This window comes from Mycobacterium alsense (assembly GCF_002086635.1).
Lineage (GTDB): Bacteria > Actinomycetota > Actinomycetes > Mycobacteriales > Mycobacteriaceae > Mycobacterium > Mycobacterium alsense.
On the sequence record NZ_MVHD01000051.1, the window covers coordinates 1 to 42,081 of the forward strand.

Annotated in this window: 37 protein-coding genes and 1 riboswitch; of the genes, 20 read left to right on the top strand and 17 right to left on the bottom strand. The window is 69.3% G+C overall.

All coding sequences use genetic code 11. The features are described from left to right. Positions 1 to 300: 300 nt before the first annotated feature. Positions 301 to 432 carry a hypothetical protein gene (locus BST11_RS29005; RefSeq protein ID WP_120313685.1) on the top strand — a complete coding sequence of 44 codons (132 nt, stop codon included), beginning with the start codon at positions 301 to 303 and terminating at the stop codon, positions 430 to 432. 122 nt (positions 433 to 554) lie between these two features. Here the strand turns inward: BST11_RS29005 and BST11_RS21795 are convergent, their stop codons facing one another. After that, positions 555 to 1,316: a 3-hydroxyacyl-CoA dehydrogenase gene (locus BST11_RS21795; protein ID WP_067325240.1), complete on the bottom strand. Its 762-nt coding sequence runs from the start codon at positions 1,314 to 1,316 to the stop codon at positions 555 to 557. Between the two features lie 42 nt (positions 1,317 to 1,358). Beyond that, positions 1,359 to 2,441, bottom strand: a complete 1,083-nt coding sequence (locus tag BST11_RS21800) for a CaiB/BaiF CoA transferase family protein (RefSeq protein WP_083140084.1) — start codon at positions 2,439 to 2,441, stop codon at positions 1,359 to 1,361. Positions 2,442 to 2,535: 94 nt separating this feature from the next. Here BST11_RS21800 and BST11_RS21805 point away from each other — a divergent pair, with 94 nt between their 5' ends. Next, positions 2,536 to 3,348, top strand: a complete 813-nt coding sequence (locus tag BST11_RS21805) for an enoyl-CoA hydratase (protein WP_083140085.1) — start codon at positions 2,536 to 2,538, stop codon at positions 3,346 to 3,348. An 85-nt stretch (positions 3,349 to 3,433) separates the two neighbouring features. Continuing rightward, on the top strand, positions 3,434 to 4,819 hold the full coding sequence (locus BST11_RS21810) for a DUF2867 domain-containing protein (protein ID WP_083140086.1): 1,386 nt from the start codon (positions 3,434 to 3,436) through the stop codon (positions 4,817 to 4,819). On the opposite strand, the gene BST11_RS21815 is transcribed toward BST11_RS21810, so the two are convergent. Beyond that, positions 4,782 to 5,504: a CPBP family intramembrane glutamic endopeptidase gene (locus BST11_RS21815; protein ID WP_083140087.1), complete on the bottom strand. Its 723-nt coding sequence runs from the start codon at positions 5,502 to 5,504 to the stop codon at positions 4,782 to 4,784. The two genes, BST11_RS21810 and BST11_RS21815, sit on opposite strands and share 38 nt — an antisense overlap. After that, positions 5,501 to 6,646 carry an NAD(P)H-binding protein gene (locus BST11_RS21820; protein ID WP_083140088.1) on the bottom strand — a complete coding sequence of 382 codons (1,146 nt, stop codon included), beginning with the start codon at positions 6,644 to 6,646 and terminating at the stop codon, positions 5,501 to 5,503. The genes BST11_RS21815 and BST11_RS21820 overlap by 4 nt, the downstream gene beginning before the upstream one ends. A 57-nt stretch (positions 6,647 to 6,703) precedes the next feature. Here BST11_RS21820 and BST11_RS21825 point away from each other — a divergent pair, with 57 nt between their 5' ends. From BST11_RS21825 to BST11_RS21835, 3 genes are read left to right on the top strand one after another with little or no spacing between them, the layout of a single operon-like run. Further along, positions 6,704 to 7,855, top strand: coding sequence for a type III polyketide synthase (locus BST11_RS21825; RefSeq protein WP_083140089.1), 1,152 nt, complete (start codon positions 6,704 to 6,706; stop codon positions 7,853 to 7,855). Positions 7,856 to 7,875: 20 nt separating this feature from the next. Then, the gene (locus BST11_RS21830; protein ID WP_083140090.1) at positions 7,876 to 8,394 is read left to right on the top strand and encodes an isoprenylcysteine carboxyl methyltransferase family protein; all 519 of its coding nucleotides are present in this window, start codon (positions 7,876 to 7,878) and stop codon (positions 8,392 to 8,394) included. Beyond that, the gene (locus BST11_RS21835) at positions 8,391 to 9,419 is read left to right on the top strand and encodes an NAD(P)/FAD-dependent oxidoreductase (protein ID WP_083140091.1); all 1,029 of its coding nucleotides are present in this window, start codon (positions 8,391 to 8,393) and stop codon (positions 9,417 to 9,419) included. The genes BST11_RS21830 and BST11_RS21835 overlap by 4 nt, the downstream gene beginning before the upstream one ends. Positions 9,420 to 9,443: 24 nt before the next feature. Here BST11_RS21835 and BST11_RS21840 read toward each other — a convergent pair whose 3' ends face one another. The 9 genes from BST11_RS21840 to BST11_RS21880 form a co-directional block, all read right to left on the bottom strand. After that, positions 9,444 to 10,190: an enoyl-CoA hydratase-related protein gene (locus BST11_RS21840; RefSeq protein ID WP_244897744.1), complete on the bottom strand. Its 747-nt coding sequence runs from the start codon at positions 10,188 to 10,190 to the stop codon at positions 9,444 to 9,446. 62 nt (positions 10,191 to 10,252) lie between these two features. Next, positions 10,253 to 11,398, bottom strand: coding sequence for a thiolase family protein (locus BST11_RS21845; protein WP_067325272.1), 1,146 nt, complete (start codon positions 11,396 to 11,398; stop codon positions 10,253 to 10,255). 192 nt (positions 11,399 to 11,590) lie between these two features. Next, positions 11,591 to 13,075, bottom strand: coding sequence for an aldehyde dehydrogenase family protein (locus tag BST11_RS21850; RefSeq protein ID WP_083140093.1), 1,485 nt, complete (start codon positions 13,073 to 13,075; stop codon positions 11,591 to 11,593). 102 nt (positions 13,076 to 13,177) lie between these two features. Beyond that, complete coding sequence (locus tag BST11_RS21855) at positions 13,178 to 14,395, bottom strand: cytochrome P450 (RefSeq protein WP_083140094.1); 1,218 nt, start codon at positions 14,393 to 14,395, stop codon at positions 13,178 to 13,180. Then, positions 14,395 to 15,387 carry an SDR family oxidoreductase gene (locus tag BST11_RS21860; protein ID WP_083140095.1) on the bottom strand — a complete coding sequence of 331 codons (993 nt, stop codon included), beginning with the start codon at positions 15,385 to 15,387 and terminating at the stop codon, positions 14,395 to 14,397. Before BST11_RS21860 ends, BST11_RS21855 begins: the two co-directional genes overlap by 1 nt. Then, a complete protein-coding gene (locus BST11_RS21865) occupies positions 15,380 to 16,534 on the bottom strand; it encodes a spirocyclase AveC family protein (protein ID WP_083140096.1) in 1,155 nt (384 codons plus the stop codon). Before BST11_RS21865 ends, BST11_RS21860 begins: the two co-directional genes overlap by 8 nt. A gap of 7 nt (positions 16,535 to 16,541) precedes the next feature. After that, positions 16,542 to 17,654 carry an ABC transporter substrate-binding protein gene (locus BST11_RS21870; protein WP_083140097.1) on the bottom strand — a complete coding sequence of 371 codons (1,113 nt, stop codon included), beginning with the start codon at positions 17,652 to 17,654 and terminating at the stop codon, positions 16,542 to 16,544. Between the two features lie 91 nt (positions 17,655 to 17,745). Further along, positions 17,746 to 18,585 carry a CbbQ/NirQ/NorQ/GpvN family protein gene (locus BST11_RS21875; RefSeq protein WP_083140098.1) on the bottom strand — a complete coding sequence of 280 codons (840 nt, stop codon included), beginning with the start codon at positions 18,583 to 18,585 and terminating at the stop codon, positions 17,746 to 17,748. A gap of 123 nt (positions 18,586 to 18,708) precedes the next feature. Then, positions 18,709 to 20,397, bottom strand: coding sequence for a nitric oxide reductase activation protein NorD (locus BST11_RS21880; protein WP_083140099.1), 1,689 nt, complete (start codon positions 20,395 to 20,397; stop codon positions 18,709 to 18,711). A gap of 104 nt (positions 20,398 to 20,501) precedes the next feature. Here BST11_RS21880 and BST11_RS21885 point away from each other — a divergent pair, with 104 nt between their 5' ends. From BST11_RS21885 to metE, 8 genes are all read left to right on the top strand, one after another. Continuing rightward, the gene (locus BST11_RS21885) at positions 20,502 to 21,491 is read left to right on the top strand and encodes an SDR family NAD(P)-dependent oxidoreductase (protein WP_083140100.1); all 990 of its coding nucleotides are present in this window, start codon (positions 20,502 to 20,504) and stop codon (positions 21,489 to 21,491) included. Between the two features lie 12 nt (positions 21,492 to 21,503). Next, complete coding sequence (locus tag BST11_RS21890; protein ID WP_083140101.1) at positions 21,504 to 22,661, top strand: acyl-CoA dehydrogenase family protein; 1,158 nt, start codon at positions 21,504 to 21,506, stop codon at positions 22,659 to 22,661. Further along, positions 22,658 to 23,749 carry an acyl-CoA dehydrogenase family protein gene (locus BST11_RS21895; RefSeq protein WP_083140102.1) on the top strand — a complete coding sequence of 364 codons (1,092 nt, stop codon included), beginning with the start codon at positions 22,658 to 22,660 and terminating at the stop codon, positions 23,747 to 23,749. Before BST11_RS21890 ends, BST11_RS21895 begins: the two co-directional genes overlap by 4 nt. Before the next feature lie 2 nt (positions 23,750 to 23,751). Continuing rightward, positions 23,752 to 24,399, top strand: a complete 648-nt coding sequence (locus tag BST11_RS21900) for a nitroreductase family protein (protein ID WP_083140103.1) — start codon at positions 23,752 to 23,754, stop codon at positions 24,397 to 24,399. Between the two features lie 189 nt (positions 24,400 to 24,588). Continuing rightward, positions 24,589 to 25,842 carry a TetR/AcrR family transcriptional regulator gene (locus BST11_RS21905; RefSeq protein WP_142276490.1) on the top strand — a complete coding sequence of 418 codons (1,254 nt, stop codon included), beginning with the start codon at positions 24,589 to 24,591 and terminating at the stop codon, positions 25,840 to 25,842. 91 nt (positions 25,843 to 25,933) lie between these two features. Further along, positions 25,934 to 26,776: an SDR family oxidoreductase gene (locus tag BST11_RS21910; RefSeq protein ID WP_083140105.1), complete on the top strand. Its 843-nt coding sequence runs from the start codon at positions 25,934 to 25,936 to the stop codon at positions 26,774 to 26,776. 93 nt (positions 26,777 to 26,869) lie between these two features. Beyond that, on the top strand, positions 26,870 to 27,523 hold the full coding sequence (locus BST11_RS21915) for an SDR family oxidoreductase (RefSeq protein WP_083140106.1): 654 nt from the start codon (positions 26,870 to 26,872) through the stop codon (positions 27,521 to 27,523). Between the two features lie 47 nt (positions 27,524 to 27,570). Continuing rightward, positions 27,571 to 27,780: riboswitch (cobalamin riboswitch) on the top strand. 112 nt (positions 27,781 to 27,892) lie between these two features. After that, positions 27,893 to 30,187 (top strand): 5-methyltetrahydropteroyltriglutamate--homocysteine S-methyltransferase, encoded by a 2,295-nt coding sequence (metE, locus tag BST11_RS21920; protein ID WP_142276489.1) that lies wholly within the window; start codon positions 27,893 to 27,895, stop codon positions 30,185 to 30,187. Here the strand turns inward: metE and BST11_RS21925 are convergent. Beyond that, positions 30,184 to 31,923, bottom strand: coding sequence for a DUF3556 domain-containing protein (locus tag BST11_RS21925; RefSeq protein ID WP_083140107.1), 1,740 nt, complete (start codon positions 31,921 to 31,923; stop codon positions 30,184 to 30,186). The two genes, metE and BST11_RS21925, sit on opposite strands and share 4 nt — an antisense overlap. A 92-nt stretch (positions 31,924 to 32,015) precedes the next feature. Between BST11_RS21925 and BST11_RS21930 the strand changes: the two genes are divergently transcribed. After that, positions 32,016 to 32,237 carry a hypothetical protein gene (locus BST11_RS21930; protein ID WP_083140108.1) on the top strand — a complete coding sequence of 74 codons (222 nt, stop codon included), beginning with the start codon at positions 32,016 to 32,018 and terminating at the stop codon, positions 32,235 to 32,237. 54 nt (positions 32,238 to 32,291) lie between these two features. Here BST11_RS21930 and BST11_RS21935 read toward each other — a convergent pair whose 3' ends face one another. After that, positions 32,292 to 32,975 carry a potassium channel family protein gene (locus tag BST11_RS21935; RefSeq protein WP_083140116.1) on the bottom strand — a complete coding sequence of 228 codons (684 nt, stop codon included), beginning with the start codon at positions 32,973 to 32,975 and terminating at the stop codon, positions 32,292 to 32,294. 117 nt (positions 32,976 to 33,092) lie between these two features. Between BST11_RS21935 and BST11_RS21940 the strand changes: the two genes are divergently transcribed. Beyond that, positions 33,093 to 34,589, top strand: a complete 1,497-nt coding sequence (locus tag BST11_RS21940) for a potassium/proton antiporter (protein ID WP_083140109.1) — start codon at positions 33,093 to 33,095, stop codon at positions 34,587 to 34,589. A 1-nt stretch (position 34,590) separates the two neighbouring features. On the opposite strand, the gene BST11_RS21945 is transcribed toward BST11_RS21940, so the two are convergent. Continuing rightward, entirely contained in the window at positions 34,591 to 35,265 is a 675-nt protein-coding gene (locus BST11_RS21945) for a GntR family transcriptional regulator (protein ID WP_083140110.1), read from the bottom strand. 84 nt (positions 35,266 to 35,349) lie between these two features. Here BST11_RS21945 and BST11_RS21950 point away from each other — a divergent pair, with 84 nt between their 5' ends. Genes BST11_RS21950 through BST11_RS21960 form a run of 3 tightly spaced genes read left to right on the top strand, consistent with a single transcriptional unit; the run spans position 35,350 to position 38,823 of the window. Next, a complete protein-coding gene (locus tag BST11_RS21950; protein WP_083140117.1) occupies positions 35,350 to 36,705 on the top strand; it encodes an LLM class flavin-dependent oxidoreductase in 1,356 nt (451 codons plus the stop codon). Then, positions 36,698 to 37,882, top strand: coding sequence for a CaiB/BaiF CoA transferase family protein (locus tag BST11_RS21955; RefSeq protein ID WP_083140111.1), 1,185 nt, complete (start codon positions 36,698 to 36,700; stop codon positions 37,880 to 37,882). The genes BST11_RS21950 and BST11_RS21955 overlap by 8 nt, the downstream gene beginning before the upstream one ends. A gap of 17 nt (positions 37,883 to 37,899) precedes the next feature. Further along, positions 37,900 to 38,823 (top strand): HpcH/HpaI aldolase/citrate lyase family protein, encoded by a 924-nt coding sequence (locus BST11_RS21960; RefSeq protein ID WP_083140112.1) that lies wholly within the window; start codon positions 37,900 to 37,902, stop codon positions 38,821 to 38,823. Here BST11_RS21960 and BST11_RS21965 read toward each other — a convergent pair. Continuing rightward, a complete protein-coding gene (locus tag BST11_RS21965) occupies positions 38,820 to 40,337 on the bottom strand; it encodes an MmgE/PrpD family protein (protein WP_083140113.1) in 1,518 nt (505 codons plus the stop codon). The two genes, BST11_RS21960 and BST11_RS21965, sit on opposite strands and share 4 nt — an antisense overlap. A 214-nt stretch (positions 40,338 to 40,551) precedes the next feature. Here BST11_RS21965 and BST11_RS21970 point away from each other — a divergent pair, with 214 nt between their 5' ends. After that, on the top strand, positions 40,552 to 41,940 hold the full coding sequence (locus BST11_RS21970; protein WP_083140114.1) for a flavin monoamine oxidase family protein: 1,389 nt from the start codon (positions 40,552 to 40,554) through the stop codon (positions 41,938 to 41,940). Positions 41,941 to 42,081 lie beyond the last annotated feature (141 nt).

Below are 42,081 nucleotides of genomic sequence, written 5' to 3' on the forward strand. Positions count from 1 at the left end.
CCATCCCCCTAATCCGCCCCGACCCCCTGACTCGCGGTAACTTATCAGTGGTAACTGACAGGTGTCAAACAACATTACCCTCAAGTAACGTCTGCGGTGGGCCGTTGGTTCAACGAGCTCCCCAAGCGCTTGAGCCTTCCGGCCCGAGCGCGCGGCGCCCTCGCCGTCCCGACGGCATCTGAGCCGTTCAGCGGCCAAATCCGGTCCCCGGGCCCGACAAACCTACCGGCGAGTAAATTGCCACGATTTTCCGAATCGTGACTCAATGATTCCTTAGAGGAAACCCATACGCTCAGTGTCATGTGGATCGACGACTCGAGTGCCGACGTCATCAAGGCTGACTTCGAGGCCCTCTACCACGGCGACGTGCTGGTGGAAGGTGAGACCTCCGAGCAGTTCGAAGACCCGCACCCGCTGCCCACGGCCAGCTGACCGCCATGAGCGTGCTAGCACGGCTGCTGATGGCCGAACCCGCGATCACCCGATGGTTTCGTCGGTAAATACTTCTCAATCCGAAAGCCCCCCGCGACGCGGGGGGCTTTCGTTTGGTCGGGTCAGCGCGGGGCCATGCGGATCGCGCCGTCGAGCCGGATGACCTCGCCGTTGAGCATCGGGTTTTCGACGATGTGCACGGCCAGCGCCCCGTACTCGTCGGGGTCGCCCAGCCGGGCCGGGTGCGGCACCTGCTTGCCCAGCGAGACCTGGGCCTCCTCGGGGAGCGAACCCAGCAGCGGCGTCTTGAACAGCCCGGGCGCGATCGTCACCACGCGGATGAGCTCGCGCGACAGGTCGCGCGCGATCGGCAGCGTCATGCCCACCACGCCGCCCTTGGACGCGGAGTAGGCGGCCTGACCGATCTGGCCCTCGAACGCCGCGACCGAGGCGGTGTTGATGATGACGCCGCGCTCCTCGCCGTTGGCGCCGACCGGTTCGGTCTTGGCGATGCGCTCGGCGGCCAGCCGCAGCACGTTGAACGTGCCGATCAGGTTCACCCCGACCACCTTCTTGAACGCGTCCAGGGGGAACGGGCCGTCCTTGGACAGGGTCTTGATGGCGTTGCCGATGCCGGCGCAGTTGACGTTGATGCGCAGCGTGCCCATCGCCTCCGCGGCGTCCAGCGCCTTGCCGACGGCGGTCTCGTCGGTGACGTCGGCCTCGACGAAGCGCGCGCGGTCGCCCAGCTCGCGGACCGCTTCCTCGCCGCGCAGGTCCAGCACGACCACCTGCGCACCCCGGTCGAGTAGCCGCTTGGTGGTGGCCAGGCCCAGCCCCGAGGCGCCCCCGGTGACGACGGCCACGGCGTCCTTGATCTCCATGCGAGTCCTTCCCTCTTGTCCAGCCAACCAGTTGGTTGGGGACTATACCCAGTCCTTGAGTACCGCCTCGACGTCGGTCGCCGGCGCCGCCGGGTGGGGCGTGCCCGGCGCGGAGCGCGAGAACCGCGGCGCCGGCAGCGGCTGCAGGCCGCCGTCGACTTCGTAGAACGTGCTGCGCTCGGTGATGTGCGGCTCGGTCTGCACCTCGCCGAAGGCCAGCACCGGGGTCACGCACGCGTCGGAGTCGGCGAACACCTTGGCCCAGTGGTCGCGGTCGTGGCCGGCGAACTTCTCGGTCAGCACGGCCCGCAGCTCGGGCCACCGGGTGACGTCGTTCTGCGGGGGCAGGTCGGCGGCGTCGAGGCCCAGCCCGGCCAGCATGGCCGCGTAGAACTGCGGCTCGATGGCGCCGACGGCGACGTAGCGGCCGTCGGCGCACTCGTAGGTGTCGTAGTAGGGGGCGCCGCCGTCGAGCATGTTGGTGCCTCGCACGTCGGTCCACATGCCCGAGGCGCGCATCTGCCACATCATCTGGACCAGGACGCTCGACCCGTCGACCATCGCGGCGTCGATGACCTGACCTTTGCCGGAGCTCTGCCGCTCCCACAGCGCCGACAGGATCCCGACCAACAGGAACATCGAGCCGCCGCCGAAGTCACCGACCAGGTTCAGCGGCGGCACCGGGCGCTCGTTGACGCGGCCGATGGAGTGCAGGATTCCGTTCAGCGAGATGTAGTTGATGTCGTGCCCCGCCTGTTGGCTGCGCGGACCGGTCTGTCCCCAGCCGGTCATCCGGGCGTAGATCAGGCGGTCGTTGACCGCCGCGCACTGCTCGGGGCCGAGGCCGAGCCGTTCGGTGACGCCGGGGCGGTAGCCCTCGATCAGCACGTCGGCTTTCGCGATCAGCTTGAGGACGAGTTCGCGTCCCGGTTCGGACTTCAGGTCGGCGGTCACGATGCGCCGGTTGCGGCTCATGGCGTCCTTGACGACGCCGCTCGAACTGCCCGACGGCCGGTCGATGCGCACCACGTCGGCGCCCAGATCCCCCAGGATCATCGCGGCGTGCGGGCCCGGCCCGATGCCGGCCAGCTCGACAACCCGAAGTCCCTTCAGCGGTCCCGCCACGATCTCGACCTTTCGTCCGCACCGACGCCCGTTCGCTTCGCATCTTCGCAGCCGCCCCCGGCGGCCCCGCATCCCGGTCACCTATGGTGAGCCCATGCCGCAATCCGCGATCGACACGTTGTCCCCCGTCACCGGACTCGACGTCACCCTGAGCCACGGTGTGCTGTCGTTGACCATCGACCGCCCCGACAGCCTGAACTCGCTGACCATCCCGGTGATCACCGGTCTCGCCGACGCGATGGAGCGCGCGGCCACCGACCCCGAGGTCAAGGTGGTGCGCCTCGGGGGCGCCGGCCGCGGCTTCTGCTCGGGGGCGGGCATCGGCGCCGACGACATGTCCGATGGCGGCGGCGTCTCGCCCGACGAGATCATCCTGGAGATCAACCGGCTGGTGCGGGCCATTGTCGCCGTCCCGCGTCCGGTGGTCGCCATCGTGCAGGGTCCGGCGGCGGGCGTCGGGGTTTCCATCGCCCTGGCCTGTGACGTTGTATTGGCTTCGGACGCGGCGTTTTTCATGCTCGCGTTCACCAAGATCGGGTTGATGCCCGACGGCGGCGCGTCGGCGTTGATCGCCGCGGCCGTCGGCCGGATCCGCGCGATGCGCATGGCGCTGCTGGCCGAGCGGTTGCCCGCCGCCGACGCGCTGGCCGCCGGCCTGGTGACCGCCGTCTACCCGGCCGCGGAGTTCGACGCCGAGGTGGACAAGGTGATCGACCGGTTGCTGGCGGGCCCGGCGGTGGCGTTCGCCAAGACCAAGCAGGCGATCAACGCGGCCACCCTCACCGAACTCGACGCCACCCTGGAGCGGGAGTTCGAAGGCCAGTCGCGCCTGCTGGTGTCGCACGACTTCCTCGAGGGTGCAACGGCATTCCAGCAGCGTCGCGCCCCGAACTTCACCGACCGCTAAGCGCTTACTCCGGCCGGCGCTGGCAATCCTCCCCCATGGCGGGCCCCAATGGTTGGGCGAGGATCGAGCGACGAATGGAGAGCCGATGGCGGAAAGCGTTCGCTGTCTGGTAACCGGAGCGACGGGCTACATCGGCGCCAGGCTGGTGCCGCGACTACTCGACGAGGGTCACCGGGTCCGCGCACTGGCACGCAACCCGAACAAGTTGGCCGACGTGCCATGGCGCGGCCGGGCCGAGGTGGCGCGCGGCGACCTCGGTGATCTCGATTCGCTGGTCGCCGCGTTCGACGACGTCGACGTCGTCTACTACCTGGTCCACTCGATGGGGGCATCCAAGGACTTCGCCGCCGAGGAGGGACGCGCCGTGCGCAACGTGGTCGCGGCCGCTCACCGAGCCGGCGTGCGGCGCGTGGTGTACCTCAGCGGGCTGCATCCGGAGGGCGTCCGGCTGTCCGCGCACCTCGAGTCGCGCGCGGCGGTCGGTACGGCCCTCATCGACTCCGGCATCGACACCGTGGTGCTGCAGGCCGGCGTGGTGATCGGCGCGGGCTCGGCGTCGTTCGAACTCATCCGGCACCTCACGGACCGCCTCCCGGTGATGACCACGCCGAAGTGGGTGCACAACAGGATTCAGCCCATCGCGGTGCGCGACGTGCTGTACTACCTCGTCGCCGCGGCGACGGCGCGGGTGCCGATGGTAGAGAAGTCGCGGACGTGGGACATCGGCGGACCCGACGTACTCGAGTACGGCGACATGATGCGGGTGTACGCACAGGTCGCCGGGCTGGGCAAGCGGTACCTGGTCGTGCTGCCCTTCCTGACGCCGACGATCGCCAGCCTGTGGGTCGGGGCCGTCACCCCGATCCCACCCCGGCTGGCCCGGCCGCTGATCGAATCGCTGGAATGCGACGCGGTGATGCGCAACGCGGACATCGACTCGATCATCGACCCGCCACCGGGCGGCCTCACCCCCTACCGGCGCGCCGTCGAGTTGGCGCTCGACCGCGCCACGCGCGGGATCGACGCCGCCACCTGGGCCTCACTGCGGTCGGATCCCGCCGAGCCGCTGCCCACCGACCCGGACTGGACCGGCGAGACCAGGTTGGCGACCGTCCGGACGACGGAGGCGACCGCCGAGCCCGGAGACGTATGGCGAGCCGTCGAGGACTCGGTCGCCCGACGCCGGCTACGCAAGGGCTGGAGCGTGGCGGAGCGCGAACCCGGCAGCCGGCTGCTGCTGCGGGCCGGCCGCCGCCCGGTCGGCGAGCGGTGGCTCGACATCACGGTCGCGCCCCGCGACGGGGGCGGCAGCGAACTGACGCAGCGGACCCTGCTGCTGCCCGCCGGGCTGGTCGGGCTGTTGTACTGGGCGCTGTCGCGACCGTCGCGGAGCAGAGCGTTGCGCACCTTGGCCCGCGACGCCGCGGCGCCGGTCAAACACCGAACAGCGGGGGCAGGACGAGCACCATGACCAGGCCCCACACCAAATGGGTCAGCACCGGCGCCAGCACCCCGCCACTGGCCCGGCGTTCCAGCGCGCACACCGTCCCCAGGATGATCCCGGCGAAACCCAGCATCGCGTTCCCGCTGGCGAGGGTGGCAGCGACATACAGGATGGTCGAGACGACCACCGGATTTCGCCGCCCCAGCGCGGTGTAGAGCGCACCGCGAAAAAAGATCTCCTCGGCGACGCCATTGACCAAGGTGATCACCACGACGAGCCAGAACCATCCGCCGTGGGTGAACAGCAGCACCCGGCTGACCAATGCCGCAACGGACGGTATCTCGCGGGCGACCATGCCGCCCACCACGAAGGCGCCGCCGAGCAGCAGGCCGACGGTCGTCCCGGTGATGACGGGCCGCTGGTTGCGGCCGCGCCAGCAGATCCCCCCCAAATGCACAGGGCCCGAAACGAGTCCGCCGACCAGCCAGACGGCGGCCAGCGCCAGCGTCAGCCAGTAGAAACTGGACTCGCCCGGGTGGCGGCGCATCGAAAACCCCAGCACCACCGCGCCGAGCACCAGCGTGATGGCCACGACGACGCGGCGGCGCCGCACCACCGCGGGCGACTCGTTATGGGGCACAGCCACATTGGTGACGGCACGCCACAGCTCGGAGGCGACGCCGGCGCGGTACGGGGCGGCCGAACCGCTCACGCGGGCCGCACCCTCGCGTTCAGCGCCACCACGATGTCCAGCCCGGTGCGCAGCGCGCCCGCGAGCGGGCCCGGCACGCTGTCGACCAGCCGCAGGGTGGGTCTCGCGATGCGCGGGGTGATGGCGCGGGCGAGCCGGCGGATGCGCAGGGCGTCGCCGCCGGCCCACACGGGATCGCTGTCGGCCAGCTGATGGGGATCGGTCAGCGCGTTGACCGGCCGCGGCCGGCCACCGGTTCCGGCCAGCGCGAGGGTGATGGCGTCCTCGACGCCGAGCAACCCCCCGGGCGGGTCGGGCACCAGGTCGCGCAGGCCGCTGACCGAGGCCACCATCGGGTGGTCCAGCGACTCGACCAGGTCGGCGGCCAGCCCCGGGGGTACCGGCAGAGCGACCCCGGTGACCAGCGATGCCAGCGCCGTGTCGACCCTGCCGACTGGCAGGCCGGCGTGCCACCGACCCGAGACGCGCGCGTAGGTCTGGAGCAGCCCCCGGTACGAGGTCGTGGTGGGGCCGGAGATGTCGTAGGCGCCGGCGGGCACCAGGGCTTGGTCCGCCGCGGCCACCAGGTAATGCAACACATCGCGGATGGAGATCGGATCGATCGGGTTGTCCATCCAGCTCGGAATCGGGATGAGCGGGAACCGGTCGGCCACGTAACGCATCATCTCGAACGACGTCGACCCGGCGCCGATGATCAGTGCGGCGCCCAGCCACACCAGCTCCGGGCCGTCCTCGATCGTCAGGGCCTCGGCCACCTCGGCCCGGCTGGTCAGGTGCTCGGACAGCGCCTCGTCGGCGGGCACGAAGCCGCCCAGGTAGACGATCCGCCGAACGCCGGCGCCCCGGGCCGCCTCCGCGAGGTTCGCGGCCGCGGCCCGGTCGGCGTCGCGGAAGCCGGGCTGCCCGATCGCGTGTACCAGGTAATACACGACGTCGAGCGGGCCCGCGGCGTCCATCCCCGCCTGCGCCGACACCGGATCCGACGCGTCGAGGGTGACTGGTGCGACGTCGCCGAACCACCCGAAAGCCTTGAGCCGCTTTGGGTTTCGTGTCGCCGTAACGACCTGGTGCCCATTCGCCAAGAGCGCGGTGACGAGCCGCGATCCGACATAGCCGGTGGCGCCGGTGACGAGAATCCGCATACACCCGACACTAACCAGGCAATTGAACCGATGCGGTGCCGGCACCGTGAGCAGGACATGGAGGAGATCATCGGGGGCAGTTCCGCACGCGTGAGTGCCACAAAATCGACAGCAACTAAAACGACAGCAACAAAAACGACAGCAACAAGAACACCGAACACACCAGCTAGTCATCCGACCGTTTCGGGCGTGGCCGTCAAGTTCCCGCCCAACCGCTACACGCAGGAAGAGGCGGTCCGCGCGCTCAGCGGCTTCGCCGGGCCGGAATTCCGGCGGTTCGCCCGCAGCAGCGGCGTCGAGTTCAGGAACATCGCCATGCCGCTGTCGCGTTATGGCAAGCTCAGCGGCTTCACCGAGGCGAACGACACCTACGTCGAAACCGCGCTTGACCTGTGCGAACAAGCGTTTTTGGCGGCGCTCGACGAGGCGAAGGTCAGGCCCTCGGAGGTCGACATCGTGTTCTCGACCACGGTCACCGGCCTCGCCGTGCCGACGCTGGAGGCCCGCCTGGCCAACAGGGTCGGACTGCGCCAGGACGTCAAGCGCATCCCGCTGTTCGGCCTGGGCTGCGTGGCCGGCGCGGCCGGGGTCGCCCGCATGCACGACTACCTGCGGGCCTTCCCCGACCAGGTCGCGGCGCTGCTGGCGGTCGAACTGTGCTCGCTGACCATCCAGCCGCACGACAATTCCATGGCAAACCTGGTCGCCACCAGCCTCTTTGGCGACGGCGCGGCCGCGGTCATCGCCAAGGGCGGCCAACGCGCCGCCGCGGGCGCCGGTCCTAGGGTGCTGGCCACGCGAAGCCGGATCTATCCCGACACCGAGGGGGTCATGGGCTGGAAGATCGGCAGCGACGGCTTTCGGATCGTGTTGTCGGTCGACGTCGCCACGGTCACCGAAAAATACCTGGGCGACGACGTCCGCTGGTTTTTGGCCGACCATGGCCTGACCCCGCAGGACGTGTCGACCTGGGTGTGCCACCCCGGCGGCCCCCGGGTGATAGAGGCCGTCGAGAACGTGCTCGATCTGCCCGGCGACGCCCTCAACCACACGCGAAACTCGTTGCGCACCAACGGGAACCTGTCGTCGGTGTCGGTCCTGGACGTGCTGCGCGCCAACATGGCCGACCCGCCGGCGCCGGGGTCGATCGGGCTGATGATCGCGATGGGCCCGGCGTTTTGCTCCGAGCTGGTGCTGCTGGCCTGGTAGGGCTGGTAAAGACTGTAGCCATGTACTACCTGCTGGTCCTTGCGGTCGGGCTGGAGCGCCTCGTCGAGCTCGTGGTGTCCAAGCGGAACGCACAATGGTCTTTTGACCAGGGCGCCAAGGAATTTGGCCGCCCGCACTACGTGGCGATGGTCGCCATCCACACGGCGCTGCTGGTGGGCTGCGTCGTCGAGCCGTTGGCCCTGCACCGGCCGTTCCTGCCCTGGCTGGGCTGGCCGATGCTGGCCGTGGTGGCGGCCAGCCAGGGCCTGCGCTGGTGGTGCATCAAAACGCTGGGGCGGCGGTGGAACACCCGGGTGATCGTGTTGCCCGACGCGCCGTTGGTGCGCGAGGGCCCCTACCGGTGGCTGCACCACCCCAACTATGTTGCTGTGGTGGCCGAAGGGTTCGCGCTGCCGCTGGTGCACACCGCGTGGTTGACCGCGCTCGCCTTCACGCTGGCCAACGCACTGGTGCTCCGGGTGCGCCTGCGGGTGGAGAACTCGGCTTTGGGATACAAACCGATGACGGGCTACACGTGAGCGACTACGACGCCGACCTGCTGATCGTGGGCGGCGGACCGGGAGGCCTCGCCACCGCGTTGCACGCGCGCCGCCGGGGGCTGTCGGTGGTCGTGGCCGAACCGCGCGAGGGCCCCATCGACAAGGCGTGCGGCGAGGGGCTGATGCCCGGCGGCCTGGCCGAGCTGACGTCGCTCGGCGTGGACCCGGCGGGCATGCCCTTCCGCGGCATCGCCTACGTGAGCGAGCTCGGCGACAAAAACCGTCGGGCGGAGGCGCGGTTCCGCAGCGGGCCGGGCCGCGGCGTGCGGCGCACCACGCTGCACGCGGCGCTGGCGGCGCGGGCCAAAGAGCAAGACACCGAGTGGATTCGGGCCCGGGTGACCAACGTTGCGCAGGACGCGCGCGGGGTGACGGCCGCGGGTGTGCGCGCGAAGTGGTTGGTGGCCGCCGACGGGCTGCACTCGCCGGTGCGCCGCGCCGTCGGCATCAAGGCCACGGCCGGCAAACCGCGCCGCCACGGCGTGCGGTGGCACTTCCGCGTGCCGGCGTGGTCGGAGTTCGTCGAGGTGCACTGGTCGCGCCGGGGTGAGGCGTACGTGACGCCGGTCGAGCCGGACCTGGTCGGCGTGGCGATCCTATCCGGCGGGCGGCCCGACCTGTCCTGGTTCCCGTGGCTGGCCCGGCAGCTCGACGGCGCCGACCGCGGGCACGCACGCGGCTGCGGCCCGCTGCGCCAGGTGGTTTCGCGCCGCGTCGCGGGCCGGGTGCTGCTGGTCGGTGACGCGGCCGGATACGAGGACGCGCTCACCGGCGAGGGCATCAGCCTCGCGGTCAAGCAAGCGGCGGCGGCCGTCGACGCGATCGTCGAGGACGCGCCGGCGGCGTACGAGGCCGAGTGGCACCGGGTCACCCGCAGCTATCGGACGCTCACCCGCGCGCTGGTGCTGGCCAGCGCGCCGCCCGTGACGCGGCGCGCCATCGTGCCCGCGGCCGCGGCGTTGCCGCCGCTGTTCCGCTGGGGCGTGAACGCCCTGGCGCACTAGCGGGGCGGCCCGAGCAGACCGGGCCTAGCGGGCCTTCCAGACCGGTTCGCGCTTCTCGGCGAACGCCAGGGGCCCTTCCTTGGCGTCCTCGGACCGGATCAGGGTGCGCATCTCGCGCACGGTGCGCTCCCAGCCCGGCTCCTCGTCGACGATCAGGCCGTCGTCGACCCCGTAGGCGATGCGCTTGCTGGCCTGCACCGACAGCGGTGCGTTGACGGTCACCCGCGCGGCGAATGCCAGCGCCGCGTCGAGCACCGAGCCGTCCGCGACGACCTGGTTGATCAGCCCCCACCCGAGGGCGTCGGACGCGGTGATCGGCTCGCCGGTCAACAGCAGCTCGAGCGCGACCTTCCGGGGCAGCTGGTGGACGATCCGGAACACGCCGCCGGCCGCCGCGATGAGCCCGCGTTTGACCTCCGGCAGCCCAAACTCGGCCCGCTCCCCGGCGACCACCAGGTCGCTGGCGAGCGCGAGCTCGGTGCCGCCGCCCAGGGCGGTGCCGTTGACCGCGGCGATCGTGGGCTTGTCGATGAAGTGGTGCACGTATCCGGCGAAACCCCACTCGGCGTGGTCGGGGTGATACAGGTTCTCCCGGCGCGAGATGGCCTTGAGGTCGGCCCCGGCGCAAAACGACTTGTCGCCGGCGCCGGTGATCACTACCGCGCGCACTCCCGCGTCGTTTTGCGCTTGCTCCAACGCGTCCCCGACGCCGATGCTGACGGCCGCGTTGACGGCATTGCGGGCCTCGGGCCGGTTGATAGTGATGACCATGACGTCGCCGCGGTGCTCGACCAGCACCGCGGCCTCGCCGCCGCCCCCTTCCGGGGCGTTCGTCACAGCAGTTCCAGGATGGTGGCGTTGGCCTGGCCGCCGCCCTCGCACATCGTCTGCAGGCCGTAGCGAATTCCCTTGTCGCGCATGTGGTAGAGCAGCGTCGTCATCAGCCGCGCCCCCGACCCGCCGAGGGGGTGGCCCAGCGCGATGGCACCGCCGTTGGGGTTGAGTTTCTTCTCGTCGGCGCCGATGTCCTTCAGCCACGCCAATGGGACCGGCGCGAACGCCTCGTTGACCTCATAGGCCCCGATGTCGTCGATGCTCAGGCCGGAGCGCTTCAGCGCCTTCTGGGTCGCCGGGATCGGGGCGGTCAGCATGATCACCGGGTCGGCCCCGGCCAGCGTCGCGGTGTGCACCTTGGCGATCGGCTTGAGGCCCAACGACTTTGCCTTCTCGGCCGACATGAAAAGAATCGCGGCCGAGCCGTCGGAGATCTGCGAGGAGTTGCCGGCGTGGATCACGCCGTCCTCCTTGAACGCCGGCTTCAGCGACGCCATCTTTTCCATCGGGGTGCCGCGGCGGATGCCCTCGTCCTTGAGTACGACGTTGCCGTCCTGGTCCTTGATGCCCACGATCTGGTCATCGAAGGCACCGGAATCCTGTGCGGCGGCGGCCTTTTCGTGCGACCCCAGGGAGAACTCGTCGAGCGCGGTGCGGCTCAGCCCCCACTGCTCGGCGATCATCTCGGCGCCGATGCCCTGATTGGGCGTCTGGCGGTACCGGTCCTTGAAACCCTGCGGGTATGGGTTGCCGCCGTTGGCCAGCGTCGCGCCCATGGGGGTACGAGACATCGACTCGACGCCGCCGGCGACGACGACGTCGTAGTGCCCGGCCACAACGCCGGCCGCGGCGAAGTGAACGGATTGCTGGCTCGACCCGCACTGCCGGTCGACGGTCACGCCCGGTACGGTCTCGGGCCAGCCGGCGGTCAGCAGCGCGGTGCGCCCGATGTCGAGGGTCTGCTCGCCGGCCTGCATGACGCAGCCCCAGATCACATCGTCGACGATCGCGGGGTCGATGCCGGTCTTGTCGACCAGCCCGTTGAGGACCTGCGCGGACAGGTCGGCCGGGTGCACCCCGGACAGACCGCCGTTGCGCTTCCCGATCGGTGAGCGGACCGCCTCGACGATGACGGCTTCAGCCATGAGATGTCTCCTTTGACGCTAGGACTTCAGACGGGTGTCAAGAAGTCGGCCTTGCCTCGATTGTCAACCAACGCGTTGGGAGGGCAGAGACCGGGGTGGCCTATCGACCGCCGCGCCCAGACGACGGTTGCCAGGGCGCTGAGTGCGCGCCCGGGCGGCGAACACCATCGGACGCCGAGATTGCCCGCCGAGTCAGCCGGCGGGGTACCCGACCGACTTGATCTCGGTGTACTGGTCGAAGCCGGCGACACCGTTCTGCCGCCCCACGCCGCTGTACTTGTAGCCGCCGAACGGCGTGTCGGCGCCATAGGGCGCGCCGCCGTTGGCGCTCATGAAGCCGGCCCTGATTCGACGGGCCACCGCCAGCGAATGCTCCACCGAACCGGACATCACGTTGCCGGCCAGTCCGTACATGCTGTCGTTGGCGATGCGGATGGCGTCCTCCTCGTCGTCGAACGGGATGACGCACAGCACCGGGCCGAAGATCTCCTCTTGGGCGATGGTCATCTTGTTGTCGACGTCGGTGAAAAGCGTTGGCCGGACGTAGAATCCCTTGTCGAACCCGGTCGGCGCATCCGGTCCGCCGACCAGCGCGGTGGCGCCCTCTTCGACGCCCTTGCGGATGTAGCCCATCACGCGGTCGCGCTGCTTCTCCGAAATCACCGGGCCGCAGAGCGTTCCGGGGTCTTGCGGGTCGCCGCAGGTGACGTTCTCGTAGATGCCCTTCAGGATTGCCACGCCCTCGTCGTAGCGCGACCGCGGCAGCAGCAGCCGCGTCGGGTTGGCGCAACCCTGCCCGGCGTGCATGCACGGCGCAATGCCGATCGCGCAAGCCATCCCGAAGTCGGCATCTTCCAAGACGATGGTGGCCGATTTGCCGCCGAGCTCGAGGAAGAGCCGCTTCATGGTCGCCGCACCCTTTTCCATGATCCGCTTACCGACCACCGTCGAGCCGGTGAACGAGATCAGGTCGACCTTGGGCGACAGCGTGAGCTCCTCGCCCACAAAGTGATCCGACGCGGTCACCACGTTGACGACACCGGCCGGGATGTCGGTCTTCTCGGCGATCAGCCGGCCCAGCCGGGTCGCGTTGAACGGGGTGTTGGGCGCCGGCTTTAGCACCACCGTGTTGCCGGTGCCCAGCGCCTGGCCGAGCTTGTTGATGGTGACCTCGAACGGGAAGTTCCACGGCACGATGGCCCCGACCACGCCGACCGGCTCACGCCACACCTTGACGCCGGTGTTGGCGCCGGTGAGGCTGACCACCCGGTCGCCGAGCTCGGTCTCCCACGCGTACTCGTCGATCAGCCTGGCCGGGTACCTCAGCCCGTCCTGAAGCGGCGCGTCCAGTTGCGGCCCGAAGGTGATGGCCCGCGGCGAGCCCACTTCGAGGATGAGCTCCTCGCGCAGCTCTTCCTTCTCGGCTTCGATCGCATCGTGCAGCTGCAGCAGGCAGCGCTTGCGCAGCTCGCGGTTCGTCGACCAGTCGGTCTCGTCGAAGGCCCGCCGGGCGGCGTCGATGGCCCGGTGCATGTCCTCCTTCGACGCGTCGGCGACCTCGCCGAGCGGCTCCTCGGTCGCCGGGTTGATGTTGGTGAAGGTGCCGGCCTGGCCGTCGACGAGCTTGCCGTCGATCATCATCTTCGGCTCGAACCGGACCTTTACAGTGTCAGTCATTCCTGTCACTCTCTTCTGGATCGTTGAGGGGCTAAGTAAGTTTTATGGAGAGCCTTACTGGAAACTAGCCGATTGGCAAGGTGCAACCTTCGCGGGGCCTGGTTATCGGGGGTCGAACAGCACCGGCACCGAGGTCGGCGACCGGAAGACCTGGCCCCGGACGTGCGGGTCGTCCCCGGCGGGATCCAGCCGCAGATTCGGCAGCCGGTCCAGCAGCAGATTGATGGCGGTCCGCATTTCCAGCCGGGCCAGGTGCATGCCGAGGCACACGTGCACGCCGTACCCCCAGGCGAGGTTCGGCTTCTGCTGCCGGAAAATGTTGAACGCGTCCGGATCGGGATAGCGGTCTTCCTGCCGGTTCGCCGAGCCCAGCATCGGCATCACCGTCGCGCCGGCCGGGATCGCCACCCCGCCGAGTTCCGTGTCGCGCGTCGCCACCCGGGTGATGGTCAGCAGCGGCGGTTCCCACCGCACACCCTCCTCGATGGCCTGCGGCAGCAGGGACCGGTCCGCGCGGATGGCGTCCAACTGCGGGGGATCGGACAGCAGCCCCAACAGCAGGCTGCCCAGCGCCCGGTAGGTCGTCTCCACGCCCGCGGGCAGCAGCAGCCGCAGGAACGAGTAGATCTCCTCGTCCGCCAGCTTCTGCCCGTCGATCTCGGCCGCGGCCAGCGCGCTGATCAGGTCGTCCTTCGGCTCCGCGCGGCGCGCCCGCAGGATCGGCGCGAAGTAGTCGCACAGCGCCGCCGACGCCGCGAGCCCGCGTTCCGGGTTCATCAGCCAGCTCAGCAGCGAGATCGACCACCGCTGGAACTGCGGGTAGTCCTGCTCGGGCAAACCCAACAGACCCGCGATGACCTGGCTGGGATAGTCGAAGGTGAACTCCTTCACCAGGTCCGCCCTGCCCTTGGGCGCGAACTTGTCGATCAGGCTGTTCGCCACCCGACCGACCAGCTCGTCCTGCCACCGCGCCAATGACTTCTGCGAGAAGGCCTTTGAGACCAGCGAGCGCAACCGACCGTGGATCGGCTCGTCCATGCCGAGCATGACCCCCTCGCCCAGGACCGGTCCGAACGCGGCGATGACGGCCGACGACGAGAACGTCTCGTTGTCACGCAGCATCTGCTGGACGTCCTCATAGCGGTACACGATGAACATCGGCAGCGATTCCTCGTGCGGAAGCGCTCCCGACGTCTCGAGTCGCTGCACCGGCTCCTCGCGCCGCAGCCGCGCCAGTTCGGTGTAGGGGTCGCGCACGTCACCGGAGATCGCGTCGTCGAAGGCGCCGAAGTCCTCCAGGTCGTCGAAAAGCTGTTCCATTACAGTTCCTCATTTCCCTTGCTGCGCTTGGCCGCCAGCGACTGTAAGCGCCGCAACACCGGCTGCGGCACGACGCGCGCAACCAGCACCATCGCCTTTTGCACCGTTGTCAACGGCCACGCCCCGCCCCGCATCGAGCCCTGCCTGGGTATGCCCAGCACGATCCGTGACAGGTGGTGCATGCCCGCCGCCGGAAGGATCCGGTTGAACGCCAACAACATCGACGCGTCCGGTCCCACCCCGCGGCGCCGGAACGGCTTGGCGTCATCCAGCGCCCTGACCAGGCCGTCGGCGAACCGTTCGGGCGGCCGGGCCATTTTCATAGCGAATCGCCCGCGGGTGTTCATGGTTTGGTGCAGGCGGGCGTAGGGGCCCGCGAGATCGCGATCGTCGGTGGTGCCCGCGTCGGTGATGATTTCGGTGTCGTAGGTGCCGGCGACCAGGACCGTGACACCGAGGCCGAACGGCGCGATCTCGCACGCCAGGGATTCGCCCCATCGCTCGAGCGCGCCCTTGGCCGCCGAGTACGGCGCGGTGGCCGGCTGTCCGCGCACGCCCGCCTCGCTGGACACCAGCACGATTCGCCCTTCCCCCGCCGCCCGCATCGACGGCAGCAGGGCCTGGGTCAGCGCGACGGGGCCCAGCACGGTGGTGGCAAACATCTTCTGCCACAGCGCCATATCGGTCTCCTCCACCATTCCGGCGGCGGAGATCCCGGCATTGTGCACCACCGCGTAGGGTGCGCCGACGGCCTCCTCGATCGCCTTGCCCGCCGCGGCGACCGACGCGGGATCCAGCAGGTCGAGCCCCACCGCGATCAGCCGGTCGTCGTCCTCGCCCGCCCCTGTCGCCTCACGCAACAGCTTGATCCCCTTGTCGGGTGTGCGCATCGCGGCGACCACGCGCCAGCCTTCGCGATACAGGCGCACGGCCGAGGCGAACCCCAGACCGCGGGACGCGCCGGTGATGACGACGGTGCGCGGCTCAGCCATTCTTGCCCGCGTTGTGGTCCTGCACAGCGCAGGGGCCCTGTCCCGGCGGGGGCGACTCGACGTGCGGCCGCCCGTTGGGCTCCCCGTTGGCCCACGTCGACCAGATGCCCACGGAGAACGGGCCCCGGGCGCCGGCCTTCTCGTAATAGCCTTGCGGGTCATACACTTTGGCCTCCGGGTAGGGCCACGGGCAGGCCACCGACGTCGCGGCGTGGCTGACCTTGATGACCCAGAACCAGGTTCCATAGGCGAAATACGAGATGTTGATGATGGTGAACATCACCAAAAACGTGCCCAGCACGGGGCGGGTCGGGAACAGCTTGGCCTTGGCGGCGAGCTTCTCGGCCACCGACTTCCCGGTGTCGTCGCGGTAGCACAGGATCGCCGCGGGCACCATCACGAAGGTCACCGAGAACGACTCCCAGATGAGCGGGAACTGGAACGTCGTGCCGGTGAACACCGAACCCCATGGGATCACCTGCGAGTAGATGTACATGCCCATGTGGACGAGCTGGATCTCGAGCCACGCGTCGAAGACGAACCCGATCGCGCAGGTCAGCGCGCCCAGGCTGACCAGCGGGTGCCGCGACACGAAGGACGTCGGCCCGTATTTGGCCTGCAGCTTGCGCAGGATCCACACCGCGGGGAAGTAAGGACCGAAATAGAAAGTGACGTAACCGAATACGACGAACGGCTCGACGGTCGGCGAGATGGACACCAGCGGCCAGGATTCGGGCCAGTGGATGAGGTCGGGGTTGTAGACGGCGAACGGGGCCCAGTTCATGATCGGGTCCTGCCACACGATCAGCGTGGTGCACAGGAACATCAGCATCGCCGGGCTGCCGGGGTTGCGGCGCCACCCTCGGACGAACACCACCAGCAGCACGATCAGCATGATCAAGGTGGAGATCTGGATGAACGTCATGTAGTCCAAACCGAAGATGAACTTCACCGGCCGGGGCCGCCCCTGCACGTTGGGGTTGGCGACGCGCGGGTCCAGGGCGACGCGCATGTTCGCGATGAAGAAGAGGACGAACGCCGCCAGCGCCGCGCCGGCGATCCAGCGACCCCAGTTGACCTTGCGCCCCGCCGCCGCGTCGGCCGGCTTGTCGTCTTGCACCAGCGGTGCCGATTGGTCGGTGCTCATGTGCGCCTCACTCTCCGAAGCGGTCGACCAGGTGCGAGTTGACGCCGTCAGCGTCCAGTGTTCGGGCCACCAGGTAGCCCGCGCCCATCCACGCCCGCCGCGTCCACTTGCCGAACGACACCCGCGTGCCCGGCGCCCCCGATGCGGCGGGCATCATCTTCACCCGCTCGAGCGCCTCCTTGACCCCCCGCGGGCTCAGCGGATGCGCGTCGGTGAATGCACGGACCAGCGTCGCGGCGACGTCGCGGTTGACCACCGACACGCAATATTCCGGGCGACTGCCGCCGTACTTCCCCGCGTAGCGGTCCAGGAAGTCCTGGCCGATCGGGTTGGCTTCGTCGTATTGGTCGACCCCGATCCAGCCCATGAACGCGTTCCACATGATCGGGTTGACCCAGGCGTTCTGAAACGCCGTCGTGGTGAACCGCGGCGGGTCCCAGTCGACGGCCTCCAGCGCCGGGTTGATGAACACGATCCCGAATCCGAAGCCGAAATGCACGATCGCCTCGGCCTTGGCGTCGTGCAGGGTGCGCACCGCCTCGTTGATGTCCTGGGCGGTCTGAGCGATGGTGGCCTCCGCGACGATCCGAATCCCCTTGCGGGCACACGCACTTCGCAGGTTCTTCAGATAGCTCTCGCCGATGAGATTTTGCTCGACGAGGACGCCGATCTCCTTCAGCCCGCGCTTGGCCACGAGGTCAGTGATGAAGATCGGCTCGTCGGTCATGGACCCCTGCGGGAAGGAGAACGTCCATTCGCCCAGCCAGTCGTCGGTGCCGGTGACGCTGATCGCCGGCACCTTGAAGCGTTCCTCGATGGCTTCCTTGGTCGCCACGCAATTGTCGGTGATGTTGGGTCCGAAGACGACGAGGCAGCCCTCGTCCACCAGCTCGCCGTACGCGTCGATGACCGCCTTGACCGACCCCTTGGGCAGGCCCTCCACCTCGCGATAGATCATCTGGACCGGTCGATCCATCAACCCCTGCTCATGGGCTTCCTCGAAGATCAGGTCGAAGCACCGGGTGAACGAGGCCAGCAACTCCTCCGGGAATCCCGGCGGAAGGGTGAAGTCCATCAGGTAGCCGACCTTGATCGGCTCCGCGCTGCTTTCGTAGGACACGTGACCTCCCGGGGATGAACTCAGGCGCGCCGATCCAGAAAACCTAATATTTGTTCAGACCCTAGCGGCGGCGGTATGCAGCGTCAATCGTCTATCCGCCCCCGCCCAGATAGACCTCGATCATCTCGGCCAAACCCCTGCCCACGGCGGCGTCGTCGGTGAGCGGTCCGGCGATCGCGGCACGGGCCGCTTCCGGCATGCTCAGGCCCTCCGCGATCAGCCTGCCCGCCGCGATCAGCACGCGCGTCGACGCCACCTCACGCAGCCCGCCGGTCTCCAGGCGGCGGATGGCCTGCCCGAAGCGCACCAGCTGAGCGGCGGTGGCGGCGTCCACGCCCGCCTCGTGCGCGACGATTCCCTCTTCGACATCGGCTGCGGGGAAACCGAATTCGATGGCCACCATGCGCTGGCGCGTCGAGTCCTTGAGGTCCTTGAGCACGCTCTGGTAGCCCGGGTTGTAGGACACCACCAGGCCGAATCCGGGCGCGGCGTCCAGCGTGACGCCGAGGCGCTCGATGGGCAGCTGCCGCCGGTAGTCGGCGAGCGGGTGCAACACCACGGTGGTGTCCTGCCGCGCCTCCACCACCTCGTCCAGGTAGCAGATCGCGCCCTCGCGCACCGCCCGGGTCAGCGGCCCGTCCACCCACACCGTCTCGTCGCCCTGCAGCAGAAACCGGCCGACCAGGTCCGCGGTGGTCAGGTCGTCATGGCAGGCCACGGTGATCAGCGGCCGGCCCAGGTCGTGGGCCATCGCCTCCACGAAGCGGGTCTTGCCGCAGCCCGTCGGCCCCTTCAACACGAGCGCCAGGCCCTGGTGGTAGGCCACCTTGAAGATGGCCTCTTCGTTGCCGATCGCCTCGTAGTAGGGCCGCACCGTCTCCGCCTCCGGGATCATGCCGATCCGGTAAGCAAGGCCGGACTCGTTGCCCATGGTGTCCCTTCTCCCGCCGGGTTGGTGGCAGCCTATCCGGAACAGATGTTTGTTTCAAGTGCCGCGGTCCGCGGCGCCGGGCCGCCGGCGCGCCAACTGCGTTCTGGCACAGGGCATCAGCAGTCACGACACCTTCCGGCGGACCTCCGCCGAGCGCAGCGCCGACCGGAAAAGCGGCCCGATCACCCCGGCGAGTTGCTCGGGCCGCGCGATCGTCGCGTGCGCGGCGCTGCCGAAAACCTTGCGCAACGATCCCACGTCGGTTCCCGCGCCGATCGTCAGGCACACGCAGCCGGTGCCGCGGCGGCGCGCCTCGGTGAGGGCGCGGCGCGCGTCCGCAGCGCCGTAGGCCCGCTCGTACCCCTGGTCGTACGCGAGCCCGTCCGACAGCACCACCAGCAGCCGCCGCGACGTCCCGCCACGCGCCTCCAGCACGGCCGAGCCGTGGCGGATGGCCGCGCCGAGGCGCGAGTACGCGCCGGGCTCGAGGCTGTTCAGCCGCCGCATGACGTGCGTGTCGAGGTGGTCGTCGAAGCGTTTCACCGGCACCATGCTCACCGCGCGGCGGCCCTGGGAGTAGTAGGCGTACAGCGCGACCCGGTCACCGAGATCGTGCAGTGCGACGGTCAGGTTGGCGACCGCGGCGCGCTGTTGCTCGTGCACCGTGCGCCCGATCGTTCCGGGCTCCGCCGCCGACCCCGACACGTCGAGGAGAAGCAGCACCGACAGGTCGCGCCGGCGCCGCAGGCTGTCGAGGTAGACCGCCTCGTCGGGCACCGATCCGGCCAGCACCTCCACCCGGGCTTCGACGGCCGCGTCGATGTCGATGTCGTCGCCCTGGGATTGGCGGTGCCGGCGGTGCAGGCCCATCCCGAGCCGCGACAGCGGGCGCCGCACGCCGATCGCGGCTTCGATCGCGTGGGTCGCCGACGCCTTGATCGTCGGCTCGACCTCGCGCACGGTGCACCACGCGGGCCGGTAGCGCCTGCGCGCCGCGTCCCATTCCGGATAGGTCACACCGTCGGCGGCGGCGTCGGGGTCGTCGTCGACGTCGTCGCCGGCGGTCGACGCCAGCGACGTCACCGCGTGCAAGCCGCGGTTGGTGCGGTTCGTCCGGTGCGTGGGGCTGTCCGCCCCCGGCGGCCCGCCGCCGCTCCCGGTCTTGCGCGCGGAAGACAGCATCTTTTTCAGCCACTTGCCGATGAAGCCGCCGCCGCCGACGGGGCTGGTGAACAAGTCGGGATCGTCGGAATCGTCGATCGCGCCGTCATCGAGCTCTTCCAGTTCTTTGGCGCCCTGACGGCGCGGAACGTGCTGCGGGCTCGCCTGGTCCTCCTGTTTGGCCGCGTGGGCGCCGGCGGCCAGGACCTTCCCCGCGCGGATCAGGCCGAATTCGGGCGGCGGGTCGTCAAGCGCCCCCCGCCTTCCGGCGATTTCCAGCGACGCGGCGGGCGAATCGCTGCGCGCCGCGATCTCGCGGTCGCCCACCGGGGCCAGGACGGGCGGCAGCAGCACGCTGTTGGCCACCAGGGCGCGGTGGCCCTCGAGCGCCAAGTAGCGCCGGGCCAGCCGGGGATGGCGCACCAGGGGACGCACGACGTCGGGGTCCAGGCTGCCGGCGGCGATCAGCGAGGCCTGCACCGCCAGGATCGTGAGCTTCGCCCGCGCCGAACCGTCGACGTAGATGGTCTGGCCGTCGGTCCACGCCGACTCACCCGCCGGCAGCTCCGCGACCGCCACCGGCCGGCCCGCAAGGGCGGAGGCGAACATGCCGAGGGCTGCCAGTTTGTCGCCAAGGGCTTCGTTTCTCATAGGCCTTCCAGCAAGTTGACCAAATATCTGTTCCAGCGTAGGGTCCGGTTCCACCCGCGGTCAATCGCAGGGGACGGTGGGTCGCACTTGCCAAGGAGCGCAGCATGATTGACTTCACCGGCCGGGTCGCGGTGGTGACCGGCGCGGGCCGCGGGCTGGGTCGGCTCTACGCACTGGACCTGGCGCGCCGCGGCGCCGCGGTGGTGGTCAACGACCTCGGCGGCGGAATGCGCGGCCTCCCGGACGAGGCCGCCGACTCGCGCGTCGCCGACGCGGTGGTCGACGAGATCAGGGGCGCGGGCGGCACGGCGATCGCCTCCTACGACTCCGTCGACAGCCCCGCGGGCGGCCAGGCGATCGTCGACGCCGCCGTCGGGGCGTTCGGACGCCTCGACGCGGTCGTCAGCAACGCCGGGATCTTCAACAGCGTGCCCTTCGAGGACCTCCCGCACGACGAGTGGACCCGGATGCTGCGCGTGCACCTCGACGGCGGCTTTCACCTCTCCCAGCCCGCCTATCGCGTCATGAAGGCCAACGGCGGCGGACGGTTCGTGTTCGTCTCGTCGTCCGCGGGGATCTTCGGTCAGCCCATGGAGGCCCACTACGCCGCGGCCAAGGCGGGGCTGGTCGGGTTGACCAACGTGATCGCGATCGAGGGCGAAGCGCACGGGATCCTCGCCAATTCCGTTATGCCCACCGGGTTCTCGCGCATGGTCACCGAGACCGTCGGCGACGAGAAGTTCCTGGCCGAATCCGGCTTCATGCGCGCGATCCGGCCCGAACTGGTAGTGCCGCTGGTCACGTTCCTGGCCAGCACCGCCTGCACGTTCACCCACCGCAACTACTCGGCCGCCGCCGGGCGCTACGCCCGGGTGTTCGTGGGACTGAGCGAGGGCTGGCTGGCGGATGCCGACACCGAACCGACCGCCGAGGACATCGAGGCACACCTCGAGCAGATCTCGGCCACCGACCGCTTCATCGTGCCCGCGTCCATCGTCGACGAGGTGCTGGAGGTCTGCGAGCGGCGCGGCGTCAACGCCATGCCGGGCAACGCGGAGGTCGCTTTCCCCGAACCCGGGCGCGACACGGGCTAGAGTCACAGCACAGTGGATTTCACCTACCCAGCGGAAGTGGAAAAGTTCCGCACCGAACTGCGCGACTGGCTGTCCGCGAACCTCACCGCCGAGCTGATCGCCGCCCGGCGCGCCGCCGGCCACGACGACGCGGCCTTCGAGCAGCAGCGCGCGTGGAATCGCACCATGGCCGACGCCGGCTGGGCGGCCGTGTCCTGGCCCCGGGAGTACGGCGGCCGGGGAGCGACGGTGCTCGAGCAGCTCGTCTACACCGAGGAGACCACGCGCGCGCGTGCCCCGTTGCCGCTCAACGTCATCGGCATGAACAACATCGCGCCCGCAATCATGCACTACGGCACCGAAACCCAGAAGACCACGCTGCTGCCAAGGATGATGCGCGCCGACGACATCTGGTGTCAGGGCATGTCGGAACCGGAGGCCGGGTCCGACCTCGCCGCGCTGCGCACCCGGGCGGTGCGTGAGGGTGACGACTTCGTCGTCAACGGCCAGAAGATCTGGACCTCGCTGGGGCACCGCGCGAAGTGGTGCCAGCTGTACGTGCGCACCGACCCGGAGGCCCCGAAGCACAAGGGGATCTCCTGCCTGATCGTCGACATGGGGCTGCCCGGCATCGAGGTGCGCCCGCTCGTCACGCTCAACGGCGACACCGACTTCGCCGAGATCTTCTTTCACGACGTGCGGGTGCCGGCCGACGCGCTGCTCGGGCCGCTGAACGGGGGCTGGCAGGTGGCCACCACCACGCTCAGCCACGAGCGCGCGGGCGCCGCGCGGCTCTACGCCGAGATGCAGGTGCGGCTCGAAGAACTGGTCGACGACATCAGACGAGGCGCGCGCGGCTCCCTGGACGACCCGGTGACGCTGCGGCGGCTCGGCGAAATCGCCGTCCGCATCAAGTATCTCGAGGTGCTCTGCCAGCGGTCGATCTCGGCGACGCTGCACGGCGGTTCGGACGGCGCCGCGTTCTCCTCGGCCAGCCTCGCCAAGACGGTGTGGGGCGAGATCGGCCAGGAACTGGCGGCGCTGGCCTTCGACGTGCTCGGCACCCGCGGCGACAACGCGGCGTGGGCGAACTACCGCCTGACGTCGCGGTCGCTGACCATCGCGGGCGGCACGACGCAGATCAACAAGAACATCACCGCCCAGCGGGTGCTCGGATTGCCGCGCGCATGAACCTCGAACTCACCGAAGAGCAGGTCGCGCTGCGCGACACCACCCGGAGCTTTCTCGCCGAAAAGGCCCCGATCGCAAGCCACGTGCGCCCGTTGCTCGACGATCCGTCCGGCACCACCGACGCGGTGTGGCGCAGCCTGGCCGACCTCGGCACCACCGGGCTGCTGGTACCCGAGGACTACGGCGGCGCCGGCATGACCATGGTCGAGGCCGGCGTCGTCGCCGAAGAACTCGGCGCCGCGCTGCACCCGGGTCCGTGGCTGTCGACGGCGGTCGCCGCCGTGCGGGCGCTGGCCCGGCTCGACGGAACGGATTCTGCGGCAGAGCTTTTGACCGGCATCGCCGACGGCGGCGTGATCGCCGCGGTCGGGCCGCTGGACGGCGGCGGCCTCGCGACCGGCGAGCGCGACGGACGCGTCGTGCTGCGGGGTGACGTCGCGATGGCCGACGCGGCCGCGGCCAACGTGCTGCTGGTGTTCGCCGGGGACGGCCGCGACGCCGGGCTTTTCGCCGTCAAGACCGACTCCCCCGGCGTCTCGGTGGCGCCGCGGCACGGTATCGACCAGACCCGCAAGCGGTTTCGCGTCGCGCTCGACGCGGCGCCCGGGCGCCGGCTGGCCACGGCGGCCCCCGACGACGTGGCCGCGCTGAGGGACGACGTGCTGATCGCGACCGCCGCCGACGCGCTCGGCGCCGCGCGGGCGGTCATGGACCTCGCGGTCGAATACGCCAAGGTGAGAAAGCAATTCGGGCACCCCATCGGATCGTTCCAGGCGGTCCAGCACCTGTGCGTCGACATGTACGAGACGGTGGAGTTGGCCCGCGGCGGCGTCATCCACGCGCTGTGGGCCGCCGACAACGCGGGACCCGACGAGCGGCAGCTGGCCGCGATGCGGGCCAAGGCGTTCGCCGGCCGGCTGGCCACCGTGGGCGACACGGCGATCCAGGTGTTGGGGGGCATCGGCTACACCTGGGAACACGACGCCCATCTGTACCTCAAGCGCCTGTTGAGCTGGAGCGAACTGCTCGGCGCCCCCGACCGCTACCTCACCGAAATCGGTGCGCGCCTTGCGAACAGGGGAGCCTGACGATGGACATCGAGTACCTGCTCACCGCCACCCGCTCGGCGCGCAAGACGCTCGACCTCGACGCCCCGGTCGACGCGGACGACATCCGCCAGTGCCTGCGCGTCGGCCTCCAGGCTGCCAACGGATCCAACCAGCAGGCCTGGCGGTGGCTGGTGATCACCGACGCCGGGCTGCGCGCCAGGATCGCCGAGCTGTACCGCGAGGCGTACCTGCTGCGCGTCGGCGGGCAACTGCTCGCCGACCTGATGCCGGCCGGCACGCCGGAGACCCGGCTCATGTCGTCGACGGAGTGGCTCGTCGAGAACCTCGCGCGCGTCCCGATGCTGGTGATCCCGTGCTACGAGCCCTACCTACCGCGCATCGACGGCGACGAGTCGTTTCACCGGGCGACGCTGTACGGCTCGATCTTCCCCGCGGTGTGGAACTTTCAGCTCGCCCTGCACACCCGCGGCTACGGGACGTGCATCACGACCCTGCACCTGCACCGCGAACACGAGGTCGCCGAACTGCTCGGCATTCCACCGACCTACGCCCAGGGCTGCCTGTTGCCGGTGGCCCGGCTGCGTGCCGGGCACGCCTTTCGGCCGGCCCGCCGGCGGCCCGTCGACGAGGTCGTCGCGCGCGACGGCTGGGACGGGGCAGCGTTTTAGAATGGGCCCGCCGGCGCTGTGTGCAGCGGGTTTGTTCCGCCGGATTCTGATAGCCTCTAACAAAGATTTGGTTCGGAGTGGGAGTGCGATGCGCATGCGTGCAAATCCGCGGTCGTACCGAGTTGCGCGCCCCTAGCCATGGCCAGAGCCCAGCCATCGGTCAAGGGCCGGGCGGCGGCGCCGGGCCACATGGATAACGACGACGCCGGAACCCGCCGCGCCGAGATCCTGCAAACCGCCGCCTCGCTGATCGCCTCCTCGGGATTGCGGACGTCGCTGCAGGAGATCGCGGACGCGGCGGGCATCCTCCCCGGCAGCCTGTACCACCATTTCGAGTCCAAAGAGGCGATCCTGGTCGAGCTGATCCGCCGCTACCAGGACGACCTGGACCGCATCGGGCGGACGGCCCAGGCCCGGCTGGACGAGCCCGATTCACGGCCGGTTTCCGAGCAGATCGTCGAGCTGGGCAAGGCGATCGCCAACTGCGCCGTGCGCCACGGCGCCGCCCTGCAGATGTCGTTCTACGAGGGGCCCAGCGCGGATCCCGAGCTCATCAAGCTGACCCAGCAGCGGCCCGTGGCCATTCAGGAGGCGATGCTGCAGACGCTGCGCGCCGGCAGGTGGAGCGGCTACATCAAGCCCGATATCGACCTGCCCACGCTCTCCGACCGCATCTGCCAGACCATGCTGCAGGTCGGGCTCGACGTCATGCGCCACAATTCGCCCGCCGACCAGGTGGCCGAGTTGCTGTGCCGAATCATCTTGCGGGGGTTGGCAATTCGGTCCCCCACCGATGCGGCCCTGGACCGGTCGGAAGCATTCGCCGCCGCCAAGAACGTCATCGCCACCTGGGCCGACGACAGCGACGCCGATCCCACCGACAAGGCCGCCCACGTGCTCGCGGTGGCGCGGGCGGAATTCGGCCGCCGCGGGTACGAGGTCACCACCGTCCGGGACATCGCGTCGGCGGCCGGCCTCGGCACCGGGACGGTCTACCGGGTGATCGGTTCCAAGGACGAACTGCTCGCCGCGATCATGGAATCCTTCGGCCGCAAGGTGGAGGCCGGCTGGGTCGCGGTCCTGCGCTCGGACGCCACCGCGATCGAGAAGCTGGACGCACTGAGCTGGGTCAACGTCAACGCGCTCGACCGGTTCTCGGACGAGTTCAGGATCCAGTTGGCCTGGATGCGCCAATCCCCGCCGAACACGCCCAACCCCGGCTGGTTGTATGCGACGCGCCTTCGGCAGATGAAATCGCTGCTCTCCGAAGGGATCCGGTCCGGCGAGATCGGCATCGACGCCCCGTCCACCACGATGCTGGCGCGCTGCCTCATCGGCCTGCAATGGATACCGGAGAACATCCTGCGCGCCATCGGAACGCGCGCGGCGCTGGTGCACGCCCGCGACACCGTCCTGCGGGGGGTCGCGGTTCGCGGCCATTAGGTGTTGAACCTTAGGTATTGAACCTAATAACTGTTCTACATACAGTAGGGCGACTAGAATCCGATTGGCAGATACCGAGAAGGGGATTTCCATGACCATTGTCGATCGCTTGCGCTACGACGGCAAGCGTGCGCTGATTGTCGGTGGCGCGACGGGCATGGGCGCCGCGGCGGCCAAGTCGGCGGCCGAACTCGGCGCCGAAGTCATCGTGATGGACTACGCACCGGTGGACTACAAGGTCGCCCAGTCCGTCCAGGTGGACCTGCGCGACCCCGCGTCCATCGATTCCGCCCTCGAGCAGGTCAACGGTCCCATCCACGCGGTGTTCTCCGCCGCCGGCGTCGCCGACGGAACGATCGACCTGATGAAGATCAACTTCATCGGCCACCGGCACCTGATCGACCGCCTGCTGGAAAAGGACCAACTGCCGAACGGGTCGGCCATCTGCTTCATCTCCTCGGTCGCCGGCATGGGCTGGGAGAACGACCTGGATTTGATGCTGGAATTCCTGGCGACGCCGGACTTCGCGGCGGCCGAGGCATGGTGCCAGGCGCACGAGGCCGAGGGGATCAACCACTACGGCACCAGCAAGAAGGTGATCAACACCTACGTGGCCACCCAGGGCTACCCGCTGGCGAAGAAGGGCATCCGCATCAACGCGATCTGCCCCGGCCCGACCGACACCCCGCTGGCCCAGGCCAACGCCGACCTGTGGCTGTCCTTCGCCCAGGACTACCGCGACGAGACCGGCTCCAAGGTGCACACGCCCGAGCAGATGGGCGACGTGATGGCCTTCCTCAACAGCGAGGCGGCCTGCGGCGTCAGCGGCGTCACCCTGCTCGTGGACTCCGGCCACACCATGGCCTCGATGACCGGCGCCTACGCCCCGGGCAAGCCGATCATCGACCTCATCATGGGCAAGGTGAAGCTCTAGCCCGTTTTCTTCCCGCGAGACTGTAACTGCCGACGGCTCTACTCGGAGTTCGCGTCGGTAGTCGCAGTCTCGCGGGAAAGTACCGTTTAACACATGGCACACGTCATCGTCATCGGCGGCCACGGCAAGGTCGCTTTGCAACTGGCCCGGATCCTGACCGAACGCGGCGATGCGGTGAGCTCGGTCTTTCGCAACCCCGAACACTCCGACGACGTCGCGGCCACGGGTGCGCGGCCGGTGGTGGCCGACATCGAGCGCCTGGACACCGACGAGCTGGCCCGCCTGCTGACCGGTCACGACGCGGTGGTGTTCTCCGCGGGGGCGGGCGGCGGGAACCCGGCGCGCACCTACGCCGTCGACCGCGACGCGGCGATCCGGGTGATCGACGCCGCGGGGCGCGCCGGCGTCAAGCGGTTCGTGATGGTGTCCTACTTCGGTGCCGGCCCCGATCACGGTGTGCCGCACGATAATTCGTTCTTCCCGTATGCGGAGGCGAAGGCGGCCGCGGACGCGCACCTGCGCTCCAGCGGCCTGGACTGGACGGTGCTGGGACCGGGCCGGCTGACGCTGGAGCCGGCGACGGGGCGCATCGCGCTGGGCGAGGGTAAGGGTGAAGTTTCACGGGCCGACGTCGCGCTCGTCGCGGCCGCCGCGCTGGCCGACGACTCGACGATCGGCCGGACCATCGAGTTCAACAACGGCTCGAACGGCGACGGCGTCCCCATCGCCGAAGCGCTGGCCGGCTGACCCGGCCGGCGAACGGGTAAGCTGCGCTACGCAGCTGGTCTGCCGTCGCCGCAATCCGTGGCGTCGGCATCGAGCGAGGCACGTTAGTCGCGCTTCGCGAGAGGGAACCCGGTGAGAGTCCGGGACTGTCCCGCAGCGGTATGCAGGAACGACCGCCGTCACACGCACTGGTCGCAAGACTGGGAAGCGACGGCCATTAGGAGCACCACCGGTGCGCGCCTGCGAGTCCGAAGACCTGCCGGCTGTGCCGGGCGCGCCGCGTCCGGCGGCTCATCGCCTCGTGGAATGGGCGGGTGGCCGGGCCCGTTGCGGTTAAGACACCGCATCGCGGATCGGTTGTGCGTCCGTTGGCGGTGGCCAGACCGTCGAATGAAGGACGACAACGTGACCAGCCAAACATTCACCGCAACCGTCACCGGCTCCCCCCGCATCGGCCCCAACCGCGAACTCAAACGCGCCACCGAGGGCTACTGGGCCGGACGCACCGACCGGGCCGAACTCGAGTCCGTCGCCGCGACACTGCGCCGCGACATGTGGTCTCAGCTGGCCGCCGCCGGGCTGGACTCGGTCCCGGTGAACACCTTCTCGTACTACGACCAGATGCTCGACACCGCCGTCATGCTCGGCGCGCTGCCCGCGCGGGCGCGGGACGTCCCCGACGAATTGGACCGCTACTTCGCCCTCGCGCGCGGCAGCAAGACCGTCGCCCCGCTGGAGATGACGAAGTGGTTCGACACCAACTACCACTACCTGGTCCCCGAGATCGAGCCCGCGACGAAGTTCGCGCTCAACCCGGCCAAGGTGCTCGCGGAACTGAAGGAGGCACTGGCGCAAGGGATCCCGGCGCGGCCCGTCGTCATCGGGCCGATCACCTTCCTGTTGCTGAGCAAGGGAGTCCGGGGCGGCGGGGCGCCTATCGAGCGGCTGCAGGAGCTGGTGCCGCTCTACTCCGAATTGCTCTCCCTGCTCGCCGACCCGTCTTCTGGAGGCGCGCAGTGGGTGCAGTTCGACGAGCCCGCGCTGGTGACCGACATGTCCCCCGACGCGCCCGCGCTGGCCGAGGCCGTCTACAACGCGCTGGGCGCCGTCCGCAACCGGCCCGCCATCCACGTCGCCACCTACTTCGGCGACCCGGGCGCGGCGCTGGCGGGGCTGGCCCGCACGCCGGTCGAGGCGATCGGCCTCGACCTGGTGGCCGGCGCCGACGTCGCCCTGGCCGGCATCCCGGAGCTGTCCGGCAAGCTGCTCGTGGCCGGCGTCGTCGACGGGCGCAACGTCTGGCGCACCGACCTGGAATCGGCGTTGGCCAGGCTGACGAAGCTACGGGGTTCGGGTGCCGGAGTGGCGGTTTCGACGTCGTGCTCCACGATGCACGTGCCGTACTCGCTCGGGCCGGAGACCGGGCTTGACGACGCCCTGCGCAGCTGGCTGGCGTTCGGGGCCGAGAAGGTTGCCGAGGTGGTCACGCTCGCGCGGGCCCTGCATGACGGGCGCGACACGGTCGCCGACGAGATCGCGGCGTCCAATGCCGCGGTGGCCTCCCGCCGCCGCGACCCGCGGCTGCGCAACCCCGCGGTACGCACCCGGATCGACTCGATCGTCGCGTCGGGCGACCATCGCGGCGACGCCGCACACCGCCGCGCCGCCCAGGAGGCGCGGCTGCAGCTGCCCCCGCTTCCGACCACGACGATCGGCTCGTACCCGCAGACGTCCGCGATCCGCAAGGCGCGCGCGGCGTTTCGGGCCGGCGAGATCGACGAGGCCACCTACGTCACCAAGATGCGCCAGGAGATCGCCGACGTCATCAAGCTGCAGGAGGAGCTGGGGCTCGACGTGCTGGTGCACGGCGAGCCGGAGCGCAACGACATGGTCCAGTATTTCGCCGAGCAGCTGGAGGGCTTCTTCGCCACCCAGAACGGCTGGGTGCAGTCCTACGGCAGCCGCTGCGTGCGCCCGCCGATCCTGTACGGCGACGTGTCCCGGCCCCACCCGATGACCGTCGAGTGGATCACCTACGCCCAGTCCCTGACCGACAGGCCGGTGAAGGGCATGCTGACCGGGCCGGTCACGATCCTGGCCTGGTCGTTCGTGCGCGACGACCAGCCGCTGGCCGAGACCGCCAACCAGGTGGCGCTGGCCATCCGCGACGAGACCCTGGATCTGGAGGCCGCGGGGATCGCGGTCATTCAGGTCGACGAGCCCGCACTGCGCGAGCTGCTGCCGCTGCGCCGCGCCTCGCAAGAGGACTATTTGCGTTGGGCGGTAGGGGCTTTCCGGTTGGCCACGTCGGGCGTCGCGGACTCCACCCAGATCCACACCCACCTGTGCTACTCGGAATTCGGTGAGGTGATCGGGGCGATCGCCGATCTCGACGCCGATGTCACCTCCATCGAGGCCGCCCGCTCACACATGGAGGTGCTCGACGACCTCAACGCCGCCGGCTTCGCCAACAGCGTGGGCCCGGGGGTCTACGACATCCACTCCCCCCGCGTGCCCGGCACCGACGAGATGGCCGAGTCGCTGCGTGCGGCGCTTCGCGCCGTGCCGCCGCAACGGCTTTGGGTCAACCCCGACTGCGGGTTGAAGACCCGCGGCGTCGACGAGGTGACCGCGTCGCTGCAGAACATGGTCGCCGCCGCCCGGGAGGTGCGGGCCGGGGCCTAGTTCCGCGAGTGCACGGACGACAGCACCTCGACCGGGACGTCGTCGGCCCAGGGTTGCCGGGTCACCATGTCGGCGACCCGCACCACGCCCGTTTCGAATTCGCCCGTCGCGGCGTCCACCAGCCGGTAGGCCTGGGTCTGCTTGTGGATGGGCTGCGCGTCGAGCAGGACGACGCGCACCTCGCCCGGCTCGAAGTGGCAGCGCTCCTGCATCGCCCTGATGAGTTGCTCGTTGTGCATGTGGCCGTCGCCGAAGTTCCAGCCGATGGCGGTGCTGCAGATCCGCTCGCCGTCGGTGATGGCGTAGTCATCCTCGTTCTGGCCCGCCATCGCCCGGTGCGCCAGCGTGAACAGGGCGCGGCCGTGGGTGTTGAAGCCGCGGAAGGCATACCCCATGTAGATCGGGATCTGCGCGGCCTCGGGGCTGCCGTAGAAGCGCTCCAGCTGCGCCTGCGGCATGCTCGCGATCGCCACGATTCCGCGCGCGATCTTCTCGTTGGCCGACGGCTTCATGCACCACAGCGTGGTGTCCCAGTTCCCCGCGTAGTAGCGCATCGCGGGCAAGAACGAGACCTTGCGCGGGAACATGTTGCCCACCAACACGATTCCCGCGATGACGACGAACAGGATCCCCACCACCACCGGGTGCCTCAGGTCGGCCAATCCCAGGCGGGCGTGCGCGACGAACAACGACAGCACGCCGAAGATCATGAAGACGTTCCACTCCAGCGGCACCCCCATCGGGATCGACACGAGGATGCCCAGGTGGAAGCACACCATCACGACCGCGGCCACGGTGATGGGCCACCCGCCGTGGCAGAAGAACAGCGGCAGCGGCACCAGCATCTCGATGGCGGTGCTGACGTGGGCCAAGAACCGGGACAGCCGCCCGGGGCGCAGGTCCTCCGGGAACTTCTCGAAGAAGCGCCGCTTCAGCCAGCGGGGCCGCACCAGCGGGTTGTTGGACATCATCGTGGAGATGACGAACGGGAAGTGTTTGTTGAGCTTTGACGTCGCCGCGCCCACCCAGATGACCAGGAACACCACCTTGGACCCGACGATCATGTCGGCACCGCCGAAAAGGAAGGTCACGGCCATCGTCGCGTAGACCTCGCCGCGGGCGGCCAAAAAGATCACCTTGTCCCTCAGCCCCAGCACGCCGAGGAGCACCAGGATCAGCACCACGCGCCACGTCGGCAGCAAGCCGACCGTGGTTCCCAGTTCCGGCACCGGTCCGGTCCCGTCGGAGAGCAACGCCCACAGGGTCACCACCAGCAGCGCCGCATACAAGAAGACGTCCACGGGCCGGCGGGCGGTGCCCCGCGTCAGCGGGACGCGTTCCGGCCACGGCGGCAGCCGGATGGTCCCGAACCGCATCCAGTACAAAATCGAGCCCAGCGGCGGGAAGAACCGGTTGTTCAACGGGCCGAAGCCGCAACCCAGCCCGATCACCTCGAACAGCATCGTGTAGAGCACGACCTTCTCGAAGACGATCGGCTCGGACCACCACTGCGCGACGTGGGTGAAGCCGCCCAGGCCCTTGGTGGCCGAGGCGAACAACCACCCACCAAGGATGTAGAGCAGGATCTTCACGACATAGAACAGGTGCAGGGCGACCGGCGTGCCGAACCCCACCTCGGCCCAGTGTCGGGCCATCGGGCGGATCTTCTCGCTGCGCGTGCCCCTGCTCCATTCATCGAAGTCGACCTGGGGTAGCTCGGGTTTGAGGAATCCCATGGTTTGACAGGTTAGAACGTGTTCTAGGCGGATGCCCTGGGCTGTCGCGAAGAATCTGTTGCCGGCGCCTTCCGCGCAGGGATAATTCGACTATGAGCGGGCTTCGATCGGGCTTCGTCGCGGCGATCGCCGCCCTGTCTGCCCTCGCCGGCATCGTCGGGGCGGGGGTCGCCCGCGCCGACGCGCCCGCGCCGGGCGACGCCTGCGCGGCGTTGCACGCCACCGCCCGGGACGTCAACGGCCGGACGATGTGGTGCAACCCGACCATGACCGGCGACCACAGCCTGGTGTGGCAGTACGGCGGGCCCGGCTGACACCGATCCGGGGATAGCTGATTTGCGACAGATTCAGTTGCGGCAGTTAGTGTTTCACTTGCTGCGCTGACCATTCTGGGCGTCATGGGCGATGACGGCACGGATCTGACTTTCGGCCCGATTCCCCGCGACGAAGAACATTTCGTCGCTGGCCTCGAGCAGGTCGTCGGGCTGCGGGAAGATGACGTCGTCGCCGCGCAGCACGGTGATCAGCGCGGCGTTCTTCGGTAGCGACAGGTCACAAATCCGCTGGCCGATGAGTGGGCTGTCCACCGGCAGCGTCAGTTTCGACAACTTGACCTGACCGCCCGCGAGGCCCATCAATTGCACCAGGTGGCCGACATCGATGGCCCCCTCGACCCCGGCGACCATCGCGCGAGGTGTGGACACCGCCACGTCGACGCCCCACGCATCGGTGAACAACCACTCGTTTCTCAAGTCGTTGACGCGGGCCACCACCCTGGCGACCTTGAACTCGGTCTTGGCCAGCAGCGCCGCCGCGAGGTTCACCTTGTCGTCCCCGGTGGCCGCGATCAGAACGTCACACATGTCCAGGCCCGACTCTTGGAGCGACGTCAGCTCGCACGCGTCGGCGAGTAACCACTCCGCGTCGGGAACCGTGTGCGGTTCGTAGTGGTGGACGTGGCGCTCGATCAGCAAGACCCGGTGGCCCGCCCCGAGTAGCTCGCGCGCGACGGATCGACCGACCGCGCCCGCGCCGGCGATCCCGATCCGCACCATCCACCTCCTGACACCGTTCAGCGTGGGCCACAGCTTGTCATTAGTGTTACTACTGTTCAACCCGCACACAACCCGACTTTGCTGGCCTGAGCCGCAGCCGAACGGCGATTGAATATGACCCTGCAGCAGCTGTACGTCACGCTGCTTGTCGGTGGCCTCGTGCTGCTGGCGAGCATCGTCGCCACCCGCGCGGCCGCGAAGGTGGGGCTGCCCAGCCTGCTGCTGTTCCTCGCGGTCGGCGTTGCCCTCGGCAACGACGGGCTGGGGCTCGAGTTCGACGACGTTCAACTTGCCAGCGACCTCGGCACGGCGGCGCTGGCCGTCATCCTGGTCGAGGGCGGCCTGACGACGCGGTTTGCCGACATCCGCCGACTGCTGGCGCCCGCCGGTGTTCTGGCCACCGTCGGGGTGGGCGTCAGCATGATGGTCACGGCCGCGGGCGCGCACCTGCTGCTCGGGATCAATTGGCAACTCTCGTTGCTGCTCGGCGCGATCGTCTCGCCCACCGACGCCGCCGCGGTGTTCTCCGTGCTGCGCGTGCTGCCGTTGCCCACGCGCATCGTCGGGCTGCTCGAGGCCGAGTCCGGATTCAACGACGCGCCCGCCGCCATCCTCGTGCTCATGTTCAGCACGACACCGATGACACTCGCTCCCGGAACCGCCACCACCGGCGTGGTGTACGAGCTGGTCGTTGGCGTCGCGATCGGGCTGTTCGGCGGGCTGCTCGGCGCGGTCGCACTCCGCAGGGCGGCGCTGCCCGCCTCCGGCCTATATCCGCTGGCGACATTCGGGGTGGGCATGGTCTCCTTCGCCGCCGCGGCCAGCGCTCACGCCAGCGGGTTCATCGCCGCGTACCTGTCCGCCGTGGTGTTGGCGAACTCCGGGTTGCCCCATCGCTCGGCCACCCGGTCTTTCGCGGAGGGGCTCGGGTGGCTCGCCCAGATCGGGTTGTTCGTCCTCCTCGGCCTGTTGGTGAGCCCGAGCCAGCTGGGTGGCGAACTGATCCCGGCGATCGTCACGGGCGCGGTGCTGCTGTTGCTCGGCCGGCCGCTCTCGGTCTTCATCTCCCTCGCCCCGTTCCGGGTGCCATGGCGCGAGCAGGTGTTCCTCTCGTGGGCCGGCCTGCGGGGCGCGGTCCCGATCGTGCTGGCGACGTTTCCGATCGTCGAAGGTGTCGCGGGCAGTTACCGCTTGCTGAACATCGTGTTCATCCTGGTCGTGGTCTTCACCCTGGTCCAAGGGCCCGGGTTGAGCCTGCTCGCCCACAGGATCGGGCTGATCTCCGGCGAGGCCACCCGCGAGATCCAGGTGGAAGCGGCGCCGCTGGACGTGTTGGAGGCGGAACTGTTGACGATGACGGTGTCGCCACCGTCCCGGCTGCACAACGTCTCGATCCTCGAACTGCGGCTACCGGAACCCAGCGTGATCACGCTCATCATCCGCAAGGGGCGCGCGTTCGTCCCCGAGCCCCACACCCGCATTCAGGCCGGCGATGAGCTGCTCATCGTCACCACTCCGAAGATGCGCGCGTCCACCGAACGCAGACTCCGGGCGGTCAGTCGCCGCGGCAAACTGGCGTACTGGTTCGACGAGCGCGGCGAACCGGACTGACCTACTGCTGCGCCGGCGCGACCGCACCGTCCCCGCGCCGCTCCAGCCAATCGGCGAGGGAGCGACCGGCTTCGAGCACGTGTCGCTCGGCGATCGAGCGGGCCCCTTCGGCGTTTCCGTCGCCGAGCGCGTCCAGCAATTCCTCGTGCTCGCTGAGCGACTGCTTCTCGTGATCGGGGAAGAGGGTCAAAAAGTTCGTCGGCACCACGTGGGCGGCCTGCCTGATCTGCGCCAGCAGTCGCGACGAATGCGCGGCGCGGTGAATGTCCTGGTGGAACCGCCAATTCGCCTCGCCGATGCTGTCCTCCCCCGCCCGCGAGGCGACGTCGGCCGCCAACCGCCGCAGGCCGTCGAGTTCGTCGGGTGTCACGCGCTCGGCGGCCCAGGCGGCGGCCTGACCGGTCAGCACCCCGAGGATGGTGAAGCTGTCCAGCACGTCGCGTGAACTCACACCGATCACGGTGATGCCGCTGCGCGGGGCGACGCGCACCAGCCCCTCGAACGACAACTCCAGCAACGCCTCGCGCACCGGGGTGCGGCTGGTGGCGAATTCCTCGGTGATCGCGTCGAGGTCGAGCCGCGACCCCGCGGGCAGCGCGCCGGTGAGGATGCGATTGCGCAGTTCACGCGCCGCGCGCTCACGGACCGTGGCCGCGATGTCGTGCACTGGGGGCATGGCCAGACTTTACACGGCACCCCGCATTTGAAATCTGATATATCAGATGTTAGATTTCAAAGCGTGGCTACGCGGACCGACAAGATGGCGCTGGTCGCCTTCATGCAAGCGGGCAGCACGTCCGTCTACGCGGGCTCGTGGCGGCATCCCGCCACCGAGCACCGCTATCTGGACGCCTCCTACTACGCGAAGATCGGCCGCCAGCTCGAGGAGGGCTGTTTCGACCTGATGTTCTTCGACGACCGCCTCGCGATGCCGGGGGTCTACGGCGGATCGGTCGCGGACGCGGTGAGCTACGGCGCCCGCCCGGTCAAGCTGGACCTCAACGTGATCCTCGGGGTGCTGGCGCAGGCGACGTCGAGGATCGGCCTGGGCGCCACCTATTCGACGACGTACTACGCGCCCTTCCACGTCGCCCGGAGCTTCGCCACGCTGGATCACCTGTCGGGTGGCCGGGCGGCCTGGAACGTCGTCACCTCCGTCAACGACAGCGAGGCGCAGAATTTCGGCGTCGACGCCCACCTCGGGCACGACGAACGGTACGACCGCGCCGACGAATTCATGGACGTGGTGACCGGCCTCTGGGACAGCTGGGAGGACGACGCCATCCTGCATGACCGGGCATCCGGCCGCTACGCGGACCCCGCCAAGGTGCACGAGCTGGGGCACGCCGGACGGTTTTTCTCGGCGCGGGGGCCGCTGACCGTGCCCCGGACCCCGCAGGGCAGGCCGGTGATCATCCAGGCGGGCTCGTCGGGCCGCGGTCGCGAATTCGCCTCCCGCTGGGCCGAATTGATCTTCACCGGGGACCCCGGGATCGAGGTCGCGCGCGCCCACTACGCCGACCAGAAGGACCGCATCGCCGACGCCGGCCGCGACCCCGCCGCCGTGCGCATCTGCCCGATGGCCTACGCCGTGGTCGGCGAGTCCGAGGCCCACGCCAAGGACCGCGAGGCGATGTTCCTCAACGAGCTGGTCCATCCCCTGGCATCGCTGACGCTGTTGTCGGAGTTGATGAATTACGACTTCGCACAACACGACCTCGACGACCCGGTGACCGACGAACTGCTGGGGTCCGTGTCCGGCATCCGCGGGCTGGTGCAGAACCTGCGCGCGCACATTTCGTTCCAAGGCGGTGGCCGCCCGGTCACGTTGCGCGATCTGGCCAACCATCGCGCCACCCTGCTGCAGGGGCCGCGCTTCGTGGGCACCGGCGACCAGGTCGCCGAGCAGATGGCGGACTGGTTCGGGACCGGTGCGTGCGACGGATTCGTCTTGGCCGCAACGCATCTGCCCGGAGCGTTCGAGGACGTGGTGCGCATGGTGGTCCCGGAACTGCAGCGCCGCGGGTTGTTCCGCACCGCCTACGAGTCGGCCACCCTGCGAGGCCACCTTGGGCTGCAACGGCCCTCGACCGCCCGGGTCGGCGCCGATGCTTGACGGCCTGCGGGTCCTCGACGCCGCCACCCTGGCCGCCGCGCCCCTGGTCGCCACCTACCTGGGCGAGTTCGGCGCCGACGTGATCAAGCTCGAGGAACCGCGGCGCGGCGACCCGCTCCGCGCGTGGGGGCACCAGCGCGACGGCGTCGGCCTGATGTGGAAGTCGATTTCGCGCAACAAGCGGTCGATCACACTGGACCTGCGCCGCGAGGAGGGCCAGGCACTGGTGCGGCGCCTGGTCGAGCACGCCGACGTCGCCATCTTCAACGCCCGTCCGCAGACGTTGCGCGCGTGGGGGCTGGACTACCAGAGCCTGCGCGCGGTCAACGACCGGCTCGTGATGCTGCACATCACCGGTTACGGGCTGAGCGGGCCCAAGTGCCAACGCCCGGGATTCGGCACCCTCGGCGAGGCGATGAGCGGTTTTGCGCACGTCACCGGCCAGGCCGGCGGCCCGCCCACGCTGCCGCCGTTCATGTTGGCCGACGGCGTCGCATCACTGAACGCCGCCTACGCGGTGATGATGGCGCTGTACCACCGCGACGTGTACGGCGCGCCGGGACAGCTCATCGACGTCAACCTCATCGACCCGCTGGCCCGGCTCCTCGAGCAAAGCCTTTTGGGCTTCGACCAATTGGGGCTGGTGCCCGAGCGGTCCGGCAACCGCTGGGACATCTCCGCGCCGCGCAACACCTATCGGACCGCCGACGGGCGTTGGCTCGCCATGTCCGGCAGCTCCCCCGCGCTGGCGCTGCGGGTGTTCACAGCGATCGGCCGCGACGACCTGCTCGGCGACGCCGACTTCTCCGACCCGCAGCGACGGCTGGCAAGGGCCCACGAGGTCGACGAGCTGGTCGCCGATTGGGTTGCCGGCAAGACACTTTCGGAGGCGATGGCGATCTTCGAAGCCCACGAGGTGGCCGCGGCCCCGGTATACGACGTCAGCGACCTGGTCGCCGACGAGCAGCTCACGCACCGCGAAGTGTTCGTCTCCGTCGATGACGCCCAACTCGGGCCGATGACGGTGCAGGCCCCGGTGCCGCGGTTCTCGTCGGCGGCCGGCGCGGTCGCCCACCTGGGTCCGTGCCTGGGCGAACACAACGCCGAGGTCTATGGCGGCCTGCTGGGCCTGGGCGCCGACGAGATCGCGGGACTGCGCACCCGAGGCGTGTTGTAAGAGAGGGGAACTCATCGATGACTCATCTTCTGCGCCGCTCCGAGCTCGCGGTGCCCGCGTGCAACTCCAACATGTTCGCCAAGGCCGCCGCGTGCGGCGCCGACCTGGTGTTCCTCGACCTCGAGGACGCGGTGCCCGCGGCGGTCAAGGAGCAGTCGCGGGCCAAGGCGATCACCGCCCTCAACGAGCTCGACTGGGGCCGCGCCGCGCGCGCGGTCCGGATCAACGGCCTCGACACCCGGTGGTGCCACGACGACATCATCGAGGTGGTGACCGAGGCGGGCCAGAACCTCGACACGATCGTCGTCCCCAAGGCCCGCAGGGCGCGCGACGTCTGGTGGGTCGACGTGTTGGTCACCCAGCTGGAGGCCAAACTCGGCCTGAGCGAGCATATTCGGCTCGAGGTGCTCATCGAGGAGGTGGAGGGCCTCGCCAACGCCGAGGAGATCGCGGTGGCCAGCCCCCGGCTGGACGCGCTGATCTTCGGAGTCGGCGACTTCTCGCTGTCCCAGGGCGCCCGCGTGGACACCAACTTCGTTCCCGTCGGCGACTACCCCGGTGACTTCTGGCATTACGCGCGCAACAAGGTGATCGTCGCGGCGCGCATCGCCGGCATCGACGCGATCGACGCGCCATACCCCGACTTCAAGGACCTGAAGGGATACGAGCGCGACGCCCGGCGGGCCTCGCTGCTCGGCTACGCCGGCAAGTGGGCGATCCACCCCGATCAGGTGCCGGTGGCCAACGAGGTTTACTCACCGACCGCCGACGAAATCGCTCGCGCCGAACGCAATCTCGCCGCCTACCGCGAGGCGGAGGCCCTCGGCCGAGGCGCGGTCGGGGTCAACGGGGTCCTCGTCGACGCCGCCCACGCCAAGATGGCCGAGGCGGTGCTGGCGCGGGCCGCGTCGATCGACAGCAGCGTTGGGTCCGCCGGTTAGAAGATGCCCGGCGGGATCGTCGGCGCGCTGGTCAGCGCCGTCTCGAATGCCGATGGGTCGACGACGACGTTGAGCGCTCCGAGGCCGCCCGCCTCCAGCGTCGACAGACCCTCGGTCGCGGACAGGAACCGCGCCTGCTCGCTTGCGGTAACGACGCCTTCGGCCAGCTCGGTGAACTTGCCGATGTACTGCGGGCGCCCAAAGGGCCTGGCGCCCAACGGGTGAGCCTCCGCGACCGCGATCTCGTCGGCGATCACCTCGCCGTCGTCGAGCGTGATCTCCGCGCGGGCGCCGAAGGCCTTTTCCGCCGGGTCGTCCGAGTGGTAGCGGCGCGTCCATTCAGGATCCTCGACCGTGGAGATCTTGCGCCACAGCGCGATGGTGTCGGGCCGGTGCGCCCGCTCGGGCGCGTAGGAGCGCTCGTGGTGCCACGCGCCGTCCTGCAGCGCGACGGCGAAGATGTAGGGCAACGAATGGTCCAGCGTTTCCCGCGACGCGTCGGGATCGAATTTCTGCGGATCGCCCGACCCCGTCCCGATCACCACGTGGGTGTGCTGGCTGGTGCGCAGCACGACGGTCGCGATCCGATCGAGGTCTCCGATGCGTTGCCGCATCCGCAGGGCCAGATCGATCGGCGCCTGGCCCTGGTATTCCGCCGAGTACTGCTTGGTGTAGCTCTCCAGGATGGCGCGCTTGGGTTCGCCGGGGGCGGGCAACGGCACGCGGTACTCGCGCTCGGGTCCGCCCAGTAGCGCGGCGATCACGCCGTCCTCGCCCTCCCAGATCGGGGCCGGCGACGCCTCGCCGCGCATCGCCCGGTCGACGGCCTCGATGGCCACCTTGCCGGCGTGCGCCGGCGCGAACGCCTTCCAGCTCGAGATCGCGCCCCTCCGCGATTGGCGGGTGCTGGTGGTCAGGTGCAGCGCCTGGCCGACCGCGTGATAGATCGTCTCGGGGTCCAGTCGCAGCATGGTGCCGATGCCGGCCGCCACCGAGGGGCCGAGATGCGCGACGTGGTCGATCTTGTGCTCGTGCAGGCAGATTCCGCGGGCCAGGTCGATCTGGATCTCGTATGCCGTGGCCACGCCACGGATCAGGTCGGCGCCGCGCAGCCCCAGCTGCTGGGCCACCGCCACCAGCGGGGGGATGTTGTCGGCGGGATGGGAGTACTCGGCGGCCAAAAACGTGTCGTGAAAGTCGAGTTCGCGCACCGCCACGCTGTTGGCCCAGGCCGCCCATTCCGCTGGGTATTGGCCTTCGACCCCGAACACTTTCGCTCCCCGGTCCGGGACGGCATGGGCCAGCGCCTGGGCGCGGGCCACCGTGACCGACCGCCGCAGCACGGCAGCCGCGCTGACGGCGGCGTTGTCGATGATCCGGTTCGCCACCATCTCCGCGACTTCCGGCTCGACGCCGACCGGATCGGCGGCGACCTCGGCGATCTTGGCTGCCAGATGCTCGCGGCGCGGGAAATCGTCGGAGCTGCGCCGCGTCCGGACGGTATGCACCAGCATGGTCAACGATTATGTGCCGGAAGGCCGTCGGCACCGCCATGCCGGTCGGGATCGTGCTGCTGTGTGCGGCCTTCGGGGCTGCAAGATTCCCCCATACGGCCTCCCGTTCTGAACACCGCCCGATCCGTCAATCCGCGTGAACACACCACCGCCGGCAGGTCCCTCGGTGTAGTTTGCTGCTTGGGCGGGGCCCGACCTAGCTGAGGAGCCAGCCGTGTCTGAGGTCGATAATTCAGAGGTCGATTATTGCGTGGTCGGTGCCGGGTTCGCGGGCCTGACGGCCGCCCTGCGGCTGCGGCAGGCCGGCCGCTCGGTCACCTTGCTGGAGGCGCGCGACCGGGTCGGTGGCCGCACCTTCACCGAGACCCGCCCGGACGGGACATGGATCGACCGCGGCGGCGCATGGATCGGTCCGGGCCAGGACCGCATCTACGCGCTGATGGGCGAGCTCGGCGTGCCGGAGTACAAGCAGCACAACGACGGCGATGCCATGATGATCGTCGGCGGCAAGAAGCACCGCTACGGCGGCACCATCCCCTGGACGCTGAATCCGTGGGCCGTCATCAACCTGGGCTTGGGTCTGCGGGCGGTGGAAAAGATGTGCAAGGCGATCCCCCGCGAAACCCCTTGGGAAGCAAAGGAAGCCGAGGCCTGGGACCGGATCAGCCTGGGTGAGTGGATCGAAAAGCACACCATGTCCAAGCAGGCCCGCGACATGTTGGACATGGCCCTGTCCGGCCTGTACACCTCCGCGGGATCCGAGACGTCGTTGCTGTGGGCGTTGCTGCAGACGGGATCCGCCGGCGGCCCGACGTTCGCCATCTCCGGCAAGGGCGGCTCGCAAGACGCCCGCCCCGTCGGCGGTATGGGCGCCATCTACCGGCCGATCGCCGCCGAGCTCGGCGACGCGGTGCACCTGTCGCAGCCGGTGCGACAGATCACCCAGGATGCCGAGGGCGTCACCGTCAGCGCGGACGGGATGACGGTGCGGGCTCGGCGGGTCGTCGTCGCGATCCCCCTGGCGATCGCGACATCGATTGTCTACGAACCGATGCTGCCTGTGGATCGCGCCTTTTTGCACCAGCGCATGCCGAGCGGTGCGGTCGTCAAGATCTCGGTCGTCTACGACGAGCCGTTCTGGCGAGCCGACGGGCTGTCCGGCCAGTCCGCCGCGCCCGGGTCGCCGGCCACCCTGACCATCGACGCCTGCACCGACACCGGTTCCCCGGGGGTCATGTGCGTCATCAGCGAGGGCCCCGCGGCGCGGCGGCTGGGCAGGCTCGACGAGGCCGAGCGCCGGGCGGTGATCATCCGCGAACTGGTCGACCGGTTCGGCGAAAAGGCGAACGCGCACCGCGAATTTCACGAGCAGGACTGGACGGTGGAACGCTATTCGGGTGGCGGAATGATCAGCCACGCGCCTACCGGCGTGCTGACCGAATTCGGCTACACCCTGCGTGAGCCATGCGGTCGCGTCCATTGGGCCGGCACCGAGAGTTCGACGATCATGTGCGGATGGATCGACGGCGCGATTCGCTCGGGCGAGCGCGCCGCGGCCGAGGTGATGGCGCACGACGCGGCGCCCGCAGCAGTCCAGGCTTGATGGCGGCTAGGGGTCGTCTTCGTTTTCTTTGTTGTCGTTGTTGTCGTTGTTGTCTTCGTCGTTGTCGTCGTGGTTGGTGGTGAAGCGTTCGGGGTGGTGGTAGGGGTTGGTGCGGGGTTGGCCGTGGTCTAGATGTGGTGG

Bases quoted from the DNA above. Each gene is read 5' to 3' on its own strand.
- BST11_RS21940 (WP_083140109.1), top strand. From the start codon at position 33,093: ATGACCCTGCAGCAGCTGTACGTCACGCTGCTTGTCGGTGGCCTCGTG.
- BST11_RS21945 (WP_083140110.1), bottom strand. From the start codon at position 35,265: ATGCCCCCAGTGCACGACATCGCGGCCACGGTCCGTGAGCGCGCGGCG.
- BST11_RS29005 (WP_120313685.1), top strand. From the start codon at position 301: ATGTGGATCGACGACTCGAGTGCCGACGTCATCAAGGCTGACTTCGAG.
- BST11_RS21915 (WP_083140106.1), top strand. From the start codon at position 26,870: ATGGCACACGTCATCGTCATCGGCGGCCACGGCAAGGTCGCTTTGCAA.
- BST11_RS21905 (WP_142276490.1), top strand. From the start codon at position 24,589: ATGGATAACGACGACGCCGGAACCCGCCGCGCCGAGATCCTGCAAACC.
- BST11_RS21900 (WP_083140103.1), top strand. From the start codon at position 23,752: ATGGACATCGAGTACCTGCTCACCGCCACCCGCTCGGCGCGCAAGACG.
- BST11_RS21880 (WP_083140099.1), bottom strand. From the start codon at position 20,397: ATGAGAAACGAAGCCCTTGGCGACAAACTGGCAGCCCTCGGCATGTTC.
- BST11_RS21820 (WP_083140088.1), bottom strand. From the start codon at position 6,646: ATGCGGATTCTCGTCACCGGCGCCACCGGCTATGTCGGATCGCGGCTC.
- BST11_RS21825 (WP_083140089.1), top strand. From the start codon at position 6,704: ATGGAGGAGATCATCGGGGGCAGTTCCGCACGCGTGAGTGCCACAAAA.
- BST11_RS21845 (WP_067325272.1), bottom strand. From the start codon at position 11,398: ATGGCTGAAGCCGTCATCGTCGAGGCGGTCCGCTCACCGATCGGGAAG.
- BST11_RS21885 (WP_083140100.1), top strand. From the start codon at position 20,502: ATGATTGACTTCACCGGCCGGGTCGCGGTGGTGACCGGCGCGGGCCGC.
- BST11_RS21850 (WP_083140093.1), bottom strand. From the start codon at position 13,075: ATGACTGACACTGTAAAGGTCCGGTTCGAGCCGAAGATGATGATCGAC.
- BST11_RS21865 (WP_083140096.1), bottom strand. From the start codon at position 16,534: ATGAGCACCGACCAATCGGCACCGCTGGTGCAAGACGACAAGCCGGCC.
- BST11_RS21950 (WP_083140117.1), top strand. From the start codon at position 35,350: ATGGCGCTGGTCGCCTTCATGCAAGCGGGCAGCACGTCCGTCTACGCG.
- BST11_RS21830 (WP_083140090.1), top strand. From the start codon at position 7,876: ATGTACTACCTGCTGGTCCTTGCGGTCGGGCTGGAGCGCCTCGTCGAG.
- BST11_RS21805 (WP_083140085.1), top strand. From the start codon at position 2,536: ATGCCGCAATCCGCGATCGACACGTTGTCCCCCGTCACCGGACTCGAC.
- BST11_RS21930 (WP_083140108.1), top strand. From the start codon at position 32,016: ATGAGCGGGCTTCGATCGGGCTTCGTCGCGGCGATCGCCGCCCTGTCT.
- BST11_RS21895 (WP_083140102.1), top strand. From the start codon at position 22,658: ATGAACCTCGAACTCACCGAAGAGCAGGTCGCGCTGCGCGACACCACC.
- BST11_RS21810 (WP_083140086.1), top strand. From the start codon at position 3,434: ATGGCGGAAAGCGTTCGCTGTCTGGTAACCGGAGCGACGGGCTACATC.
- BST11_RS21960 (WP_083140112.1), top strand. From the start codon at position 37,900: ATGACTCATCTTCTGCGCCGCTCCGAGCTCGCGGTGCCCGCGTGCAAC.
- BST11_RS21840 (WP_244897744.1), bottom strand. From the start codon at position 10,190: ATGGTCATCACTATCAACCGGCCCGAGGCCCGCAATGCCGTCAACGCG.
- BST11_RS21925 (WP_083140107.1), bottom strand. From the start codon at position 31,923: ATGGGATTCCTCAAACCCGAGCTACCCCAGGTCGACTTCGATGAATGG.
- metE (WP_142276489.1), top strand. From the start codon at position 27,893: ATGAAGGACGACAACGTGACCAGCCAAACATTCACCGCAACCGTCACC.
- BST11_RS21955 (WP_083140111.1), top strand. From the start codon at position 36,698: ATGCTTGACGGCCTGCGGGTCCTCGACGCCGCCACCCTGGCCGCCGCG.
- BST11_RS21965 (WP_083140113.1), bottom strand. From the start codon at position 40,337: ATGCTGGTGCATACCGTCCGGACGCGGCGCAGCTCCGACGATTTCCCG.
- BST11_RS21855 (WP_083140094.1), bottom strand. From the start codon at position 14,395: ATGGAACAGCTTTTCGACGACCTGGAGGACTTCGGCGCCTTCGACGAC.
- BST11_RS21795 (WP_067325240.1), bottom strand. From the start codon at position 1,316: ATGGAGATCAAGGACGCCGTGGCCGTCGTCACCGGGGGCGCCTCGGGG.
- BST11_RS21860 (WP_083140095.1), bottom strand. From the start codon at position 15,387: ATGGCTGAGCCGCGCACCGTCGTCATCACCGGCGCGTCCCGCGGTCTG.
- BST11_RS21910 (WP_083140105.1), top strand. From the start codon at position 25,934: ATGACCATTGTCGATCGCTTGCGCTACGACGGCAAGCGTGCGCTGATT.
- BST11_RS21875 (WP_083140098.1), bottom strand. From the start codon at position 18,585: ATGGGCAACGAGTCCGGCCTTGCTTACCGGATCGGCATGATCCCGGAG.